The following is a 55,670-nucleotide window of genomic DNA, read 5'->3' as shown; positions in this document are numbered from 1 at the left end:
TTCGGGCAGGCGGATCGCGAGAACCTGCTCGAGAATGCCGATCCGGGAGGCATGGCGCTGAGCGGTTGCCGTCAAGGCGATTTCCATGGGGGTGACGATTGCCATTTCTTCGGGACTCATGGAGCTTTTGGGAGGGTTTTCAAAGCTCGTCCAAGGAGTGTTTGCCATGACCTTCCGCTATTCCAAAATCGTCATGTGTCTTTGTCTGGCGGCGTTCGCCTTTCTCGTCGCGTTCGGCAATATAACCGACTATGGTTCCAATTACGCCTTCGTCCAGCATGTGCTGAGCATGGACACGACCTTCCCGGGCAATGCGCTGATGTACCGGTCGATCACCAATCCGGCGCTTTGGACGGCCGGTTATTGGCTGATCATAGCCGGCGAGGCGCTGACCTGCATCCTGTTCCTGATCGCTGCCTGGAGACTGTGGCAGGCACGCATGGCATCCGGGGCGGTCTTCAATCAGGCCAAGCGCTTCGTCGTGGTGGCCGCGACCGTGGGCTTCCTGGTCTGGTATTTCGGCTTCATGGTGATCGGCGGGGAGTGGTTTGCCATGTGGCAATCGCAAACCTGGAACGGGCAGGAAGCGGCTTTCAAATTCTATATGACGATTCTGGCCGTTCTGATTTTCGTCAACCAGCCCGACGGCGACATTGCCTGAGCGCTTCTCGATGATTCTCTCGCGACGATCCACGAGAGCGGATCGTTGCGATTTTGCCTGTCTGAACAAGGACAAGGCGTCGATTCTTGATGATTCTCCGAACAGCCCTTGACGTTACGTCGCCCGTTTCGCACAAATTGTCGCAGGCCGCGCGGCAATTCGCCACCGGCCGCCATCGCAGCCCGGGGAGGGGTTCTGCCGGGCGACAATCAGGGAAGATCGGCATATGACCATGCTTTACGTCGTCATTGCCTGCGGCTTGCTATCTGTCCTTTACGCCATCTGGGCGACACGGTCGGTACTCGCATCTGACCAGGGCAACGCACGCATGCAGGAAATTTCCGCTGCCATCCGGGAGGGGGCACAGGCATATCTTGCGCGTCAGTACAGAACCATCGCCATCGTTGGCATCGTGGTTTTCCTTCTCGCCTGGTGGCTGCTTTCGGCTATAGCAGCGATCGGTTTCCTGATCGGCGCCGTGCTTTCGGGCGCGGCCGGCTTCATCGGCATGCATGTCTCGGTGCGCGCCAACGTGCGCACCGCGCAGGCCGCGACCAACAGCCTTGCGGCAGGGCTCGATATCGCCTTCAAGTCCGGCGCCATCACCGGCCTTCTGGTGGCGGGTCTCGCGCTGCTGGGCGTCTCCGTCTACTACTGGGTGCTGACCGGCCCGATGGGCCTTGCGCCCGACAACCGGACGGTTGTCGATGCGCTGGTGGCGCTCGGCTTCGGCGCCTCGCTGATTTCCATCTTCGCGCGTCTCGGCGGCGGCATCTTCACCAAGGGGGCGGATGTCGGCGGCGACCTCGTGGGCAAGGTCGAGGCGGGCATTCCCGAGGATGATCCACGCAACCCGGCGACAATCGCCGACAATGTGGGCGACAATGTCGGCGACTGCGCCGGCATGGCAGCCGACCTTTTCGAGACCTATGCGGTGACCGTGGTCGCCACCATGGTGCTCGGGGCCATCTTCTTCGGCGGCAGCGAAGTTCTGGGCAGCGTCATGCTCTATCCGCTGGTGATCTGCGGCGCCTGCATCATCACCTCCATCGTCGGCACCTTCTTCGTCAAGCTCGGCGCCAATGGCTCGATCATGGGCGCGCTCTACAAAGGCCTTGTGGTAACCGGCATCCTGTCCATCCTGGGCCTTGCGGTGGCCACGTCGCTCACCATTGGCTGGGGCGAGATCGGCACCGTCGCGGGGCAGGCGGTAACGGGCGGCAGCCTGTTCGTCTGCGGGGTGATCGGCCTGATCGTGACAGGCCTGATCGTGGTGATCACCGAATACTACACAGGCACGGGCAAACGCCCGGTCATCTCCATTGCCCAGGCATCAGTGACCGGCCACGGCACCAATGTGATCCAGGGGCTGGCAGTGTCGCTCGAATCGACGGCGCTGCCAGCTATCGTCATCGTCGGCGGCATCATCACCACCTACCAGCTTGGCGGACTGTTCGGCACGGCGATCGCGGTGACCACCATGCTGGGCCTTGCCGGCATGATCGTGGCGCTCGATGCCTTCGGACCGGTGACCGACAATGCCGGCGGCATTGCCGAAATGGCGGGGCTTCCGAAGGAAGTGCGCCAGTCCACCGATGCGCTGGATGCGGTGGGCAACACCACCAAGGCGGTGACCAAGGGTTATGCCATCGGTTCGGCCGGCCTCGGCGCGCTGGTGCTGTTCGCAGCCTACTCCAACGACCTGCGCTACTTTGCGGCCAATGGCGACAAGTTCCCGTATTTCCAGGGCATGGGCGAGATCTCCTTCGATCTTTCCAATCCCTATGTCGTTGCCGGCCTGCTGTTCGGCGGCCTCATCCCATATCTGTTCGGTGGCATCGCCATGACGGCGGTGGGGCGCGCGGCCGGTTCCATCGTGGAGGAGGTGCGCCGTCAATTCCGGGAGAATCCGGGTATCATGGCCGGCACGCAAAGGCCGGACTATGCACGCGCGGTCGATCTGCTGACCAGGGCGGCGATCAAGGAGATGATCCTGCCGTCGCTGCTGCCGGTGCTGGCACCTCTGGTCGTCTATTTCGGCGTGCTTCTGATCTCGGGTTCCAAGGCGTCGGCCTTTGCGGCGCTCGGAGCCTCACTGCTTGGCGTCATCGTCAACGGGCTGTTCGTTGCTATCTCCATGACTTCAGGCGGCGGCGCGTGGGACAACGCCAAGAAATCCTTCGAGGACGGTTTCTCCGACAAGGATGGAGTGCGTCATCTGAAGGGTTCGGAAGCGCACAAGGCATCCGTAACCGGCGATACGGTCGGCGATCCTTATAAGGACACCGCCGGCCCGGCGGTGAATCCGGCGATCAAGATCACCAATATCATGGCGCTCCTGCTGTTGGCGGTGCTGGCACACGGTGGGGTGTAACCGGCAGGCATGCCGCTGATAAAAAAAACCCGCGGAGCGATCCGCGGGTTTTTCGTGTCCGGTATTCGGGCAGGTCAGCCGGTGGGGCCGCCGCCGCCGATGGGCAGGGTCGGCTTGGCGCCCGCGCCCGAAATGAGCTGGCCGATAAAATTCTGGTCCTTGCCGCCCGTTGGCGTCACGCGGCCGATGAAATCGAACACCTTGCCGTCCTTCAGGCCGTAATTGGCGATCTGCGTCACGCGGCCGTCTTCACCGAAATAGACCGCCAGGACACGCTGATCCACGATGTGCGGGTTCATGAAAGCGACCGGACGCCTGCGCTTCTGCGAGATGTAGTAGAACACCTCGTTGTCGAAAGTCGCGGTGGTGGAGGGGCTGCCAAGCGCCAGCAGAACCTGTTCGCGGCTGGAGCCGACAGGAACCTGGTCGATCTGCTGCTGGTCGATGACATAGCCCTGCGTCAGCGTTTCGCCGGGCGAAAGGCTGTCCATGGTGCTGGATGTGCTGCAGCCGGAGAGGGTCGCCGCGGCAAGCACCGAAACCGCCCCGACAAGGGCTGGCGAAGAGATGGTCTTGAATTTCAGCGAGTTCAACAACAACTCCTTCAAATCACTTCCGGCGTGCACTGCTTGCACGGAGCCGCAAAACCGGTAAACCAGCTTGCGCGCCGATGCAACAAGGCCACGTCGCGAAACGGTTCCCCACGGAGGCTGCCCTCATGTTCAAGCGCCTGTTCGGCCGCGAACGCAACAACCGATCGATTACCAACGCGCTCTATGCCGAAATCGTGGCGGCGGCGCGGCAGCCATTCTTTTATTCTGATTGGGACGCGCCGGATACCCCGCTTGGCCGCTTCGAGATGCTGGCGCTGCATATGTTCCTGTTCCAGCATCGGATGCGCGACGAGAGCGGTGTCTCGCGCGAGATCGCGCAGATTCTCATTGATGAATTCTTCGCCGAGGTCGAGCATTCGCTGCGCGATCTGGGAATCGGCGATATGGGCGTGCCCAAGCGCATGAAGAAGCTGGCGCGCATGTATTATGGGCGCACCGCATCCTACGCCGATGCGCTGGAGCGGGACGACAGGCCGGCGCTCGCCGCGGCGCTGAAACGCAATATCCGCCCCGACAGCGAGAGCTGGCCACAGGTGGATGCGCTGGCCGGCTATGTCATCGAAGCCGACAAGGCGCTGGCCGCGCAGGATTCGGAAGCCATCCAGGCCGGCACCATCCGTTTTCCCGTTGCAGGCGCGGCCTGAAACAATGGAGGCCATTATGAAGGATGTTGAGATTTCCAGCCCTGTTTCGTTCCCTGTCCACGTGGCGCGGTTGCCGCAAAAGGGCCTCCCGGTGGTGTTCGAGGCCGACGAGAAGCAGCGCGCCGCGCTGGCCGAGGCGCATGGCCTCGATGCCGTGGAGCGTTTCCGCATCGAATTGCTGGTGACGGCATGGAAGCGCAATGGCGTGAGGGTCGAGGGCAGGGTCGAGGCGGACATCGTCCAGACCTGCGTGGTGACGCTCGATCCGGTTCGCAACCACATCTCGGAGGAGGTTTCCGGGCTCTTCCTGCCGCAAGATTCCAAGCTTGCGCGCCTCGGTTTCGAAACCGGCGGCGAAATTCTGCTTGATGCGGAAGGACCGGACAGTCCGGAACTTTTCTCGGGCGATACGGTCGATGTCGGTGCATTTGCCGAGGAGTTCTTCGGCTTGGGAATCGATCCCTATCCGCGCAAGTCCGGAGTTTCGCTGCAAGCGGCCGCGGACGACGAAAGCGATGAGCCGGTGGAAGGCGAACTGCAGCGAAAGCTCCGTTCGCTGCTCGATAAATCCTGAAGAGTTTCCAAGCCATCGCTAAATCTCGGTTGTGCGACGGCTCAAAACCGCTATTTTCGCCAAGCCTCAGGCACCTCGCCTTTCGACCAATGAGAGTGAAGATCGAGTGATCCGAATTTCCATCGATGCCATGGGCGGCGACCATGGTCCCGGTATTGTCATTCCTGCCCTTGCGGCGGTCGCGGTGCGCCGCAGTGACGTGCGTTTCATTGTCTACGGCCGGGAAGATTCCGTACGGCCGGAACTGAACAAACATCCCAAGCTTGCGGAGATCACCGAGTTCCACCATTGCGACGTGGCCGTGAGCATGGACGACAAGCCCAGTCAGGCGCTGCGCCATGGTCGCCGGGTTTCCTCCATGTGGCGCGCCATCGAGGCGGTGAAGAATGGCGAGGCGGACGCCTGCATCTCGGCCGGCAACACCGGCGCGCTGATGGCGATGTCGAAATTCTGCCTGCGCACCATGGCCACCATCGACCGTCCGGCCATCGCAGCCATCTGGCCCACGATGCGCGGCGAAAGCGTGGTGCTGGATGTCGGCGCCACCATCGGAGCCGATGCCCATCAACTCGTGGACTTCGCGATTCTCGGCACCGGAATGGCGCGCGCGCTGTTCGGTATGGAGCGCCCGACCGTTGGCCTGCTCAATGTCGGCGTCGAGGAGATCAAGGGCCAGGAAGAGGTCAAGGATGCCGGCCGCCTGCTGCGTGAGGCCGGCAAGATGGCGATGGACTATCGCGGATTCGTCGAGGGCGACGACATCGGCAAGGGGACGGTCGACGTGGTGGTGACCGAGGGCTTCGCCGGCAATATCGCGCTCAAGACAGCCGAAGGCACCGCCCGGCAGATCGGCGAATATCTGCGCGCGGCGATGAGCCGGACGCTGATGGCGAAAATCGGCTACATCTTTGCCAAAGGCGCCTTCAAGCGCCTACGCGAAAAAATGGATGTGCGCCGTGCCAATGGCGGTGTTTTTCTCGGTCTCAACGGGATTGTGGTAAAAAGTCACGGTGGGACCGACTCGGAAGGATTCGCAGCGGCTATCGAACTCGGCTACGACATGGTGCGAAACCGGTTGCTGGACCGGATAGAGGCCGATCTCGATCTGTTCCATGCGCGGCACCTTCAGTCGTCCGCAAAGCCCAGCAACCACGCGGACGCCAGCAACGAATAGGACTTTCTATGATCAGATCGATTGTGCGTGGCATCGGCTCTTCGTTGCCGCGCCGCATCATGAAGAATGCCGATTTCGAAGGCGTGGTCGAGACCTCGGACGAGTGGATCGTCCAGCGCACCGGCATCCGGCAGCGCCATATCGCGGCGGATGAGGAGACGACCGCCACGTTGGGCGAGGCGGCCGCGCGGGCGGCGCTCGACGATGCCGGGCTGACACCCGCCGATATCGACCTGATCGTCCTGGCCACATCCACACCCAACAACACGTTCCCGGCCACCGCCGTGGAGATCCAGAACCGGCTCGGCATGCATCATGGCTTTGCCTTCGACATGCAGGCTGTCTGCTCGGGCTTCGTCTATGCCGTCACGACCGCCGACCTCTACATTCGCGGGGGGCTGGCAAAACGCGTTCTGGTGATCGGTTCGGAGACGTTCTCGCGCATCCTCGACTGGAATGACCGCTCGACCTGCGTGCTTTTCGGTGACGGTGCCGGGGCACTGGTGCTGGAAGCGGCGGAAGGCGAAGGCACGATCGCCGACCGCGGCGTTCTCGCAGCCAGCCTGCGCTCTGACGGCGCGCACAAGGACAAGCTCTATGTCGACGGCGGTCCCTCCACGACCGGCACGGTCGGCCATCTGCGCATGGAGGGCCGCGAGGTCTTCAAGCATGCGGTGGGCATGATTACTGACGTGATCGAGGCCACTTTCGGCGAGGCGGGAATCACCGCAGACGATCTCGACTGGTTCGTGCCGCATCAGGCGAACAAGCGCATTATCGACGCTTCCGCCAGAAAACTCGGCATCGCCGAGCACAAGGTGGTGATCACCGTCGATCAGCACGGCAACACCTCGGCGGCTTCCGTGCCCCTGGCGCTTTCGACGGCCGTTGCCGACGGGCGTATCAAGAAGGGCGATCTCGTACTGCTCGAGGCCATGGGTGGGGGCTTCACCTGGGGCGCGGTGCTGCTGCGCTGGTAGGCAAGGAAAGGCCGTGTCGCCGATGCCACGGCGGACGGCCTGCATCCAGCCCGCAGTGCCTTGCCACGGCTGGTTCGAACGGCGAAAACGATTCAAAATCAATCGGAAAGAGAAAAGTTCGGTCCTTGACCTAGGCGGGCCAATTTTCTAACGTCTCGAAGATCGTGACGAATTTCCATTTCCTCGAGGATGGTTGCTGCACCCATGGCGGCAAAGACAATTACCCGCGCCGATCTTGCTGAAGCCGTTTACCGCAAGGTCGGCCTTTCACGCACCGAATCCGCTCAGCTCGTCGAGGCCGTCCTCGACGAAATCTGTGACGCGATCGTGCGCGGCGAGACGGTCAAGCTTTCGTCCTTCGCCACGTTCCACGTTCGCGACAAGAACGAGCGCATCGGCCGCAACCCCAAGACGGGTGAGGAAGTGCCGATCCTGCCGCGCAGGGTCATGACCTTCAAGGCCTCGAACGTGCTCAAAAGCCGTATCCTGCGCTCTCACCAGAACAAGACCAAGGCCGGCAACGGCGGCAAATAGGGGCTGACCGGAAGGTGGCCCGTAACCCTTGACGGATATGCGCGGTTGATAAGCCAGGCTGCCTTTGGCGCGGGCCTTGAATATTGGCATACAAATCGCTGATATATAGTACGAATCGGTCTACGGACGCGTTCCCGGTTTGCCTGACCGGCTGAGAATGGCTGTTCGCCAGGTGCCGACGTCCGAAGCGACGCCGGGTTTCGGAAGATCGTGGCTGTATGGCCGAACAGATTCGGTCCCACAGAACGGGGCTGGCCGGTGAGGCCGTTTCGCAAATTTGTCGCACCGGCTTTCGAACGAGGGTTGCGCTCATGGAAAAGAGTCCCGACGCCTTCCGCACGATCAGCGAGGTCGCTGAAGAGCTCGATCTGCCTCAGCACGTCCTGCGTTTCTGGGAAACGCGCTTCAACCAGATCAAGCCGATGAAGCGCGGCGGCGGCCGCCGCTACTACCGACCGCAGGATGTCGAGCTGATCAAGGGCATCCGCCACATGCTCTACGATCAGGGCTACACGATCAAAGGCGTGCAGAAGCTGCTGCGCGAGAACGGCAACCAGTTTCTGGTGGCCATCGGCAATGGTGATCTTGCTGCCGTGGAAGCGATCGCGCAGCGCAAGCAGGTGGATGCCGCGCCCATGACTTCGGCTGCCCAGCCGCGTCTCGATGATGAAATGCTGGTCGGCGAGCCGAAGGCCAAGCCCAGCCGCCGCTTCTTCGGCCTCGGCAAATCCGATGAGGAGGGGCCTGTGCAATCCGACAGCGGCAAGCTTTCGCGTGACAATCGCGCGCTGCTTCAGGAAGCGCTGTTCGACCTTCTGGAGTGCAAGCGCCTGCTCGATCAGGTGCGTTGATCTGGACGGAAAACGGCTTTGCCAGCACCCGCTGCGCGGTGTGTCCCGTGTGCAGGCCGCCTCGATGAATGTGCGACCTGATCAGCGCCGCAGGATTCAGCGCTGGTCGTTCTTGCCGGCTTCCACATCGGCCTCGGGACGGTCGCTGCCTTGGACGACTTCGTCATGCCAGTGGCCCTCCGCATCCTGATAGGAAATGCCTTCGGTGCGGCCGGCGAGCTGCTGCTCGGATGCGGCCGCCTTCGCAGCATCAAAGGCGGCCTCTCGGGTGCGGAACGTCTCGGAAAAAACGTCTCCGACCTTGTAGGCCCAACCGCCATCGTGTTCGACGATCTGGTAGGTCACTTTGTTCATCGTCATGCTCCCGTACTGGCCGGTTCGCGTGACAGGGATGGGCAAGCTACTTCTGGAGCCGCGCCATCAGCGAGCTGGTGTCCCAGCGGTTGCCACCCATGCCTTGCACGTCCTTGTAGAACTGGTCGACCAGCGCGGTGACGGGCAATGCCGCCCCGTTCCGGTCGGCTTCTTCGAGGCAGATCTTCAGGTCCTTTCGCATCCAGTCCACGGCAAAGCCGAAATCATATTTGCCGTCATTCATCGTCTTGTGCCGGTTCTCCATCTGCCAGGAGCCGGCGGCGCCCTTGGAGATCACGTCCACGACCTTTTCGATGTCGAGCCCGGCGCGCTTGCCGAAATTGAGCCCCTCGGCCAGCCCTTGCACAAGCCCGGCAATGCAGATCTGGTTGATCATCTTGGTGAGCTGGCCAGAACCTGCCGGCCCCATCAGCCCGACCATGCGGGCATAGGCGTCGATCACCGGCCGGGCGCGGTCGAATGCATCCTGCTCGCCACCCACCATCACCGTCAGCACGCCGTTCTCGGCACCCGCCTGGCCGCCCGAGACGGGTGCGTCGAGGAAGGAAAATCCGCCCCCGCGCGCGGCTTGCGAGAGCTCCCGCGCGACCTCGGCGGAAGCCGTGGTGTTGTCGATGAAGATGGCACCCCTCTTCATCGACTGGAAGGCACCGTCCGGTCCCGTGGCGATGCTGCGCAAATCGTCGTCATTGCCCACGCAGGCGAAGACGAAGTCCTTGCCTTCAGCGGCTTTGCGAGGTGTCGCGGCCATGTCGCCGCCATGCTCGGCGACCCATTTGGCGGCCTTGGCGGCGGTGCGGTTGTAGACCGTCACCTCATGGCCGCCCTTGTTCTTAAGGTGCGCGGCCATCGGATAGCCCATTACGCCAAGTCCCAGAAATGCCACCGATGCCATTCTTTACCCTCTCATGCCCGACCGATTGTGTCGTGTGTTCAGGTCTATGGCATGGAGCGGATTCGTCAAGGGAGCGTGCGTGCGGAGGGCTTTGCCGCCGCCCGCTGATCGCGCTCCGGTGCCGCCGGTTTACCGCTTCAGATGCTGCGTGATGCGCCTTTCGATCCATTCGATTGCGTTGCGCAGCGCTTCGACGATCGACAGATAAATAAGCGCGGCCCACAGATAGGTCTGGAAGTCGAAGGTACGCGAGTAGGCGCGGCGCGTCTCGCCCATCAGGTCGTAGACGGTGATGATGGCCACGATCGCCGAGCCTTTGATCATCAGGATGATTTCGTTGCCGTAAGGCCGAAGCGCCACGATCAGAGCTTGCGGCAGGACGATCTTGCGCATGGTCTGGAGCTTCGACAGGCCGAGCGAGGCGGCTCCGTCCCACTGGCCTCTCGGCACGCTTTCGATCGCGCCACGCAGGATTTCAGCCTGATAGGCGGCGGTGTTGAGCGAAAAGGCGAGGACGGCGCAGTACCAGGCCTCACGGAAAAAGCTCCACAGGCCGATGGCTTCCAGTTGCGGCCGGAACGAGCCGAAGCCGTAATAGATCAGGAATGCCTGTGCCAGAAGCGGGGTGCCGCGGAAGAAATAGACATAGGCATAGGAAATGGCATTCAGCACCCGGTTCGATGACATGCGCGCATATGCGATCGGGATCGAAAGCGCTGCACCGATGACGACGGAAATGCCGACGAGCGAGAGCGTAACGCCGACACCGCTCATATAGAGCGGGGCGTATTTCGCCATCAGCTCGGGATCCCAGGCGCGCAGCAGGAAAAGCGCAAGCCCCAGTCCGAACAGGATCCAGATAGCCAGCAGCGCGTTTCCGACGACGCGTTCGCGCGTCCAGCGACGGACAGGCGGCGGCGGGCGGTCGATGATCTCGGAATGTTGCACGGCACCGCTCATCGCTGCATCTCCTTCTTGCCGACGGCGCGTTCGATTGCGTCGATCCCGAAGGAGGAGAGGATGGCCAGGACCAGATAGGCCAGACACGCCACGCCGAAGAACAGGAAGCTTTCCTTGGTCACGCGCGCGGCGATTGTGGCCTGGCGCAGGATGTCGGAGAGGCCGATGACCGAAACGAGTGCAGTGTCTTTCAGCAGGGCCAGCCAGAGATTGGAGAGGCCGGGCAGGGCAATGCGGATAAGCTGCGGCAGCACCACCAAGCGCATGGTCTGTCGCTTAGACAGGCCGATGGAATAGCCGCCCTCATATTGCCCGAGGGGAATGGCACGGAAGGCCGACAGGAACACTTCGCTGGCATAGGAGGAAAACACCACGCCCAGCGCCACCATGCCGGCGACGAAGCTGTTGATTTCCACGGTCGTGCCGGGGCTGACGATCCGCACGATCTGCTGGATGCCAAGCTGGGCACCGTAAAAGACGAGAAACAGCGTCAGAAGCTCGGGAAGACCGCGAAAAATCGTGGTGTAGATATTGCCGGCCATGCGCAGTGTGGGTTCCGATGACTGCTTGGCCAGGGCCACGAGAAAACCGACGAACAGCCCAAGGGGCAGGGTGGCGAGGGCCAGCGAAATGGTAACGAGCACGCCGCTCGCAATACTGCGGCTCCACCCCTCAGGCCCCCAGCTGAGAAGTGTCCAGATGCTGCTCTCCATAAGAATGCCTTCTCTTGTCGGAAGTTCGTTGCCGTGCCGGCAAGCGAACGGCGGGACCGTATCCCGCCGTTTGCCGGATCAGAATGTCATCGCGGCATCAGCTGCCGTACACGTCGAACTTGAAGTATTTGTCGTTGATTTCCTGGTACTTCCCGTTCGCACGGATGGCCGCGATGGCCGCGTTGAGCTTTTCGCGCAGCTCGTCGTCTCCCTTGCGCACGGCAATGCCGGCGCCAGGCCCGTGGATCGACTCAACCGGCGTGATGGTGCCGACCAGCTTGCAGCAGGCGCCTTCCGGCGTGTCCAGCCACTGCTGCAGCACGACGACGTCGTCGTTGACTGCATCAAGACGACCGTTGGCGAGGTCGAGCTGATATTCTTGGGCGCTCGGATAGGGTTTGACGGTGCTATCGGTATAAGTCTGTTCCGAATAGTTGAAATGGGTGGTCGAACCCTGCACGCCGATGGTTTTGCCGGCGAGATCTTCCTTGGTCACGCCCTTGATGTCGGTGTCCTTTGGCGCGGCGATTGCCGGTGGGGTGTTGTAGTATTTGTTGGAGAAATCGACCTGCTTCAGCCGCTCGGGCGTGATCGACATGGATGCCACGATGGCGTCGAACTTGCCGGCCTGCAGGGCAGGGATGATGCCGTCCCAATCCTGGGTGACGAATTCGCACTTCACCTTCATCTCGTCACAGAGAGCCTGTGCGATGTCTATGTCAAAGCCTTCCAACTTGCCGTCGGAAGTCAGATTGTTGAACGGCGGATAGGCCCCCTCCGTACCTATCTTCAATGTCTTTTCCTGAGCCTGGGACGATCCCACCGCCAAGGCTATTGCCGATGCCGCAAGGGCGATACGCAGTGCAAAGCGCATGATGTTCCTCTCTTTGTTGCCCGCCGCTGTTTGATTGCGGCGTTATGGGGCGCCTGATCAGGCTTCCCGCTGTCGCGGATACTCCCACTCTTTAAGGCAGAAAAGCAACTGCAAAACCATGCCGGCATACCGACCTTGGGGCGCCATATACATGTCTTGGCCTAAGCTTTCCAGCGGGCCTGCTGTTCTGCCGCCGTCTGACGTAACGTCAGGGTTTGCGCAGGTTTGTGGTCTTTTCGACGAAGTCGGCTATTGCCTCTATATCGTCGAGGTCGAAGACGGGGATCGTCTCCTCGTGAACCGGGTGATCGGCGGCGACGGCGACGATGTTGGGGTCTGACGCGGACAGCGGCTCGTTGCTTCTGGCTTCGCGCCGCCTTGCCTCGATCTTGAGGTGCCCCTCGCGCTTATAGCCTTCCACCAGGACGATGTCGCAGGGTGAGAGGCGTGTTAGGATTTCCGGCAGGCCTGGCTCGTCGCTGCCACGCAATTCGTGCATCAGCGCCCAGCGCTTGCCCGAAACGATCGCGACTTCGCCGGCTCCCGCCTGGCGGTGGCGAAAGCTGTCGGTCCCTTCCGTATCGATGTCGAAAGCATGGTGGGCGTGCTTGACCGTCGAGACGTGCCAGCCGCGCGCGGTGAGCGTGGCGACAAGCCGCTCGGTAAGGGTGGTCTTGCCTGAATTCTTCCAGCCGGTGATACCGAATACGCGTTGCGTCACGTCATCCATGCCTGCATCAGCGGCGGAAGCTGTCCCTCCGCCTGAGTTTCCGTAAGGGAGGGATCGGAAATTTTGCGCCGGCCGTCCAGCCCCGCAACGGATTTTCCCCATGGCCCAGGCATTTTCCGCAATGGCGATTGCCCCATGGGGCGTCAGAAAGAGGCTCCGAAAGCTTTTTGGTCCGGTCAGGCGAGATTCTGCCGTGGGAACATATGCATATAGGGTTCCGCTTCTGCGAGCACGCGGGCATAGGACGGCCGCTGCTTGAGACGCTTGAAATAGGCCGCGACATTTTTGTGAGTGTCGGTGAAGGGCAACACCTCATTGGCATAGAAGAGCGCGGGGGACGCGGCACAATCGGCCAGTGTGTAGGATTCGCCTGTCGCCCATATGCGCTCGGCCATGTCGGTTTCGATCACGTCATATGCGGTTCTGAGGGAGGCGCGGGCCTGCTCGACGCCGAACGTGTCGTGTCGTCCGGCCGGGCGCAAGCGGTCACCGACAATCCTCTGCATCGGTTCGTGGACATAGAGGTCGTAGAAGCGGTCGGCGAGACGGGTTTTCCAGGCTAGCTCCGGGTCGGACGGCACCAGTTCGACCGGACCTGGATAGTAGCGTGCAAGATATTCGATGATGATGGTCGATTCCGGCACCGTGCGGTCGCGCGCCTCATCACGCAACACCGGCATCTTGCCGACCGGCCAAAGCTTTCTGAACGCGTCGCCCGAAGCCGGATCGCCGAGATCAACGACGTTGCCGGCGAAGGGGATAGCGTTCTCGTAGAAGGCAATCAGCGTCTTGTGGCAGTAAGAGGCAAGGGGATGGAAATGCAGGGTCAGAGACATGGATTTCGCTTTCCGTTGCTGGAGCTTGCATAGCACAACGGTTGCGCCGAAACAGGGTCTTCTCGCACGTTCCTGCCATCAGCGGACAGACAGGGTTTGGCGCAGGTGGGTTTTACCCCCTTTCTGCGTCCCAGCCATACAACCAGTCCATGTCGGCTGCGAGCCTTTCCGGCGGTCGGGTCTTCAGCACCATATTGCGCGCCAGTGCGACCGGTCCCCATGCCTGCCAGGCGAAATGATTGAAGGCGCCACGCCGCGCAACGGCCGCAATGCGTGGCCGGCGCATGCGCTCCCAAGCGGCGAGCGCGGCCTGCAGGTTGCCGGCTGCGGCAGCCACGCTGGCTGCAAGCGTTTCGGCATCCTCGACGGCCATCGCCGCTCCCTGTGCGGCGAAGGGCGTCATGGCGTGGGCGGCGTCTCCGATCAGCGCAACGCCGTGCGTGGTCCATCGGGCTTCGGGCCGCACGGTATGGATCGGCCACGCGGTCCACGGTCCCGCGTCGCGGGCCAGCCGCGCCAGCAGCGCAGACGTGCGCCGCATGGCGCTTTCCAGCGGGGCGGTGTCGGTGGTTCCTGACCAGCTTTCTGCAATACGCTGCCCGGGCGTGAAGGCGACGAGGTTGAAGGCCGCGCCGCTGCGCACCGGATAGGAGATCAGATGGAAGCCGGAATGCAGGAACGCGGTGACCACGTCGCGGGCGCCGGCGGCCGCGAAGGCGCGTCCTATGTCGCTGTCGGCGGTTACGACTGTCCGCCAGGCCAGCTCGCCTGCAAAGCGGCTGTGAGGACCGGCCTGCAGCTTGCCGCGCAGGGCCGACCACACGCCGTCCGCTCCGATCAGAAGCAGGCCGCTTTCCTGTTCGGTACGCCCGGACCGCTCGACGGTTGCAGTGATGCCGTGATCGTCGGGCTGGAAGCCGGTGACGGTGGAAGCGGTCGTGAGGTGGATGGCGGGCACCGCCGCTGCGGTTTCCAGCAGCGCCTTCTGCAGGTCCGCGCGATGAACAACAAGATAGGGCGCGCGCCAGCGTTGCTCGGCGGCTGCACCCAGCGGGACGCGCCCCAGTTCGGCCAGCGTGCGAGCGTCGCGCAGCACCACGCCCTGCGGCGCAACGGCCATCGGGCGCAGGGCTTCGAGCACACCGAGGCTGTCGAGGATGCGGGTGGCGTTGGGGGAAAGCTGGAGGCCGGCGCCGACCTCTTCAAGCGTTTCGGAGCGCTCGAATATGTCCACCGAAAATCCCCGGCGGGCAAAGGCGAGCGCGGCGCACAAACCGGCGATGCCAGCGCCGGCAATGATTATTCGCCTGGAGCGTGAAACGTCCATGGCATCTGCCGTGGTGTATCGCGGATCAGGCGGCCTGGATCACGTAGAGGGCGCCTTCGGGACGCGTCTCGCTGGCCTTGAGCGCACCGTTGAAACGGTAGAGGGTCGAGCAATAGGGGCAGACCTTCTCGGAATCGGCGCCCATGTCGAGGAAGACATGCGGATGGTCGTAGGGCGGGGTTGCGCCCACGCACATGAACTCCTTCACGCCGATTTCGATGACTGCGTGACCCGCGTCATTCTGGAAATGAGGGATGGAACCGCCGGCCATGACACTCTCCTGTCGATTGCATGTCGCTTCTAGCAAGCGTTTGGAACATCGCCAATCGCTTTGCAAGCCATGTGAAATCAAACTGTCGCAAAACCGTGTCAGGAGGTAAGCTGAGCCGAATAAGCGGCAAAAGCGTCGCACAAGGATAGAGGGAAATGAACGAACTCAGGCCGGTACAGACCGAATTCACCAATTTGAACACCACCGATGGTGAGGTTTCTTCGGGCAATCCGGATCGTTTCGTAAACCGGGAATTCTCCTGGCTTCAGTTCAACAGGCGCGTTCTGGAAGAATCGCAGAACCAGCGGCACCCGCTGCTGGAGCGGGTGCGGTTCCTCTCTATTTCGGCCGCCAATCTCGACGAGTTCTTCATGGTGCGGGTGGCCGGACTTGCAGGGCAGGTGCGTCAGGGCATCGCCATTCGCAGTCCCGATGGACGCACGCCCGAGCAGCAACTCGAGCAGATCCTGGTGGAGGTCGAACGACTCCAGGAAGACCAGCAGAAAAGCCTCTCCGAGCTTGCGGCGCTGTTGCGGGCGGAAGGCATCGAGACCGTTGCAGGCGAAAAGCTGAACAAGGACGAGAAAGCCTGGCTCGAAGCTCATTTCATGGAGCAGATCTTCCCCGTGCTGACGCCGCTGTCGATAGACCCGGCGCATCCGTTCCCGTTTATCCCGAATCTCGGCTTCTCGATTGCCTTGCAGCTTCGCCATCTCAGGGATGGCGAGGAAATGACGGCGCTGCTGCGCCTGCCGGTGGCGCTCAAGCGCTACATCAGGCTGCCCGACCGCAAGACCTCGGTGCGCTTCATCCCGCTGGAGGAGATGGTCAATATTTTCATAGGGAAGCTCTTCCCCGGCTATGAGGTGAAAGGCTCTGGCACGTTCCGCATCATCCGCGACAGCGATATCGAGGTCGAGGAAGAAGCCGAAGATCTGGTGCGGTTGTTCGAGACGGCGCTGAAGCGGCGCCGGCGCGGCCAGGTGATCCGCATAGAATTCGACAGCCGGATGCCGGACGAATTGCGCGAATTTGTCGCCACCGAGCTGGGCGTTCCGCCTTCCCGCATCAGCGTGCTCACGGGGCCCCTGGCGCTCAACCAGATTTCCGAGATCGTTTCGCTGCCGCGCGACGACCTGAAATTCCCGCCGTTCAATCCGCGTTTTCCCGAACGTGTGCGCGACCATGGCGGAGACTGCTTCGCGGCCATCCGCGAAAAGGACTTCATCGTCCATCATCCGTATGAATCCTTCGACGTGGTGGTGCAGTTCCTGCGGCAGGCGGCGGCCGACCCGGAGGTGGTCGCGATCAAGCAGACGCTGTACCGCACCTCCAATGACAGCCCGATCGTGCGCGCGTTGATCGACGCGGCCGAGGCGGGCAAGTCGGTGACGGCGCTGGTGGAGCTCAAGGCCCGCTTCGACGAGGAGGCGAATATCCGCTGGGCGCGCGATCTGGAGCGGGCGGGCGTGCAGGTGGTGTTCGGCTTCATCGAGCTGAAGACGCATTCCAAGATGTCGCTCGTGGTGCGCCGTGAAGAGAACCGGCTGCGCAACTATGTGCATCTGGGCACGGGCAACTATCATCCGTTGACGGCGCGCATCTACACCGACCTGTCCTTCTTCACGACCGATCCGCAGATCGCCCGCGACGTGGCGCAGATATTCAACTTCATCACCGGATATGCCGAGCCCACCGAGGAAATGGTGCTGGCGATGTCGCCCTTCTCGCTCAGGAGTCGTATCCTCCAGCATATATCGGAAGAGATCGAATATGCTGCGGCAGGCAAGCCGGCGCAGATATGGATGAAGCTCAACGCGCTGGTCGATCCGATCATCATCGACGCGCTTTATGATGCCAGCCGCGCCGGCGTGGAGGTCGACCTTGTGGTTCGCGGCATCTGCTGCCTGCGCCCGCAAGTGCCGGGCCTTTCGGAAAACATCCGCGTGAAGTCGATTGTCGGGCGCTTCCTCGAGCACAGCCGCATCTACTGCTTCGGCAATGGCCATGGCCTGCCTTCGGACGATGCGCTGGTCTATATCGGCTCCGCCGATCTGATGCCGCGCAACCTCGATCGCCGGGTCGAGGTCATGGTGCCGATCACCAATCCGACCGTGCATGAGCAGGTTCTGGGCCAGATCATGCTTGGAAACGTTATGGACAACCAGCAAAGTTTCGAAGTATTGGCAGATGGAACCTCGCGGCGCATCGTGCCATATGAGGGCGAAGAACCGTTCAACGCTCAGGAATATTTCATGACAAATCCTAGCCTGTCCGGACGGGGCGACGCGCTGAAGTCGCATGCGCCCAGGCGCATCGCGCAGTTCAAGCGTCGCAAGAAATCGTCAGAGGGCTGATGATTGCGCGATCCCAGGGCCGGCTTCAGGACCGTCGGCCGATTTCCATCATAGACATCGGTTCGAACTCCATCCGTCTCGTGGTTTATGAGGGCATAGCGCGTTCGCCGACGGTGCTTTTCAACGAAAAGATGCTGGCGGGCCTTGGTCGCGGCATCGTTTCGACCGGCAGGCTGGACCCCGAAGCCGTTACCCGCGCCATTGAGGAGTTCGGCCGCTTCCGGGCACTTTCCGATCAGGCGGGGGCGGGCGATCTTTTCGTCATCGCCACCGCTGCGGCGCGCGAGGCAGAGAACGGTATCGACTTCATCCACCGTGCTGAAAAAATCCTGCGCACCGAAATCCGCGTGCTGAGCGGACGCGAAGAGGCGCATTATTCGGCGCTCGGTGTCATGTCCGGCTTCCATCCGGCCGACGGCATTGCCGGCGACCTTGGCGGCGGCAGCCTTGAGCTTGTCGACGTGAATGGCGAAGAGATCGGCGACGGCATTACATTGCCGCTTGGCGGCCTGCGTTTGCAGGACATGGCCAAAAATTCCGTCGCGGCTGCGGCCAAGATCGCACGGACGGAACTGAAGCGGGCCAAGCTGCTGAAAGACGGGCAGGGCAGGGCGTTCTATGCGGTTGGCGGCACGTGGCGAAACCTCGCCCGACTGCATATGAACATGACCAATTATCCGCTCAGCGTCATGCATCATTACGAAATGGGCATTGAAAGCTCGCTGCCCTTCCTGCGGCAGGTCGCCAAGGGCGAGATCGACAAGATCAAGGGCATCGAAGGAATCTCCAAAATGCGCCGCGCGTTGCTGCCCTACGGCGCCGCGGTTCTTCTGGAGATCATCGAGGCCATGAAGCCGTCGAAAATCCTCGTCTCGGCGCTCGGCGTTCGCGAGGGTTTCCTGTATTCGCTTCTTTCGCCCCGCGAGCAGAAACTCGATCCGCTGATTTCGGCGGCAGAGGAGCTCGCGGTGCTGCGGGCGCGCTCGGTTCGGCACGCGCACGAACTGGTCGACTGGACGGGCAAGAGCTTTGCCACTTTCGGCATCGACGAGACACGGGACGAGGCGCGCTGTCGCGAGGCCGCGTGCCTGCTGGCCGATATAGGCTGGCGCGCGCACCCGGAATATCGCGGCACGCAATCGCTCAACATCATCGCGCATGCCTCTTTCATAGGCGTCGACCATCCCGGACGCGCTTATCTGGCGCTGGCCAACCTGTATCGCCATGACGGGATATTCAACGATGGCGTATCGGGGGAGCTCAAGTCGCTTGCTACCCCGCGTTATCTTGAGCGGGCGCGATTGCTGGGTGCGATGTTCCGCGTGGTCTATCTGCTTTCGGCGGCGATGCCGGGCGTGATCCCCAAGTTGCGCTGGGAGCAGCGTGACGGTGACACGCTTGCGCTGGTCATCCCCATGGAATGCGGTGCCCTCTATGGTGAGCGCCCTGCCGGGAGACTGGCTCAGCTTGCCAAGCTTACCGGTCGCAAGCTCGTGCTGGAGGTGGATGGCGGCGTACCGGCTGTCGCCGCCAAGTGAAACGGAAAAAGGCCCGGATCGACCGGGCCTTTTTGTATGGCGATTGCTGCGAGGCTTCAGCCGCGTCGCGCGTCCAGCGCGAAAGCGCCCGGACCGTAGGCGCCGAGAACCAGGAAGCCGCCCGCGATGGCCAGATTTTTCTGGAAATTGATGAGCTGCATGGCATCAGCCCAGCCCATATGGGCGACCAGCGCCGAGGCGATGCTGAAAAGAGCAAGAATATAGGCTGCGATACGGGTCTGGAAGCCGATGAGGACGGCCAGGCCACCGATCAGTTCGATCAGACCCACGATCACCGCGACGGCGGTCGGAGCCGGGAGATTGAAGCTCGCGAAATAACCTGCGGTGCCGGCAATATTGGTGAGCTTGCCGAATCCGGAAAGAATGAAAATGATCGACAGCAGAATGCGGCCGACGAGTACAATGGCGCTGTTAGGCATGTTTCTTCTCCTGAAGCAATGTTCCGATGCCGCGAACTAGCGCGGAACCGATTTCAAGGCGAGATCGAAACTTCCAAACGCATTGTATACTGATTCACACCCAATCGACACTCCGGCGTGCACAGCTCGGAGTGTCGATCGATTCGGCGGGTTTATTCAGCCCGGATGGGTCATGTCTTCCGGCCGAACCAGGCGGTCGAAGTCGGCTTCGCTGACATAGCCGCCGCCCACGGCTTCCTCGCGCAGGGTGGTGCCGTTCTTGTGCGCGGTCTTGGCGATCTTGGCGGCGTTGTCATAGCCGATGGTCGGTGCGAGCGCGGTGACCAGCATCAGCGAGCGTTCGAGCGCTGCCTTGATGTTGTCTTCGCGAGCCTCGATGCCCACCACGCAATTGTCGGTGAAGGAGATGGCCGCATCGGACAGGAGCTGCACCGACTGCAGGAAGTTGTAGGCCATCAGGGGGTTGTAGACGTTGAGTTCGAAATGGCCCTGGCTGCCGGCGAAGGTGAGGGCGGCATTGTTGCCGAACACCTGTACGCAAACCTGCGTCAGCGCCTCGCACTGCGTCGGGTTGACCTTGCCCGGCATGATCGAGGAGCCAGGCTCATTCTCCGGAAGCGCCAGTTCGCCGAGGCCGGAGCGCGGGCCGGAGCCGAGGAAGCGAATGTCGTTGGCGATCTTGAACAAGGCGGCGGCGGCCGAATTGATGGCGCCGTGGCTGAACACCATGGAGTCATGCGCGGCCAGAGCCTCGAACTTGTTCGGAGCTGTGACAAAATCGATGCCGGTGATGGCGGCGATGCGTTCGGCAACCTTTTCCGCAAAGCCGATCGGGGCATTGAGGCCGGTGCCGACGGCGGTGCCGCCCTGGGCCAGTTCGCACAGGCCCGGAAGCGTCAGCTCGATGCGATTGATCGAATTGGCCACTTGAGCGGCATAGCCGGAGAATTCCTGGCCGAGCGTCAGCGGCGTTGCGTCCTGCGTGTGGGTGCGGCCGATCTTGACGATATGGTCGAAAGCCCCGGCCTTGGCGTCGAGCGCGGCATGCAGGTGCTTCAGCGCCGGCAGCAGGTCGTGGACGATGCGCTCGGCGCAGGCGATATGCATGGCCGTCGGGTAGGTGTCGTTCGACGACTGGCTCATATTGACGTGGTCGTTGGGATGGACCGGCTTCTTGGAACCCATAACACCGCCGAGCAGTTCGATCGCCCGGTTGGAGATCACCTCGTTGGTGTTCATGTTCGACTGCGTGCCCGAGCCGGTCTGCCAGACCACCAGCGGGAAATGGTCGTTGAGCTTGCCGTCGATCACCTCCTGCGCGGCCTGGATGATGGTTTCGCCGATCTTCGGATCGAGGCGGCCGAGCTCCATATTGGTCTCGGCGGCGGCACGCTTGACGATGCCCAGCGCCCGCACGATGGACGCAGGTTGCTTTTCCCAGCCGATCTTGAAGTTGCCCAGCGAGCGCTGTGCCTGCGCACCCCAATAGCGATCCGCCGCCACTTCGATGGGGCCGAAAGTATCCGTTTCGGTTCTGGTCTTCTGAGCGCTCACGAGCAGTCTCCCGGAAAAATGTATAATGCCGGCAATGGCCTACCGCTTTGCACAATGGGCTTCAAGTGCAGAATGGGGCCGCTGGCGACCCAAATCGGTTCAAACGGGACAGGTTTCGGGAATTGCTCACGCAGCAGTCGAGATTGTAGCCCGCCGCGGGCGCGGCGGGCTACATGGGTTGGTTCAGGATCTATTGCTCGAGAACATCGACGATCTGGCGGGTATCCGGATCGACGACCAGGGTCTGGCCGTTGTTGAGGGGCACATAGTCATAGCTGTCGCCCAGATCGGGGGCTTCAATGGCGTAAAGCTCCACCTCATCCGGAAGCACGGTGCCGACCGAAATCTCGACGCCCGGCGGCAGTTCGACCGGGTCCACCCTCTGCTGGATGACATATTCGCGGATAACGGTTTCCCGCTCCGGACCGAGCAGCACATCCTGCGCCCAAGCGCTTCCGATGCCTGCCGCAATCATGCCGACAGCAGCCGTGGTAACGAGGAATTTCATGCAACCTCCTTTGGCGTGGGCTTCAATCTTTTCGGGATCATGCTCCGGCATGGCCACACGCCGTCTCGCGTTGATCGGGGAGTCAACCTGCTTGCGGGCGAGAGGTTCCGCATTGGCGCGATCAACTGTCATGTCGGGTTGTCAGCAAGAGCTTTGTCCGTGCGGCTTTTGCCGCGACAAAAAGGGCGCCCGAAGGCGCCCTTTCCGTAAGTTCGAGCCGAGAGGCCGGATTAGAAATCCATGCCGCCCATGCCGCCCATGCCACCGGGCATGCCGGCCGGCATGCCGCCGGCGGAGTCCTTCTTCGGAGCTTCGGCGATCATGGCCTCGGTGGTGACCAGAAGGCCGGCAACCGAAGCTGCGTCCTGCAGAGCGGTGCGGACGACCTTGGTCGGGTCCACGATGCCGTTCTGGATCATGTCGCCGAACTCGCCGGTCTGGGCGTTGTAGCCGTAGGTCGAGGACTTGCTCTCGAGGATCTTGCCGACGACGATCGAAGCTTCGTCACCCGCGTTGGTCGCGATCTGGCGAGCCGGAGCCTGCAGAGCGCGGCGAACGATGTTCACGCCAGCTTCCTGGTCGGCATTCTCGCCCTTGGCCTTGAGGTTGGCCGACGCGCGGAGCAGGGCGGTGCCGCCGCCAGCAACGATGCCTTCCTCGACGGCAGCGCGGGTCGCGTTGAGGGCGTCGTCCACGCGGTCCTTCTTTTCCTTCACTTCGACTTCAGTCGCACCGCCGACGCGGATGACGGCAACGCCGCCAGCGAGCTTGGCGAGACGCTCCTGGAGCTTCTCCTTGTCGTAGTCCGAAGTGGTCTCTTCGATCTGCTGCTTGATCTGGGCAACGCGGCCCTGGATCTCGCCCTTCTTGCCGGCACCGTCGACGATGGTGGTGTTCTCCTTGGAGATCGACACCTTCTTGGCGCGGCCGAGCATGTTGAGCGTGACGCTCTCGAGCTTGATGCCGAGGTCTTCGGAGATGACCTGACCACCGGTGAGGATGGCGATGTCTTCCAGCATGGCCTTGCGACGATCACCGAAGCCCGGAGCCTTGACGGCGGCGATCTTCAGGCCGCCACGCAGCTTGTTGACGACCAACGTGGCCAGAGCCTCGCCTTCGACGTCTTCCGAGATGATGAGCAGCGGCTTGGAGGTCTGCACGACGGCCTCCAGAACCGGCAGCATGGCCTGCAGGTTGGAGAGCTTCTTCTCGTGGAGAAGGATGTAGGCGTCTTCCAGCTCGGCAACCATCTTGTCCGGGTTGGTGACGAAGTAGGGCGACAGGTAGCCGCGGTCGAACTGCATGCCTTCGACGACTTCGAGTTCGGTCTCGGCGGTCTTGGCTTCCTCGACGGTGATGACACCCTCGTTGCCGACCTTCTGCATGGCGTGGGCGATCATTTCGCCGATTTCCTTCTCGCCATTGGCAGAGATGGTGCCGACCTGAGCGACTTCTTCCGAAGTCTTGATCTTCTTGGTGGCCTTGGCGAGCTGGGCGACGACGTCGGCAACGGCGAGGTCGATGCCGCGCTTCAGGTCCATCGGGTTCATGCCGGCGGCAACGGCCTTGTGGCCTTCCTGAACGATGGACTGGGCCAGAACGGTCGCGGTGGTGGTGCCGTCACCGGCGATGTCGTTGGTCTTCGAAGCGACTTCGCGGACCATCTGCGCGCCCATGTTCTCGAACTTGTCTTCCAGCTCGATTTCCTTGGCGACGGAGACGCCGTCCTTGGTGATGCGCGGGGCGCCGAACGACTTGTCGATGACGACGTTGCGGCCCTTGGGGCCGAGCGTGACCTTCACCGCGTCGGCGAGGATGTTGACGCCGCGCAGCATGCGCTCGCGGGCATCACGGGAGAATTTTACTTCTTTAGCAGCCATGTTTAAGCTCCTGGATTGGGCGTTGCGCCCGAAAACTCAGATGATGTGGGAACGGTGGCCGATTAGCCGATGATGCCCATGATGTCGGATTCCTTCATGATCAGAAGGTCTTCGCCATTGAGCTTGACTTCGGTTCCCGACCACTTGCCGAACAGGACGCGGTCGCCTGCCTTGACATCCAGCGGGACCAGCTTGCCAGCTTCGTCACGGGCGCCAGAGCCGACGGCGATGACTTCGCCTTCCTGCGGCTTTTCCTTGGCGGTGTCGGGGATGATGATGCCGCCGGCGGTCTTTTCCTCGGACTCAACCCGACGAACGACCACGCGGTCATGAAGCGGGCGGAACTTCGACTTTGCCATTTTGGTTTATCCTTGATGCGGATGTTGAAACGATTCCTCCGTCCGGGTCACCGGACTGCGTTAGCACTCGCTTGGGATGAGTGCTAACGCCGGCTGAAATAAGCTGGACACTTTGCGGAGTCAAGAACTGCGGCGCTTCATACCGGCTGCAAAAATGGCTTGTCCGGATTTTTCAGTTACGCGATGGGGCGCCTGCCGTGAAATATGCGGCCACCGTTCGCAAACAGTTTAGCCGGGCCCTGCTTCACAGGCACAGGGAATTTCCGCGTGCGGAGCATAAAAGCGCGTTCCGTTAACCATGCGCGAAGATCGGCAACGCATTTAATGCCAACGGGGAGCAAAGTGACAGCCGTCGAGGCCCGTTATCTGCAGGCTTTGCCGCGGTTGTGGAAAATCGAATTTCACTCATCACAAAATTGCGAGGCCCGTCTCGGCTCGCTTGAATGGTAAGCACGCTTATAATATATGCCGCTCATGAATTTGGACGGTACGGACAGACTAGGTTTTCTCATCCACGATGCAGCCCGGTTGATGCGCAAGCGCTTCGAAGCGCTTGGCAGCCGGCACGGGTTGTCGTCGGCGCAATGGCGCCTGCTGGTGCGTGTGGTCAAGAGCGAAGGCGTTACCCAGGCAAGGCTGGCTGAATTGCTCGAAGTCGAGCCTATCAGCGTTTCGCGCTTGCTGGATCGCATGGAGGAAGGGGGCTGGATCGAGCGCAGGCAGGATCTGAACGACCGCCGCGTGCGGCTGATCTTTCCGACCGACAAGAGCCGGCAGGCCTTCGAGGCGATCAAGGGTGTGGCCGGCGAGGTTTTTGAACAGGCACTGACGGGATTGTCGACTGCAGAGCGGCAAACGCTGATCCGAGGCCTGATGACGTTAGTGGACAATCTTTCGGACGGCGAAGTGCCGTGCCAGCAACAGGCAATGAAAAAGGGTGCAGCATGAATGCCGTTTCCAAAGTCAAGGATGAGGTGACGGAGGTGGAAGCAGACAAGCTTTCGCCTCCGGTAAACGTTGCACCTCAAGCAGAGCCGGCACCGGCACCCCGGCGCAAGCGCAAGCTGGGCCGCACCTTCCTGATGATCGCGCTGCCGTTGGTGCTGGTTGTCGGCGGCGGCTATGTCTGGGTTACCGGCGGACGCTACCAGGAGACCGAGAACGCCAACTTGCGGCAGGCCAAGGTGTCGATCGCCTCCCAGGAAGCGGGACGGGTCACCAGCGTCAACATTGCCGAAAATCAGCTGGTCAAGCAGGGCGACGTCCTGTTCGTGGTCGATCCCGAGCCCTACCGCATAACGCTGGCACAGGCCGAAGCGTCGCTGGCGGCCGCCCGCCTCAATGTCGAGCAGCTTCGTGCCGCCTACAGCCAGGCGCTGGCGCAGGAACGGGTGACGTCCAACGACGTGACCTATTATCAGTCACAGTACGATCGCGCGGCGGCACTGGTGAAGCGCGGCATCAATTCCGAATCCACGCTGGACGAGGCCAGGCGTGATCTGACCAAGGCGCAGGATGAACATGCCGCCGCGGTTCAGGGTGTCGCCAGCGCGCTGGCTGCCCTCGGCGGCGATCCCGATATCGAGACCGACAAGCACCCGTCAGTTCTGGCGGCGCTCGCAGCTCGCGACAGTGCCGCCTATGCGCTGGAAAAGACGACGGTTCGCGCTCCCGCGGACGGCGTGGTCGCGCAAGCCTCTTCGTTCAAGGTCGGCCAGTTCGTCGGCGTCGGCACGCCGCTGTTCAGCCTCGTCGAATCCGACGACGTCTGGGTCGATGCAAATTTCAAGGAAACCCAGCTCACCAACATGAAGCCCGGCCAGGAGGCCGACATCACGCTGGACACCTATCCGAACCATCCGATCAAGGCCACTGTCGAGGCGATCGGTGCGGGCACGGGTGCCGAGTTCTCGCTGCTGCCGGCGCAGAACGCCACCGGCAACTGGGTGAAGGTTACGCAGCGCATTCCCGTTCGCCTCAAGATCGACGCCAGCAATCTCGACGTGGCCCTGCGCACGGGCATGAGCGCCACCGTTTCGGTCGATACCGGCGTCACCCGTGGCCTTCCGGGCCTGCTGTCGAGTGCGGTGGCATCGGACAACCCGAGCAAGTAATTCAAGCAGGCGTCCGTCGTCCACATGAGGGGCGCCCGACCACAGGTCCCATTCAATGACCCCGACGTCCCACACCGACGTCCCGCATCGCGGGCTCATAACGGTGTCGATCATGCTTGCGACAGTCATGCAGGTGCTCGACACCACCATCGCCAATGTCGCATTGCCTTCGATGGTGGGCGATCTGGGGGCATCGGCCGACACCATCAACTGGGTGCTGACTTCCTATATCGTCGCGGCGGCGATCATGACGCCGCTGACCGGCTGGCTGTCGGACAGATTCGGGCGCAAGCAACTCTTCCTCACTTCCGTGGTGGGCTTCACCATTACATCCATGGCCTGCGGTGTGTCATGGAGCCTGGAGAGCATGGTGCTCTTCCGCCTGCTCCAGGGCGTGTTTGGCGCGGCCATCGTGCCGCTCTCGCAAACCTTCCTGCTCGACATCAATCCGAGGGAACGCCACGGCCAGGCAATGGCGCTGTGGGGCGCCGGCATCATGGTCGGCCCTATCATCGGCCCGACGCTTGGCGGCTGGCTGACTGAGAGCTTCAACTGGCGCTGGGTGTTCTTCATCAACCTGCCGGTCGGCATCATCGCCTTCCTCGGCTCGGCGGCCTATCTGCCGGCTATCGCCAGACGCCTGCGCGGCTTCGATTTCTTCGGCTTCGCCATGCTGAGCCTCGGCGTCGGCGCGCTGCAGCTCATGCTCGATCGCGGCGCGGAGGTCGACTGGTTCTCGGCGGTGGAAATCTGGATCGAACTCGGTCTCTCGCTCATCGGCTTCTGGGTGTTCGTCATCCATATCGCCACGGCGGAAAATCCGTTCATCGACCCGAAGATATTCAAGGACCGGAATTTCGTGACCGGCCTGGTCTTCATCTTCGTCATCGGCGTTATCCTGCTGGCGAGCCTTGCGCTGTTGCCGCCGATGCTGTCGACGCTGTTCAATTATCCGACGATCACGACCGGCCTCGTCATGGCGCCGCGCGGCGTCGGCACGATGATCTCGATGCTGATGGTGGGGCGCCTGGTCCGCATCATCGACGCGCGCATCCTTGTCGTGACGGGATTGCTGCTGACGGCGCAGTCGCTCTACACCATGTCCGGCTTCTCGCCGCAGATGGACTCGCACCTCATCATCATGTCCGGCATCGTGCAGGGCCTGGGGCTCGGGCTGGTCTTCGTGCCGTTGTCCACGGTCGCGTTCGCCACGCTGGACGCCCGTTTCCGCACGGATGCGACGAGCCTTTTCAGCCTCGTGCGCAATATCGGCTCCTCGATCGGCATTTCGGTGGTGACGGTGCTGCTGACGCGCAACACGGCGATCAACCATTCCGAATTGATCGGCAACATCACGCCGTTCAATCCGAACCTTCTGGAAATGTCTCCGGGCGCGGCCACTGGCGATCCGACCGCGCTGGCGCAGGTCGATGGGTTGGTCACCCAGCAGTCGATGATGATTTCCTATGTCAACGACTTCAAGCTGATGATGATCGTGACGCTGTGCGCCATTCCGCTTGCCCTGCTGCTGCGCAAGCCAAGGATGGCCCCTGCCGGGGGTGCTCCTGCCGCTCATATGGATTGATGAACGGCAGGCCGCCGCGGCTGATGGCCGGGGAGGGGACCTGAAAGGTGGTGACATGGTGCGCCGCTTCGGCTAATTCCCATGGCCATTAGCTCGCCGCCTCGTCCATCCCCGCACAGCCACAGAAGGAAATGCCATGACGGGATCGCCCGAGATGATCGGATCGCTGGATGTCGTCACCGACCGCTACGCCGCCATTCTTTGCGACGTGTGGGGCGTGCTTCACAATGGCGTCGATGCTTTCCCGGAGTCTGCCGAAGCTCTGAGACGTGCGCGGCAAAAAGGGCTGGCCGTCGTCCTCATCACCAATTCGCCGCGCCCGCGCGACGGTGTCGAAGCGCAGCTTGCAGCGCTCGGCGTGCCGCAGGACGCCTGGGACCGCATCGTCACGTCCGGCGACGTGACGCGCGACCTGATTCGCCAGGCGCCGCGCAAACTGTTCCATCTCGGGCCGGAGCGCGACGAGGTCATCTATGACGGCATCGATTGCGAACTGGTCGAGGAGTTCGAGGCGGATGCCGTGGTCTGCACCGGCCTGTTCGACGACGAGACCGAGACGCCGGAGGAATATGCGGAACTGCTGATGCGGCTGCGCTCGCGCAACCTGCCCTTCATCTGCGCCAATCCCGACATCATGGTCGAGCGCGGCGACAGGCTGATCTGGTGTGCCGGCGCGCTGGCGCGCGACTACACCCAGCTTGGCGGGCGTACCCTGATCTCGGGCAAGCCGCATCGCCCGATCTATGTGGCCGCGCTGAATGCCGCTTCAGAGGTGCTTGGCCGGGAGGTTTCCACCGAAGAATCGCTTGGCATCGGCGACGGTATGCTGACCGACATCAAAGGCGCGGCAGACAACGGGCTGGATGTGCTTTACGTCTCCGGCGGCGTCCATGCCGCAGATTACGGCAATCCGCAGGCCCCCGATCTTGAGCTTCTCTCGGAGTTTCTCGAAAAGCACGGGCATCGGCCTGTAGCGGTGATCCCACGGCTTCGGTAAAAACGTCCATGAGCCAATATTTCCAGCGCGTCCCGGGTTCCGACAGGCTGCCGGCTTCATTGCGCGGCGGCGTCGTTGCCATCGGCAATTTCGACGGTGTCCATCGCGGCCATCAGGCGGTGCTGGGGCGCGCGCTCGAAGAGGCCCGCCAGCGGGGCGTTCCGGCTCTGGTACTGACCTTCGATCCGCATCCGCGGGCGGTGTTCCGGCCGGACGTGCCCCTGTTCCAGCTCACGCCAGCGCCCATGAAGGCGCGCCTTCTGGCCGAACTCGGCTTCGCGGCGGTCGTGGAGCAGCCCTTCAATCGCGAATTCGCTTCTCTGGATGCCGACCGCTTCGTCACCGATATTCTTGATGCCGATCTCGGCATCAGCCATGCGGTGACTGGCTTCGACTTCCATTTCGGCAAGAACCGGCAAGGTGGCCCGGCTTTCCTGATGGAAGCCGGCGAGCGCCACGGCTTTGGTGTGACGCTGGTGGACCCGTACCGCGACGAGGGGGCCGAAATCGTTTCGTCGAGCCGCATTCGCGGGCTGTTGTGCGAGGGCGAGGTGGCCGAGGCGGCCGGGCTGCTCGGCTATCGCTACACGGTCGAGGCAGAGGTGACGCGTGGCAAGCAGCTTGGCCGCACGCTGGGCTTTCCAACCGCAAACATGGCGCTGCCCGACAGTTGCGGGCTGAAACACGGCATCTATGCCGTCCGCTTCCGCCGCCAGGACGGCATGCTGCATGACGGCGTGGCGAGCTTCGGCCGCCGCCCCACCGTGGACGACAATGGCGCGCCGCTGCTCGAAACCTTCCTGTTCGATTTTTCGGGGGATCTTTACGGCCAGTCGTGCCGGGTTTCCCTGTTCGGCTATCTGCGCGGCGAGGTGAAATTCGACGGGCTGGATGCCCTCGTCGCGCAGATGCAGCGCGACGAGCAGGAGGCGCGCGCGCTGCTCGCCGGTGTCAGGCCGTTGTCGCCGCTAGACGGCGCTCTTGCTTTCTAGCGGCGGCGCGTTCCGCAGGGCCAGGCCGAAGGCGATGTTGGACCAGCCCTGGAAAATCAGGTCGATTGCCAGGAACAAACCCAGCACCCACAGGCTGTTGACAGGCCATCTGAAGGCGATGATCAGGCCCGCCAGGATCGTCACCACGCCAGCCGCGACAACCCAGCCCCAGCCCGGCGCCGTGCGATCGGAAAGGCCGACCCACAAGCGAAGGACGCCGGCCGCGATCAGGCTGACCGCAAGCAGGAAGGTCAGCACCACCGAAACCAACAGCGGGTTGTAGAAGGCCAGGAAGCCCGCCACGGCATAAAGCAGGCCGCTGAGGAACCACCAGAAGAAGCTGCCCCAGGTTTTCACCCCGAAGGAGTGGATGATCTCGACTATGCCGCCGATCAGCATCAGGATGCCGATGACATAGACGGAAGCGATGGTGGCTACGAAAAGATTGCCGAAAGCAATACCACCGAAGATCAGCAGCAATATTCCAAGCACTACGAACCAGCCCCATTTGGTCCGTGTTTCACTGATAGCTTTTTTGAAATCGTCGGGCATATCGGAATTCAAAGTCATAGTCGTCACCTCCATGGTGATGAATAAACAAATTCCAGCGAACCGCCTGTCGCGAAAGGTAGCGCGCGTTCTTCATTTCGTCCAGAGACCTAAATCGTTGGCCGGGTTGATAAAGATCGCCCGGAAGCTTCCGGTTTAAATCAAATTTTACCAAACGTGCCGCACTGCTCCGATCAACGGGCGGTTGTGTTCGAGAGTGTGCGCGTAATGACGATTTCCTATTGCCGGCTGGCGGCAGCTGTTGCTGCGACCATGATGCTGGGCTTCTCCACCGTGCGGGCTTCGGCCGAAAACTGGTTCAGTGGCGACTGGTATCTTACGGTCGGCGCAGCAGGCTTTATTGCCCCCAGGTTCGAGGGCTCGAAGAGTTCCGTTTTCACGGCATCTCCCCTGATTTCTCTGGGGCGGGCGGGGTCGTTCACGCGTTTTTCCTCCCGCAACGACAATATGTCCTTTGCCCTGTTCGAGGCCGGAACGCTGCGTGCCGGTCCGGTGGGCAAGATCGTCTTCGGCCGCGACGATGGCGACGCAGACGAACTGAAGGGACTGGATCCGGTGAAGTGGGGCGCTGAAGTCGGCGTTTTCGCGGAAGTTTATCCGACCGATTGGCTGCGCGTCCGCGGTGAGGTGCGCCATGGCATCCGCTCTCACAGCGGCGTCGTGGGCGACATCTATGTCGACGCCTTCCAGGACGTCACGCCCGACGTGCGGATTTCCGGTGGTCCGCGCCTGTCGTTCGGGTCAGCCAAATATCTGGACGCATATTACGGTGTTTCGGCAGATGAAGCTGCGCGCTCGGGCCTTGGCGCATACACTCCTGAGAGCGGCCTGACCTCGATCGGCGTCGGCGGCGCGGTGACCTGGAAGACGACCGAGAAGATAACGACCAGCGCGTTCAGCGAATACAGGAGACTCCTGGGGCCGGCGAAGGATTCGAGCCTTGTGCGGGAACGCGGCTCGCCGAACCAGTTCATGCTCGGTGTTTCGGGCACTTATCGCTTCGATTTCACCATGTGACGGCGTTGCGAAGCGCATTATGGGCTTTATTCTCCTGTCCGGCTCCATTAAAAGCGCGGCCATGAGATGTTTCGCGCCTGTCTTCGCGATTGCTATACGAATTACAGGCCCGGCCTTCCGGGTGGCCTGACGCCGCCTGAAAGTCCGGGATGTTTGCCTGTGCGCCGCCGGCGCTCCCCCGATATAATAGTTGCACGCCCGTTGCGGCTTCGCCGGGCAATCCGATGGCAAGACAATGACTGATACGTCCGAAAAACTCGATTACTCCAAGACCCTCTATCTGCCGCAGACGGAATTTCCGATGCGCGCCGGCCTGCCCGAGAAGGAGCCGGTGACGGTTGCCCGCTGGCAGAAGATGGACCTCTACAAGCGCCTGCGCGAAAGTGCGGCCGGGCGCGAGAAGTTCGTGCTGCATGACGGCCCGCCCTATGCCAACGGAAACATCCATATCGGCCACGCGCTGAACAAGGTGCTGAAGGACGTCATCACCCGCTCGTTCCAGATGCGCGGCTACGATTCCAACTATGTGCCGGGCTGGGATTGCCACGGCCTGCCGATCGAATGGAAGATCGAGGAAAAATACCGCGCCGCCGGCAAGAACAAGGATGAGGTTCCGGTCAACGAATTTCGTCAGGAATGCCGCGACTTTGCCGCGCACTGGATCGGTGTGCAGACGGAAGAGTTCCTGCGGCTCGGCGTCATCGGTGACTTCGAGAACCCGTATACGACGATGGCGTTCCATGCCGAGGCACGCATCGCGGGCGAACTGCTGAAATTCGCCAAGTCGGGCCAGCTCTATCGCGGCTCCAAGCCCGTGATGTGGTCGGTGGTGGAGCGTACGGCGCTCGCCGAGGCCGAGGTCGAATATCAGGACTACGAGTCAGATACGATCTGGGTGAAGTTCCCGGTCATGAAGCTCGAGGTTCCGGCCGATGCTGACGCCGCTGCGGCCTCGCGCGGCAAGGTCGATTTTCGCCCCGACCTGCTGAATGCCTGTGTCGTCATCTGGACGACGACGCCGTGGACGATCCCCGGCAACCGCGCCGTGAACTATTCGCCGCGCATCGGCTATGGCCTCTACGAGGTGACGGCAGCCGAGAACGACTACGGCCCGCAGCCCGGCGAAAAGCTGATCTTTGCCGATGCGCTGGCCGAGGAAGCCTCCGCCAAGGCCAAGGTCACGTTGAACCGTCTTTTCGATGTTTCCTCCGATGAGCTTGGCAGCCTGACGCTTTCCCATCCGCTGGAAGGTTTTGGTGGCGGTTATGAATTCCCTGTGCCGATGCTGGCGGGCGAGCATGTCACTGATGATGCCGGCACCGGCTTCGTGCACACCGCGCCCGGCCACGGCCGCGAGGACTTCGACGCCTGGATGGATGCCGCCGCCGCGCTCGAAAAACGCGGCATCGACACGCGCCTGCCGTTCACGGTGGACGATGCCGGCTATTTCACCAAGGATGCGCCGGGCTTCGGCCCGGATCGCGAGGGTGGGGCTGCGCGCGTCATCGACGATCACGGCAAGAAGGGCGATGCCAACAAGGCGGTCATCGAAGAGCTGATCAGGCGCAACATGCTGTTTGCGCGCGGCCGTCTGAAGCACAGCTATCCGCATAGCTGGCGCTCCAAGAAGCCGGTGATCTTCCGCAACACGCCGCAGTGGTTCGTCTACATGGACAAGGAACTCGGCGACGCGACTACGCTGCGCTCGCGCGCGTTGAAGGCTATCGACGACACTCGTTTCGTGCCGGCCGCCGGCCAGACGCGCCTGCGCTCCATGATCGAGGAGCGTCCGGACTGGGTGCTTTCGCGCCAGCGCGCCTGGGGCGTTCCGATCGCGATCTTCGCTGACGCGGATGGCACGGTGCTGGTCGATGATGAGGTCAATGCTCGTATTCTCGAAGCCTTCGAGAAGGAGGGCGCCGATGCCTGGTTCGCCGAAGGCGCGCGCGAGCGCTTCCTTGGCAGCCGTGCCGACGAGCCATGGACGCAGGTGATGGATATCCTCGACGTCTGGTTCGATTCCGGCTCCACCCACACCTTCACGCTGGAGGATCGCCCCGACCTGAAATGGCCGGCCGATGTTTATCTCGAAGGCTCCGACCAGCATCGCGGCTGGTTCCATTCCTCGCTCTTGGAAAGCTGCGGCACGCGCGGCCGCGCGCCCTACAATGCCGTCGTCACCCATGGTTTCACCATGGACGAGGATGGCCGCAAGATGTCGAAGTCTCTCGGCAACACGGTGGTACCGCAGGACGTCATCAAGCAGTCCGGCGCCGACATTCTGCGCCTGTGGGTGGTGACGACCGACTATTGGGAAGACCAGCGCCTCGGCAAGAACGTGCTGCAGACCAATATCGACGCCTATCGCAAGCTGAGAAATACCATCCGCTGGATGCTCGGCACGCTCGCCCATGACGAGGGCGAAGATGTGCCAGTGGCCGAGATGCCGGAGCTGGAGCGGCTGATGCTGCACCGTCTGGCCGAGCTCGACGAGACCGTGCGTGCCGGTTACGACGCGTTCGAGTTCAAGCGTATCACGCGCGCGCTCGTCGATTTCATGGTGGTGGAGCTGTCAGCCTTCTACTTCGACATCCGCAAGGACGCGCTCTATTGCGACGCGCCGTCGAGCAAGCGCCGCAAGGCGGCCATGCAGGTGGTGCGCCATCTGTTCGACCGTCTGGTGACATGGCTGGCGCCGATGCTGCCTTTCACCACCGAGGAAGCCTGGCTCGAGCGCTATCCGGCGTGCGAATCGGTGCATCTGGAGCAGTTCCGTGACGTGCCGGCCGACTGGCGGAACGAGGCGCTGGCCGAGAAGTGGCGCAAGATCCGCCAGGTGCGCGGCGTGGTCACGGGCGCGCTCGAGCTGGAGCGGGCCAGCAAGGCCATCGGCTCTTCGCTGGAGGCGGTTCCGGTCGTCTACATCGCCGATGAAACGCTGGCATCGGCGCTCGACGGCATCGACATGGCCGAGATCAGCATCACCAGCGATCTTACCGTGTCGCGCGAGGCCGCACCTGCCGGTGCCTTCACGCTGCGCGAGGTGCCGGGCGTAGCCGTCGTGGTGGAAAAGGCGGAAGGCAAGGGCCTGCGCAAATGCGCGCGCTCATGGCGCTACACCGCCGATGTCGGCTCCGACGCGGCCTTCCCGGATGTGTCGGCGCGCGATGCCGCTGCGCTGCACGAACTGGAAGCGCTGGGCAGGCTTTGAGCAAACCGAATCGGAAAGGGCAGCGGCGGCGGTCGTTGCCCTTCGGGGGCGCTTGCGTTAAAAGCCGGAATTCCGGCCGACAAATTGTCGCCGGATTCCCATCAGATGAGGATGCGGGGATAGCCGGACGCCAGTCCGGAATTCGGCGAAAGCGAGAGGCGGTTTGCGGTGAAATTTTCTGGCATGACTGAAAAGACGCGCGCGCGGGTTGCCCTGCTGGCGCTCGTGGCCTCCGGCCTTGCTGTGTCTGGCTGTGTGAGTTCGCCAACCTACGGAACGGACAAGACCTCGACCGAGCAGCTTGTCGGCGACGTCACCGGAATCCTGTCGGTCGCGCCGAAGAACCGCGAGAAGATCGACTATAAGCCGCGACCTGAGTTGGTGAGGCCCAAGCCGGGCGAAAAGCTCAATCTTCCAGCGCCGCAGGAGAATATCGTGACGGCCAGCAACAGCGCATGGCCCGAATCGCCGGAACAGCGCCGTTCCCGCATGCGCGCCGAAGCGACGGCCAATCGTGACAATCCGGGCTGGGAGCCGGAAATCCAGGGAGACCTGAATGCGCCGTCTTCGGCCAGATCCCTGCCGCTCGGTGTTTCGCAGCGCACGCAGGATTCGGGTCTTGGCAAGCCCGGCATGGAGCGGGACCAGCGCGAGGCGTTCAACAAGCGTCTTGCCGAGACACGGCAGGGCAATCCTACTGTTCGCAAATATCTCAGCGAACCGCCGCTGGATTATCGCCAGCCGTCCGCGAGTGCGCCGTCTGGCGATATCGGCGAAGATGAATACAAGAAGGAGCGCCGCCTGAAAGCTGCTGCAGGCAAGAAGGGCAGCTGGCGCGATATCCTTCCCTGGTAGGGTAAAAAGCAGGTACCGTGGCCTATGGTTCGCGGCGGGCCTGAAAAAAGTCCTTGAGCAGTGCCGCGGCATCGCATTCGGCTATGCCCGGATAGATATCGGGCGCATGATGGCAGGTGGGTGAGGTGAAGAACCTGACGCCATTGACCACTGCGCCGCCTTTTTCATCGGCCGCGCCATAATAAAGGCGGCGGATGCGGGAAAAGGAAATGGCGCCCGCGCACATGGTGCAAGGCTCCAGCGTTACATAGAGGTCGAGGCCGGTCAGTCGTTCGGACGACAGTTTTTTCGAAGCTTCGCGGATGACCAGCATTTCGGCATGAGCGGTCGGGTCGTTGAGTTCGCGGGTGCGATTGCCGGCACTGGCGACGACCGCGTGGCCATTGGCGAGGACTGCCCCGACCGGCACTTCGCCACGGTCCGCGGCCGCTTTTGCCTCGGCAAGCGCAAGCGCCATGAAATCCGGTCGTTTCAAGCTGTTATTCCCTCGCAACCGACAAGTGTTCCTGTTATCTACCGCCCCGGAAAGGCAAATGCCACATGGACGACGATCATAAAAAATCTCCGCGTAAAGGCGGCTTCAAGGCAGGCGGTGCACGCGGCGGTAGCGGCGCGCCGCGCAAGGGCGGCAAGCCGGGATTCGCGGGCAAGCCACGCGCCGAAGGGGCAAAGCCCTTCGGCAAGCGCGGTGAACGCGATGCCGGCGACAAGCCGCGCTTCCAGCGGCGCGATGAAGCCACGGGCTCCGAGCGGCCAAGGCGCGATTTCTCTCGCGACGACCGCCCGCGCGAAGACGGCGAAGGCGGCTTTCGCAAGCCGTCGCGTTTCGAGGGCAAGCCTTACGAAAAGCGGACTGGCCCGCGTCCCGGCCGTGCCGAACGGGAAGGCGCGCAGGGCAGGGAATTTTCCCGCGAGAACCGCAATGAAGACGCCCGCCGGGAGCGTCCGCAGTTCGAGCGCTCGCATCCGAAGCGCGAGGGTGGCTTCGAAGGACGCCGGCGTCCGGAAGGCGGCAAGCCGCAGGCAGCCCGGCACGGCAGTGGTCCGCGCAAGCCTTTCGAGCGCGCCAATGCGGTGGAAGAGGCTCCGGGAGAGCGCATCGCCAAACGCCTGGCGCGTGTCGGCATCGCCTCGCGGCGGGATGCGGAGGAACTGATCGCCGCCGGCCGCGTGCGCGTCAACGGACAGGTTCTGACTTCGCCGGCCTTCAATGTCATGCCGCAGGATCGCATCGAACTCGACGATCAGGTCATTCCGCCGGTCGAGCGTACGCGGCTGTTCCTGTTCCACAAGCCGGCCGGCGTGGTCACCACCAATCGCGACCCGGAAGGCCGCAAGACCGTTTTCGACATACTGCCGGCCGACCTGCCGCGCCTGATGACGGTCGGCCGCCTCGACATCAACACTGAGGGGCTTTTGCTGCTCACCAATGACGGCGGCTTGTCGCGCGTGCTGGAACTGCCGGCCACGGGCTGGCTGCGCCGCTACCGGGCGCGCGTTCACGGCAAGGTCGATGAAAAGCAGCTTGCGGGACTGAAGGAAGGTATTGCCGTCGATGGCGTCTTCTACGGTTCCGTCGAGGCTTCGCTCGATCGGGAGCAGGGCACCAATGCATGGCTTACCCTCGGTCTGCGCGAAGGCAAGAACCGGGAGGTGAGGAACATCCTCGGTGCGCTCGGCCTGACCGTGACGCGGCTGATCCGCATTTCCTATGGCCCGTTCCAGCTTGGCGAGTTGCCGGAAGGTCATGTGCAGGAACTGAGCGGCCGCACGCTGCGCGACCAGCTCGGAGAGCGCCTGATCGAGGAAGCCGGCGCGAATTTCGACGCCGACATCATCAAGCCGTTTTCCAACAAGCCGGTACGCAGGGAGACTGCCAGGCCCGAGGGCGAAGCACCAGCCAGGGCGCCGCGCGGGCCACGGCCGCTGGAGATCGGCGAGGGCGGACTGATCAAGCGCAATCGCAAGCGCGAGCAGGAGCGCCATCGCGAAGACATGCGCGACCGGTTGCAGACGAAGCCGGATCGCAGCTTTGGGCAGGAGCGGGGTGAGCGCCCGGATCGCGGCGGCAAGTTCAAGCGCGCAGAGAAGCCGGGCGAACATGGCGGCCGCTCCTTCGAGGCGCCGGGGCAGCGAAAGGCCAATGTCTGGATGGCACCCGGCGCGCGTCCGATCGGCAAGGGCAATGCCGGAGCAGACAAGGCGGAAGCGCCGGCGCGCAAATCTGCCAAACCGCATCATGGCAAGCCGTTCTTCGATAAGCCCGGCGGCGGCAAGTCGGGCTTCGGCAAGCCGCGTCGTGAAGGTGACGGGGGCAAGGGGCCACGCGGCGGCGGTGATCGTCCGTCCGGTTCACGCGGGGGCAAGGGCAATGCGGATCGTCGGCGGTGAGTTTCGCGGCCGGCCGCTGGCCACGCCACGCAGCAACTCCATCCGCCCGACCACGGATCGCACCCGCGAGGCGCTGTTCAATGTGCTGGCGCATCGCTTCGGTGACCGCCTGGAAGGCGCGCGGGTGCTCGACCTGTTCGCCGGCACCGGTGCACTGGGGCTGGAAGCCGTGTCGCGCGGCGCAGCCTTTTGCATGTTCGTGGAAGAGTCGACGGAAGGACGCGGCCTGATCCGCGCCAATGTCGAGGCCTTCGGCCTCACCGGTCGCACCAAGATTTTCCGGCGCGACGCCACCCGCCTCGGCCCGGCAGGAACGGTCCAGCCCTTCGGGCTCGTCTTCGCCGACCCGCCCTATGGCAAGGGGTTTGGCGAAGCCGCGCTGCGCTCGGCTCTGGATGGCGGCTGGCTGGCGGAAAATGCGCTGTGCGTGGTGGAAGAGACGGCCTCCGTGTCGTTCGATCCGGGCGCGGACTTTGTCATCATCGATGAACGCGGCTATGGCGACACGATCATACGGCTGATCGAACCGAGGTGATCTTTTCCAGAAGCGCCGTCTTATTCGTGGCTTGAGGCGCTGAACTCTACCAGAACCTGAAATCCGCTACCGGCGGTGGAAAGCGTTCCACGCGTGCGGGCGAGACTGCGACGATTTTCCCCGTCAAGCGCGCGTTTTTTCCGCGTCGTAGTCCAGTTTCGGCCTTTTTCATTTGCAATTAAACGCCCGAGCTTTTCCGAAATGCCATCCGGATACCTATATCCGTATTGCTAGTGGGGACCGGAATCCCGAAATAACGAGAAGCCAAGGAGCCATCGATGACATTCGAAACCGGTTGGGCAAACCGGCGCGCCGGCAACATGCTTGCTGTCGTGCTGGCGATGGTGCTCGCCATTGCCGCACTTCCAGCTTTTGCCGAAGCCAGGAACCCATCGCCTGTTGCCGACTTCACGCTCGACAACGGCATGGAGGTTGTTGTCATCCCCGACCATCGCGCGCCGATCGTGACGCATATGGTCTGGTACAAGATAGGCAGCGCCGACGAGCCGGCAGGCAAGTCGGGTATTGCCCATTTCTTCGAACACCTGATGTTCAAGGGCACGACCAATCACAAGGCCGGCGAATTCAGCGCCAAGGTGGCGGAGATCGGCGGCAGCGAGAACGCGTTCACGTCTTATGACTACACGGCCTACTACCAGACCGTGGCGCCCGATGCGCTTGAAACCATGATGGATTTCGAGGCCGACCGCATGCACAATCTCATCCTCACCGATGATGTCATCGTGCCGGAGCGCAATGTCATCCTCGAAGAGCGCCGCATGCGCATCGAAGGCAGCCCCGAGGCGCTGCTGAGCGAGGAAGTGCAGGCCACGCTCTATCAGAACCATCCCTACCGCATTCCGGTCATCGGGTGGATGCACGAGATGGAGCAGTTGAACCGCGAGGAAGCGACCGACTTTTACAAGCGCTACTATGCGCCCAACAATGCCGTGCTGGTCGTGGCCGGCGACGTGACGCCTGAAAAGATGCGCGAACTTGCCGAGAAGACCTATGGCAAGGTTCCGCGCGGCCCGGCGCTGCCGGCGCGCGAGCGCCCGACCGAACCGCGCCAGAAGACCTCGCGCACTGTCACGATGACCGACGAGCGGGTGACGGTGCCGAGCTTCTCCAGGCAGTGGGTCGTGCCCTCCTACCACCGTTCGCAGAACGGCGAAGCGGAAGCGCTGGACCTGTTGTCGGAAATCCTCGGCGGCGGAATGCGCAGCCGGCTGTACCAGCAGCTCATCGTCAAGACGGGCCTGGCTTCCGATACCGGCGCCTTCTATGATGGCACCTCGCTCGATGACACCACCTTCACGGTCTACGGCTCGCCGCGCGGCGAAGACAGTCTCGACAAGGTGCAGGCCGCTGTCGATACCGAGATCGCCCGCATCGTCAAGGACGGCGTCAACGCAGACGAACTGGATAAGGCCAAGAACCGCTATGTACGCGGCATGGTCTTTGCACGCGACAGGCAGTCGAGCATGGCCAATATGTTCGGCGCTGCGCTGACCACCGGCAGCACGGTCCAGGACGTGCAGGCGTGGCCCGAAAGAATTCGGGCAGTCACCGCCGAGCAGGTGCAGGCCGTTGCCGCCAAGTATCTGCGACCGGAGATTTCCGTGACGGGCTATCTGCTGCCGAAGGCGAAGGGTACGCCGGAACTGGCCGCGCAGGCTCCTGCGGCCAAGCCGGCAGCGCAGGATGCCGAGTCCGAGGGGGATGTTTCAGCCGATGCTCCGGCCACGAGCGTCCCGGCCAACTGATCGGAAAGTCCATGACCTTGAATTTTGCTACACGCGCCAGGCAAACGGCGGTTGCTGCCGCCGCGATGCTCTCGTTCATCCTCATCACGTTCCAGGGCCTCGATCCCGCTTATGCGGATATGAAGATCCAGGAAGTGAAGTCGTCGAGCGGCGTCACCGCCTGGCTGGTCGAGGACTATTCGGTCCCGATCGTCGCCATGAATTTTGCCTTTGCGGGCGGTACCACGCAGGATCCGGCCGGCAAGGAAGGCCTCACCAATCTCATGACCGGGTTGCTCGACGAAGGAGCGGGCAAGCTCGACAGCGAGGCCTTCCAGGCCAGGCTGGACGATGCGGGCGCCGAAATGCGCTTCAGCGCGGGACGTGACACGCTCTACGGATCGATGCGGCTGCTGGCCGACCGGAAGGACGAAGGGCTGGACCTGATGCGCATGGCGATCAACGAGCCACGCTTCGACAAGGCGCCGCTGGATCGCGTGCGCGGTCAGATCGTGTCCGGCATCCTCGCCAGCGCGCGCGATCCCAAGCAGGCGGCTGAGCTCAAATGGTCCGAGGCCCTGTATGGCAACCATCCCTATGCGCGTCGTAGCGAGGGGACCGAGCAGACGCTGGATACGATCACCGCGGACGATCTGCGCGCCCTGCATAAGGCATTGTTCGCCCGCGAGAAGCTGACTGTGGCTGTGGTCGGCGCGATCGATGCCGAAACGCTGAAGGCCGATCTCGACAAGCTGTTCGGCGATCTGCCGGAAAAGCCGAGCCTGACGCCGGTTGCCGACATTCAGCCGAAGCTCGGCCAGCACGTGCATGTCGACTATCCTCTGCCGCAGACCAGCATACAGCTTGTCTATCCCGGCGTTGCCCGCAATAATCCGGAATTCTTCAGCACGGTGCTGATGAATCAGATTCTGGGCGGCGGTACGTTCAGTTCGCGCCTTTTCGACGAGGTTCGGGAAAAGCGTGGACTGGCTTACGGCATCTCGTCGTCGCTGGTGAATTACGACCACGCCTCGGCGCTCAGCATCGATACCTCGACGCGGGCCGACAAGGCGGGCGAAACGCTGGAGATCATTCGCGACGTGGTGAAGAAGATGGCGGACGAAGGACCCACCGCGACAGAACTGGCGGATGCCAAGAAATATCTGATCGGCTCCTACGCCATCAACAATCTGGATTCGTCGGGAGCGGTGGCCGCTACGCTGGTGCAATTGCAGCTCGAGGACCTCGGCATCGACTACATGCAGCGTCGTGGCGATCTCATCAATGCGGTGACGCTGGAAGATACCAAGGCCGCCGCTCGCAAGCTGCTTGCGGCCGATCCCTCTGTGCTGATCATCGGGCCGGGGCCGACCGCAATCAGCGATGCGGGGCACAAGGGATGAGTGCGAGCTTCGCTGTCGCATTTGGTGGCGGCGGAGCACGCGGCCTCGCACATATCCATGTCATCGAGGCTCTGGACGAGCTTGGCATTCGCCCCGTGGTGATCGCCGGCTCATCCATCGGCGCGATCATGGGGGCGGCCATGGCGGCGGGCATGTCGGGCCGCGAGATCCATGACTATGCACACGGCATCCTGGCCAGGCATTCCGAAGTTGCCAGCAGGATGTGGCGGGCGCGTCCCGGCACTCTGTCTGAAATGGTGGAAGCCGGGATCAAGGTCAGCCAGTTCAACATCGAGCGCATCCTGCGCGCCTTTCTGCCGGAGCAGATTCCGGAATCGTTCGAGAAGCTGGCGATCCCGCTGGCCGTGACGGCAACCGACTATTTCGGCCATGAACTGGCGGTGTTTCGCGAGGGCGAGCTGCTTTCGGCGCTGGCAGCTTCTGCCGCTATTCCCGCCGTCTTCGCGCCGGTGCGCCGTGACGGCAGGCTGTTGATCGATGGCGGCATCTACAATCCGGTTCCCTTTGACCTGCTCGAAAACACGGCCGATTTCGTGATTGCCGTGGATGTGGTCGGCGTGCCGACCGAAAACGGCAATGGCAAGCTGGGAGCCGTCGACGTCATGTTCGGCGCGACCCAGATCATGATGCAGTCGATCATCGCCGGGAAGCTGGAGCACAGCCAGCCCGACATTCTCCTGCGTCCGCCGGTGTCGCGCTTCCGTTCCCTCGATTTCCTGAAAGTCGACGCGGTGCTGGCCGAAACGGCCCCGATAAAGGATGAACTCAAGCACGCCGTGGAAGCGCTTCTGCGCGGAAACCAGAGACGCTCGAACGCATGATCTTTGCAGCCGATACTTCTACGGCCCCGGCTGTGGCGCGGTAGCTGCCTTGCCCGTGGAGAAGGGCGATTGCGCGGAGGGCGGCAATTGCGGCACGTCCTCAATTCCGGGCGCGACCGGCTGGCTGGCCAGCGAGCGTACGACGCGGAAGCACACCATCATGGAGATCACGCCGAAGACGATGGCGCCGAGACCCCAGCCGGCGATGACGCCCTTTGCGCCGTAGAAATGCGCGCCGGCCCAGACGAACGGAATAATGCCGAGCGTCGAACGACCCCAGTTGAATACGGTCGAATAGGTCGCATAGCCGAGATTGTTGAAGGCCGCGCTGGAAACGAAGATCGCGCCGTTGAACAGGAAGCTGCCGGCCGCGAAGAAGCAGAAGAATACGATCAGCTCGCGCGCCAGTCCCTGAGCGCCGAAAATGTCGGCGATCGGATGCGCGAAGATCGCCAGCAGCGCCCACACCGCCAGCACATAGGCCACAGTGAAGACAAGGCTGTCGCGCATGGTCGTGACCAGACGGTCATATTTGTGCGCGCCGAAATTCTGGCCGAGGATGGGGCCGACCGCGCCCGATAGCGAAAAGATCACGCCGAACGCCACCGGCACGATGCGGCCGATGATGGCCCAGCCGGCGACCGCCTGGTCTCCGAAGACGGCGATTTCCGCTGTCACATAGGCATTGCCGACCGGCGTGGCGAGCTGGGTCAGCACCGCCGGCAGGCCGATGGCGAAGAACGGACGGAACGCCTGCCGCAGTCTTTCCCAGTCCGGCAAGCGCATCAGCCCGTGTATGCGGTGCGCGCCATATATGCCGATGGCGAGCATCACGAAGCGCGACAGGACGGTGGAGATTGCCGCGCCTTCCAGTCCGAGCCCGAAGCCGAAGATGAGGATCGGATCGAAGATTGCCGCCGCCACGCCGCTGCCGAGCGTTACATACATGGCGCGCCGCGCATCGCCCGTGCCCCGCAGGATGCCGCTTGCGCACATGCCGAGTGCCATGACCGGTGTGGAGAAAAGCACGATCTGGAGGAAGAGCGTCGAAAGTTCCAGCGTTTTGCCGGTCGCACCCAAAAGCGCATTCAACTCGCGCAGGAATGGCCATGCGGCAATGCTCATGGCCGTGCTGGTGAGGCCCATGAACACCATCGCCGCGCCGCCCATCTGCGCGGCTTCGTCCCGGTTGCCTTTGCCGAGCGCGCGCGACACCAGTGCGCCGCAGGCAATCGTCAGGCCGATCCCGATGGAGAGCGTGAAGAAAAGCAGGGTGGAGGCAAAGCCGATCGCTGCCGCCAGTTCCTCCACGCCGAGCAGTGAAATGTAGAACAGGTTCAATCCATCGACGATGAAGACCGAAACGAGGCCGATAGAGCCCGTGGCCGTCATGACGATCACATGCCGCATGGTCGAGCCGGTGATGAATTTCGCCGTGTGTTGCTGGACCTGCGCGGGTGCTTTCCCGCTTGTCGTCGATCCACTCAATGCGCAAAAACCTGCTCGAGCGAGCGGAAGCCTTTGAATTCCAGCGCGTTGCCGGATGGGTCGCGGATGAACAGCGTGGCCTGTTCACCGGGCTCGCCGGCAAAGCGAACCATCGGGTGCTCCAGCCAGTCTACGTCGTCGCGTGCTTGCAGGCGGTCGGCAAGCGCCTGCCAGTCCTCCATCGGCAACACGACGCCGAAATGGGGGATGGGAACGAGTTTGCCGCCGACCTGGCCGTCATTGGCCGCAGTGGGCACGCCCGGCCGCAAATGCGCCGACATCTGGTGGCCAAAGAGGTCGAAATCGACCCAGGTTTCCGAAGAGCGACCGATCGCGCAGCCAAGGACGTCCTGGTAGAAGGCGCGCGTTTCTTCAAGGTTGCGGACGGGAAAGGCGAGGTGAAACGGTGTCATGATTTCGGCGCTCCTCTTGTCGTAGCGGCAGTGTTGCCTCTGCCAGCCGGGGTCCGGATTACGTTCCCAGTTTCGATGCTATCCTTGAGTCTCCCTCTTAACCCATTGCACAAGCGGGGGCGGAACAATAGATGGTTCAGATGGCGGCCGCGCCAAAGGGCGCGAACCACGCAAACGGTTTTAGGAATATGCGCATGAACGATGACGCCACAAGAGATGCCGCAAGGCTCACTGATCGCGTGACCGCGCTGGTTGAGGCCGCGAAGAAGGCTGGTGCCGATGCGGCCGATGCGGTCGCCATGCGTGGTCGCTCCACCAGTGTTTCGCTTCGTCTCGGCAAGGTCGAGGGCACGGAATCCTCTGAGAGCGAAGACATGTCGCTGCGGGTTTTCGTTGGCCAGCGCATCGCCAGCGTTTCGGCGACCGCCACGTCCGACCCGGCCCAGCTTGCCGAGCGCGCCGTGGCGATGGCGAAGGTATCTCCGGAAGACCCCTATCAGGGACTGGCGGACGCCGCATCGCTGGCGAAGTCGATCCGCAATCTCGACCTTTTCGATAGCACGGTCGTGTCCGCCGACCGATTGAAGGAAGATGCGCTGGCGGCGGAAGAGGCGGCACTTGCGGTGGCCGGCGTCACCAATTCCGGCGGCAGCGGCGCAAGCGCGGGCATGGGTGGGCTGGTGCTTGCCACCTCGCATGGCTTCGTCGGGCAATATGCGGCGACGCGCTTCGGGCGCTCCACCAGCGTGATCGCGGGTGAGGGCACCGCGATGGAGCGCGACTATGATTTCTCCTCGCGCCTGCATTTCGCCGATCTCGACGCCGCCGAAACGATCGGCCGCAACGCCGGCGAACGTGCCGTGCGGCGACTCAATCCGCGCAAGGCCAGGACGGGGCCGATCGATGTGATCTTCGATCCGCGTGTGGCGCGCGGTATTGCGGGCCATCTCGCCGGCGCCATCAACGGCGCTTCGGTGGCGCGCAAGACCAGCTTCCTGCGTGATATGATGGGCAAGCAGGTGGCCTCGACCGCCATCGCCGTTATCGATGAACCGCTGCGCATGCGCGGGCCATCGTCGCGTCCCTTCGACGGCGAGGGCGTGGAAGGCGAAAAACTCGCCATGGTCGACAAGGGCGTGCTGAACCACTGGTTCCTGTCGGTTTCGGCCGCGAAGGAACTTGGCCTGCACACCAATGGTCGTGGTGTGCGTGGCGGCTCATCCGTCTCGCCGGGTTCCACGAACCTGTCGATTGAGCCCGGCGAACGTTCGCCGGAAGATCTTATTCGCTCGCTGAAAACGGGCTTTTATGTCACCGAGGTCTTCGGACAGGGCGTCAACATGGTGACCGGCGAATACAGTCGCGGGGCTTCGGGCTTCTGGATCGAGAACGGCGAACTGGCTTATCCGGTGTCGGAGGTCACGATCGCCTCCAACCTGAAGGATATGTTCCTGCGCATGGTTCCGGCCAGCGATCTCGACCGCAATTTCGGCACGGCTGCACCCACCTTGCTCATCGAAGGAATGACGCTTGCCGGAAGCTGAGAAAGCCGGCATGGCGCCCAACACGGAAGATCTGGCGCTGCTGCTCGATGTGGGCCGCGAGGCTGGTGCGATTGCCATGCGCTATTTCGGGCAGAACCCGGAAGTGTGGATGAAGTCGGGACAATCGCCCGTCAGCGAGGCCGATTTCGCGGTCGACGCCTTCCTGCGCGAGACGCTGACGGCAGCGCGCCCACATTATGGCTGGCTATCGGAGGAAACGGCGGACAGCGAGGCCCGGCTTTCGGCGGGACGCACCTTCGTCGTCGATCCCATTGACGGCACGCGCGGCTTTCTCGAAGGTTCGACCTCGTGGTGCGTCAGCCTTGCCGTCGTGGAAAACGGCCGTCCGATTGCCGGTGTGATCGACTGCCCGGCGCTGGGTGATGTCTTCTCAGCGCTGCCGGGCAAGGGCGCCCGCAAGAACGGCAGCGCTATCCGTGTTCGCAAACCCGGCGCGCTGCTCGAAGTCGGCGGCCCGAAGCCGTATTTCGACGAATTGCCGGAAGGCTGGCGTGAGCGTGCGCATCGTGTCCAGCATATCCCCTCTTTGGCCTACCGGCTGGCACTGATTGCAGAGGGGCGGATCGACGCAACTTTCGTCAAGCCCAACGCGCATGACTGGGACATTGCCGCAGCCGATCTCATCCTGCGCGAGGCCGGCGGACATATTCTCGACGCCAGCAGCGCGGTGCCCTTTTACGGCGGCGCGATCACGTCGCATGGCGCGCTGGTGGCGGGAAGCGGCGAATTGCTTCATGCCATCGCAGGCGTGATTGCCGGGACGGAAAGCTGAAAAACCGAAATGGTTTCAAATCTGGTGAATTTGCTCTAGACCATGATGCCGAAAAGTGTGAAGCGGTTTTCGGATGACATCATGGTCTATCTAATTGATTTTGCCGCATGTGTGCGACGCCAAGTGATTCCACCTGGCTGCAACATGCTCCAGGAAGTGGCAAATTTGTCATTCACGATTCAGGAACACCCATGACCGAGGAAGACGGAAAAAAGCAGCTTTTGCATCTGGTTTTCGGCGGAGAGCTGAAGTCGCTCGGTTCGACCGAATTCCGCGATCTCGATGCGCTCGACATCGTCGGCATCTATCCGGATTACAAGTCGGCGGAAACGGCATGGCGCGCAAAGGCGCAAGCGAGCGTGGACAACGCGCATATGCGCTATTTCGTGGTTCATCTTCATCGGTTGCTCGATCCGGAAAGCGGCAAGGGTCCCGGTCAGAATTGATGGAAGAAAAGACACTGGCACAGCCGGCGGCGCGCGTGACGACCGCAAAGCCACGCAATGCGAGCGCAATGAAGGGCTTCTGGCGCAAGATTCGCAAACCTCTGGCGCAGTCCCGCTTCGCCAAGGGCATGATTGCGTCCTTCCTCGCGAACGCGTTGCGCTTTGTGCGCTTCACCAATCCACTGTCCAAGAGTTCCTCGGACCTCAAGATCGCCTATGAGGAACTGTCGCCCGCGATCATCGCGCTCTGGCATGGCCAGCACCTGCTGGCGCCATGCTTTCTGCCGCGCGGCCAGAAGATGCTGGCAATGGTCTCCCGCAGCGCCGATGCCGAACTCAACGCGCTGGCTCTGGAAAAATTCGGCTTCGAAGCCGTGCGCGGCTCCGGTGGCCGCAGTGACAGGCAGCATATGGAAAAGGGCGGTGCGCGCGCGCTTATCATGCTCAAGCGCGCACTCGATGCCGGCACCAACGTTGCCATGATCGCCGACATTCCCCATGGCACGCCGCGTGAAGCCGGTCTGGGCATCGTCACGCTGGCGCGGCTTTCCGGTCGCCCCGTGGTGCCGCTGGCGGTCGCCACCAGCCGCCGCAAGGTGCTGGAGCGCACCTGGGACAAGACCACCATCAACCTGCCTTTCGGCCGCTCGGCGGCGATCATCGGCGAGCCGATAACGGTCCCGGCCGATGCAGACGAGGAACTGATGGAGCGCAAGCGGCAGGAACTGACGGCATCGCTTAACAGGGCAACCGAGGATGCCTATCGCATTGCGGAGGGTGGTCGCGCATGAGCGAACGCTGGGCGCGCGCGGTTCTTTCGACCTACAGTCTTGCCGGGTCGCTGGCCTATCCGGTGATCGGCACCTATGTCGCGTGGCGCTCCAGCAAGGGCAAGGAAGACCCCGTGCGGCGTCGCGAGCGCTATGGCCGGGCCGGGCGGCCGCGTCCGGAAGGGCCGCTGATCTGGCTGCATGCCGCAAGCGTGGGCGAGACGCTGGCCGTTGCGCCGCTGATAGAGACCATTCTCGGCTATGGCATCAATGTCGTTCTGACCACCGGCACGGTGACTTCGGCCGCTCTTGCCAATGAGCGTTTCGGCGAGCGCGTGATCCATCAATATGTCCCGCTCGACCTCAAGCCGGCCATCAGCCGCTTCCTGGACTACTGGAAGCCGGACCTCGCCATCATTGCCGAATCCGAGATCTGGCCGATGACGATCCTGGAACTCGGCAAGCGCCGTGTGCCCCAGGTGCTGGTCAATGGCCGCCTTTCGGACCGGTCCTTCGCTTCGTGGAAGAAGCGTTCCTATCTGGCCGAAGCGCTGTTCGAGAACCTGGCGCATGTGGTGGCCCAGTCCGATCTCGACGGCAAGCGCTTTGCTGCGCTCGGCGCCCGGCCGGTGACGGTCTCTGGAAATCTGAAGGTCGATACGCCGCCGCCGCCCGCCAACGAGCGCGAGTTGCAGGCGCTGAAGCGGCAGATCGGCAATCGCCCGACATGGGCGGCAATCTCCACGCATGACGGCGAGGAGAGCGTGGCGGCGGAGGTGCATATGCGCCTGCGTGCGCGCCATCCGGGGCTGCTCACCATCATCGTGCCGCGTCACCCCGACCGGGCCGATGCGCTGGTGGAAGAATTTTCGGCCCTCGGCCTCAAGGTCAGTCGCCGCAGTGCGCGGGAGGCGATCGCGGCCGACACCGACATATTGCTTGGCGACACGATCGGCGAGATGGGGCTTTACCTGCGCCTGACGGAGATCGCCTTCGTCGGCCGCTCGCTGACGGGCGAGGGCGGGCAGAACCCGCTGGAGCCGGCGATGCTCGATACGGCGGTGCTTTCGGGCAAGAACGTACAGAATTTCCGCGACAGCTATCAAAGGCTGATACAGCGCGGCGGCGCCAAGCTGGTGCGCGACCGTGACATGCTTGCGGGTGCGGTGAACTATCTGCTGCTGAACGACAACGTGCGGCACAAGATGATGCTGGCTGGAAACGCGACCGTCGGCGAAATGCGCGGCGCGCTGGCGCGAACGCTCAAGGCGCTGGATCCGTTCATCCAGCCCCTGATCGTCAAGTCGCGCCTGAAAGGGACGCGTTAGGCGTGGCGAGCGAAGCGCCCCCCTTCTGGTGGGAGCGTCCGGACTGGCGCGCCTATGCGCTGTTGCCTGTCTCGGCGCTCTATGGCTTCGTTGCCAACCGTCGCATGGTGCGTGCGCGGCGCGAGCGCTTCGACCTGCCGGTGCTATGCGTGGGCAATTTCACGGTCGGCGGTTCGGGCAAGACGCCGGTTGCCATCGCCCTGGCCAGACAGGCACGCAGCATGGGGCTTTCGCCCGGCTTCCTGTCGCGGGGCCATGGCGGCAGCTTCGGCCAGCCGCACATCGTTGATGCCCATCATGACAGCGCAAAGCATGTCGGCGACGAGCCGCTGCTTCTGGCCGAGCATGCGCCGGTGGCGGTCACTCCCAACCGGGCGGCCGGTGCAAAGCTGCTTCTGGAGCAGGGTTGCGATTTCCTCATCATGGATGACGGCTTCCAGAGCGCGCATATCCATATCGACTATGCGCTGCTGGTGGTGGATGCTCGCTATGGTCTGGGCAATGGCCATGTCATTCCCGGTGGGCCGATGCGCGCGCCGCTGGTTGGTCAGCTTCGCTATGCGGATGGCATCCTGAAAATGGGCGAGGGCGCGGCTGCCGACGACATTGTGCGCAAGGCTTCGCGGGCCGGCAAGGCGGTGTTCGAGGCGGCAGTGCGACCGCGCGATGCGGAAAGTTTTGCCGGGCGGCGTTTTTTTGCCTTTGCCGGTATCGGGCATCCGGAGAAGTTTTTCGATACGCTGCGGCGCACCGGCGCGGCAGTGGAAAAGACCCGTACCTTCGGCGACCATCACGTCTATGCCGAAGACGAGTTGAACGATCTGGCTGCTGCCGCGCGCGCCGAGAACCTTGAACTGATCACCACGGCCAAGGATGCCGCACGCCTGCGCCACAATGCGCCGGCGAACCTTCTTGTCGGCCTCGATGTGCTGGAAGTCGATGCGGTATTCGAACTGGCGCATGCACCCGCCCGCATCGTGGATGAGACGATCGAAGCATGGCGGCGGCGCCGCTCGGCTTAAAGCTTGCGGGTTTTCGGAGCGAGAGGACTTTTCGTTGAATCGTTCCTCGCTCTAGATTTTTACCGAAGCATGATCTTCCGAAAAATCTGCCGCATTTCGCTGACGCGATCCTTCGGCTCGGGATCAGGCGTCAGCCTTTACGCACCCGCAGTTCGGGATGTGCTTCCAGTTCCCGCTGCAGCGCGACCTCGGCGTTCACATAGGGTTCCTGCCTCGCGACGCTCCAGTATTTGAGTTCATCGAGCGGAATCGATTCGCCCGTCACCGCGCAGCGCACGAAGGAGCCGGGACTGGTGACCTGGAAATCGCCATCGAGATAGCGGATACGGGCTTCCCGTGCGCCGGGGCCTTCGAAACGGTTCATCATCTTACATTCAGCCTGTTATTCAGCAGTGTTCCGCCACAAATCCCCGGCAAGGTCAAGCTGGTTGGACGGCGCAACGGTCGCCGGCGCTCAGCGTCGACCGAACAGCCTTTCGATGTCGGCGAGCTTGAGTTCGATATAGGTCGGGCGGCCGTGGTTGCAGGTGCCCGAGCCGGGCGTGGCTTCCATCTGCCGCAGCAGCGCATTCATTTCTTCAGGCAGGAGCCGCCGGCCCGAGCGAACCGAGCCGTGACAGGCCATGGTCGCGGCGATCTTGTCGAGCCGGGCCTTCAGCGTTTCGGTGGTGTCGTTGTCGGCAATTTCATCGGCAAGGTCGCGCACGAGTTGCGCCACATCGGTTTCGCCGAGCATGGCCGGCGTCTCGCGCACGGCTATCGCGCCGGGCCCGAAGCGCTCGATGCCAAGGCCGAACTGCCGCAACGTCTCGGCGTGCGAGGCAAGGCGGGTGGCATCGTCTTCGGGCAGATCGACAATTTCGGGCAGAAGCAATATCTGCGCGGGCAGGGCGCGCGAATGAATGGCGTTCTTGAGCGCTTCGTAGACAAGCCGTTCATGCGCGGCGTGCTGGTCCACGATGATGAGCGAATCCCCCGTCTGCGCAACGATGTAGTTCTCATGCACCTGAGCGCGTGCGGCTCCAAGCTGCATTTGCAGCAGTTCGTCGGCTATGTCCGCCTGCCCGGCGCGCGCATCAACGCTGGCAATTGACGGGCCGGTGTCGAAGCTTGCCTGTGCGGTCTCCGCGAAAGCCGGACCGGCCGGTTCCAGCGGGCGATATGGCGAGTAGGCAACATCGAAGCCTGCGGTGCTCGCCGCCCTGAAACCGGGATTGAAGCTGCGATGCCCGTTGGCCGGGCCGGGATGGCCATAGGCCGCCGCACCGGGGCGGAAGGCGCTCATCATGGCCGACGCGCCGGATGTGGCCGAACGTAGCCCGGCTTTGGCAAGCGCCTCGCGGATGGCGCCGACGATCAAGCCCCGCACCAGCCCCGGATCGCGGAAGCGCACATCGGCCTTTGCCGGATGCACATTGACGTCCACCGTTGCCGGGTCGAGCGTGAGGAACAGCACTGTGATGGCGTGGCGGTCGCGCGGCAGCACGTCGGCATAGGCGCCGCGGATGGCCGAGGCGATCAGCTTGTCGCGCACCGGCCGGCCGTTGACATAGGCATATTGCTGCAGCGCATTGGCGCGCGAATAGGAGGGGATCGAGACGTGACCGGCAAGCTGCACGCTCTCGCGCATGGCATCGAGAGCGATGGAGTTTTCCGGGAACTCCTTGCCCATCACCTGGGCGATGCGGCCGAGACGGCCTTCCGCCGTGTCGTCGCTCGCCGGTAGCTCCATCGTGGTGCGGTCCGGGCCTGAAAGGGTGAAGCGCACCTTGGGGAAGGCGATGGCGATGCGCTTGACGACATCGCTGATCGCTGTCGCCTCCGCGCGCTGGCCTTTCATGAATTTCAGGCGGGCAGGGGTAGCGAAGAACAGGTCGCGCACCTCCACCGACGTGCCGCGATTGGCCGCCGCCGGCCGCACGGGCGAGACATTGCCGCCCTCGATGGAGATTTCGGCGGCTGCGTCGGCCCGCGCGGTGCGCGAACGGATCGTAAGCCGCGAGACCGAGCCGATGGAAGGCAGCGCTTCGCCCCGAAACCCCAGCGAGCGGATGTCGTGGATGTCGTTGCCCAGCTTGGACGTGCAATGGCGTGAGACGGCCAATTCCAGTTCATCCACGGGAATACCGGAGCCATCGTCGCTGACGCGGATGAGATTGAGGCCGCCGCCGGCGGTGGCGACTTCCACGCGGTTCGCGCCTGCGTCGAGCGCATTCTCGACCAGTTCCTTGACCACGCTTGCCGGGCGCTCAATGACCTCGCCGGCAGCGATCTGGTTGATCATCGTTTCGGAAAGATGGCGTATTCTCATGCCGGCATATTACCCGGATTCTGCGTTGGCGGGAAAGCGTTTCGCGAGCATCTCCCGCCGCTGAATCTTCAGTCGAATAGCGCGGCGATGCAAACGTGATCGTGCTCCCGGTCCAATCGAGACCCGACATGGTATAGAGTTTCGCGGGCAATCCCGGAGAGGAAAGGTGACATCGGATTTTCGCTTGATCGACGGCACTGCCACGCATGTCGATGCGGCTGCCGCAATCTGGGCCGAGGCGACGGCCAGGCGCGACGGCGAGGCCGACGTGGCGGCGCTCGAGCTTGCCCGTCCGATCATCCAGCGCATACTTGACAGTTCGCCGCGCGCATTCCTGCCGGTCGCATTGGCGCGCGACGATGCGGCTGTGGCATTCGCGGCCGTCGCTCCCGTCGAAGAGACGGGGGAGCGCGACGCGGAAGTCCATTATCTCGGTGTTGCGCCGCTCTGGTGGGGGCGTGGCGTCGGCAGCTTTCTCCTGAAGGGTGTCATGGGGGAACTGAAGGTGCGGGGCTTCGCGCAGGCAAGGCTTTCCGTCTATGCCGACAATCCCGGAGCACTACGGCTCTATGAGCGCATGGGCTGGCAGGTGCATGGCGTGGGCAAGATCCATCCGCGCTCCGGCAGGATCGAGCGGGAATATCGGCTGGTGCTGTAAGTTTCAGGCCATGGCCCGTTCCAGTACCGCGAAGATGCGTGGGTCGAGCGACTGCGCCACGTTGAATCGCAGAAAACCCTTGGCCGATTGTGACAGGCTGAAGGCGTTTCCGGGCGCCAGCACGACGTTTTCGGCGAGCGCGCGACGGGCAATCGTCGCGGCATCCAGCCCGTCCGGCAGGCTGCACCACAGGAACATGCCGGCACGCGGCTCGATCCATGGTTTCAGGCCAAGCCGGTTGAGGCGGGGCCCTGTCTCGCCCATTGCGCGGGCCAGGCGCGCGCGCAACGCTTCGACATGCTTGCGGTAGCTGCCGTCCTTCAACAGGGCATGCACGAGTTCGGCCGAAAAATGCCCGCCGCCGAAGGAGGTGGCGAGCTTCAGGTCGATCAGCCCCTCGATCCAGTCGGGTCGCGCGGCGATGAAGCCGCAGCGCACGGCCGCCGACAGCGTCTTGGAAAAGCTGCCGATGTGGATGACGCGCTCGAGCCCGTCGAAGGCGGCGAGGCGAGGGGCGGGCTCGGGCTCGAGATCGGCGAAGATGTCGTCCTCGATAATCGTCAGGTCATGCTGCTCGGCCAGCTTCAGCACGCGGTGCGCCATGACCGGCGACAGCGTCGCGCCGGTCGGGTTGTGCAGGCCGGAATTGGTGATGTAGAGGCGCGGCCGATGCTCGGCCAACACCTGCGCGAAGATTTCGAGATCCGGTCCGTTCGGTGTGTAAGGCACGCTCACCACCCTGGCGCGATGCGCCCGCAACATGGCGTGAAAGTTGAAGTAGCAGGGGTCGTCGAGCAACACCGTGTCGCCGGGGTCGAGCAGGAAGCGGCAGAGCAGGTCGATCGCCTGAGACCCCGATTCCGTGAGCATGATTTGGCGCGGCTCGGCCTCGATGCCGTGCTCGGCCATGCGCCGCGACAGAAGCTGACGCATGGGACTGAGCCCCAGTGGCGGGCCGTAGTCGGTAAGGTCGACCTGTTCCGAACGCGCCAGCGTCCGCAGGGCGCGCCGGATCGCCTCATCGGGCATCCATTCCTTTGGCAGCCAGCCGCATCCGGGCTTGAGCACGGTATCGCGGGCTTCCAGAGATTGCCGCGAGACCCACAGCGGATCGACCTCGCGGTCGAGGCGCGGTCCGATCTCGGCCAGCGAAAGCGGTGGCATATGGCCAGCAACATAGAAGCCGGCGCCGCGCCGCGAGCGGATCTGGCCTTCGGCGGCAAGCCGGTCATAGGCTTCCACCACGGTCGATTTGGAAACCTGCATCGTAACGGCAAAGGCTCGGATGGAGGGGAGCCTTGCACCGGGCGCCAGCGCACGGGCCGCGATGCGCGCGCGTATCGCCTGCATGACCTGCTCGACCAGCGTGCCGGGCTCGTCTTCGATGCGTTGCTGCAGTGTCATCTGTACCGGTCCCTTTGACAATACAGTTTGATTAAACTGTACCGGACTGTCTCTGGTCGCGCCAGCCGGGAAGATCGATACCCCGCTCAAACAGGAGCGTGGCATGGACAAGTCTGCAAGCGGTTGGGTCAACGGGTTTGTGGGCGTGCTGATCTTCAGCGGTTCGCTGCCGGCCACGCGCGTGGCCGTGGCGGATTTCGACCCGGTTTTCCTCACCGTCGCGCGTGCCACCATTGCCGCGTTGCTGGCGCTCGGCCTGCTGGTGGTTTTTCGTGAGAAGCGGCCCGCGCGCGACGATCTCGTGTCGCTCGTGGTCGTGGCGCTGGGCGTGGTCGTCGGCTTTCCGCTGCTGACCGCGCTGGCGTTGCAATATGTCACCTCGGCCCATTCCATCGTCTTCATCGGCCTGTTGCCGCTGGCGACGGCGATCTTCGGCGTGTTGCGCGGCGGCGAGCGGCCGAAGCCGGCTTTCTGGCTGTTTTCGGGGCTGGGCAGCCTCCTCGTTGCCGGTTTTGCGCTGACACAGGGCTTTGCCGCTTCCCCGGTAGGCGACTTGCTGATGCTTGGAGCGATCGTCGTCTGCGGTCTGGGCTATGCGGAGGGGGCAAAGCTGTCGCGCAGGCTTGGCGGCTGGCAGGTCATTTCATGGGCGCTCGTCATTTCGCTGCCGGTGATGGGCGTTCTGATGGTCCTGACCATGCCCGTCTCGTTCGCAGGTATCGGCCGCGATGCGTGGATCGGGCTCACCTATGTCTCGCTGTTCAGCATGCTGATCGGCTTCGTCTTCTGGTATCGCGGGCTGGCGCTCGGCGGCATCGCCGTAGTGGGGCAGCTTCAGCTTCTGCAGCCGCTTTTTGGTCTGCTGCTGGCCGCGACCCTGTTGCACGAAACAGTCGGCTGGTCGATGCTTGCCGTCACCGCCGCCGTGGTGCTGTGCGTGGCCGGAGCCAAGCGTTTCGCATCGTAGGCGGCCTTCCGCTTGAAATTTCCGACATTGTGCAGCATTGCAGCCGCATCGGAAAATCCTTTTGCCTGCGGACGATCTGCGCTAAGGTGATATTTCAAGCTTCAAATAACTCGGAAGGCGTCATGAACATCGAGAAGAAGGTCGGCTCGGCAGCCAGTTTTGTTTGGGAAGATCCGTTTCTGCTTGAAGGGCAGCTTTCGGAGGACGAGCGGATGATCCGCGATGCGGCGGCCGCCTTTGCCGCCG

Annotated in this window: 54 protein-coding genes and 1 pseudogene (1 of these 55 running past the window's edge); 32 read left to right on the top strand and 23 right to left on the bottom strand. The window is 62.8% G+C overall.

Annotated elements, in window-relative coordinates; translation table 11 throughout:
* Positions 1-105, bottom strand: the start of a protein-coding gene (locus tag C7441_RS20390; RefSeq protein WP_146201533.1) for a hypothetical protein. The gene continues 144 nt to the left of window position 1, outside the view; the window shows 105 of its 249 coding nt (coding positions 1-105); it begins with the start codon at positions 103-105; the stop codon falls past the left edge of the window.
* 61 nt (positions 106-166) lie between these two features.
* Here C7441_RS20390 and C7441_RS20385 point away from each other — a divergent pair, with 61 nt between their 5' ends.
* Both C7441_RS20385 and C7441_RS20380 read left to right on the top strand, forming a co-directional pair.
* Entirely contained in the window at positions 167-661 is a 495-nt protein-coding gene (locus tag C7441_RS20385) for a DUF2165 family protein (protein WP_109614458.1), read from the top strand.
* Between the two features lie 226 nt (positions 662-887).
* Positions 888-3,035, top strand: a complete 2,148-nt coding sequence (locus C7441_RS20380; protein ID WP_109614435.1) for a sodium-translocating pyrophosphatase — start codon at positions 888-890, stop codon at positions 3,033-3,035.
* A 74-nt stretch (positions 3,036-3,109) separates the two neighbouring features.
* On the opposite strand, the gene C7441_RS20375 is transcribed toward C7441_RS20380, so the two are convergent.
* Positions 3,110-3,628 carry an outer membrane protein assembly factor BamE gene (locus C7441_RS20375; RefSeq protein ID WP_170125205.1) on the bottom strand — a complete coding sequence of 173 codons (519 nt, stop codon included), beginning with the start codon at positions 3,626-3,628 and terminating at the stop codon, positions 3,110-3,112.
* A gap of 125 nt (positions 3,629-3,753) precedes the next feature.
* Here C7441_RS20375 and C7441_RS20370 point away from each other — a divergent pair, with 125 nt between their 5' ends.
* The 6 genes from C7441_RS20370 to C7441_RS20345 all read left to right on the top strand — a co-directional run bounded on the left by C7441_RS20370 (position 3,754) and on the right by C7441_RS20345 (position 8,406).
* A complete protein-coding gene (locus tag C7441_RS20370; protein WP_109614433.1) occupies positions 3,754-4,293 on the top strand; it encodes a ubiquinol-cytochrome C chaperone family protein in 540 nt (179 codons plus the stop codon).
* 16 nt (positions 4,294-4,309) lie between these two features.
* Complete coding sequence (locus C7441_RS20365; RefSeq protein WP_109614457.1) at positions 4,310-4,867, top strand: YceD family protein; 558 nt, start codon at positions 4,310-4,312, stop codon at positions 4,865-4,867.
* Positions 4,868-4,973: 106 nt separating this feature from the next.
* Complete coding sequence (gene plsX / locus C7441_RS20360) at positions 4,974-6,041, top strand: phosphate acyltransferase PlsX (RefSeq protein WP_019173581.1); 1,068 nt, start codon at positions 4,974-4,976, stop codon at positions 6,039-6,041.
* 8 nt (positions 6,042-6,049) lie between these two features.
* A complete protein-coding gene (locus C7441_RS20355; RefSeq protein ID WP_109614432.1) occupies positions 6,050-7,021 on the top strand; it encodes a beta-ketoacyl-ACP synthase III in 972 nt (323 codons plus the stop codon).
* A 204-nt stretch (positions 7,022-7,225) separates the two neighbouring features.
* Positions 7,226-7,555 carry an integration host factor subunit alpha gene (locus tag C7441_RS20350; protein ID WP_019173583.1) on the top strand — a complete coding sequence of 110 codons (330 nt, stop codon included), beginning with the start codon at positions 7,226-7,228 and terminating at the stop codon, positions 7,553-7,555.
* Between the two features lie 311 nt (positions 7,556-7,866).
* The gene (locus C7441_RS20345) at positions 7,867-8,406 is read left to right on the top strand and encodes a MerR family transcriptional regulator (RefSeq protein ID WP_109614431.1); all 540 of its coding nucleotides are present in this window, start codon (positions 7,867-7,869) and stop codon (positions 8,404-8,406) included.
* 96 nt (positions 8,407-8,502) lie between these two features.
* On the opposite strand, the gene C7441_RS20340 is transcribed toward C7441_RS20345, so the two are convergent.
* The 9 genes from C7441_RS20340 to C7441_RS20300 all read right to left on the bottom strand — a co-directional run bounded on the left by C7441_RS20340 (position 8,503) and on the right by C7441_RS20300 (position 15,387).
* Positions 8,503-8,760, bottom strand: coding sequence for a DUF2188 domain-containing protein (locus C7441_RS20340; protein ID WP_109614456.1), 258 nt, complete (start codon positions 8,758-8,760; stop codon positions 8,503-8,505).
* A gap of 46 nt (positions 8,761-8,806) precedes the next feature.
* On the bottom strand, positions 8,807-9,676 hold the full coding sequence (locus C7441_RS20335) for an NAD(P)-dependent oxidoreductase (RefSeq protein ID WP_019173586.1): 870 nt from the start codon (positions 9,674-9,676) through the stop codon (positions 8,807-8,809).
* Positions 9,677-9,805: 129 nt separating this feature from the next.
* Positions 9,806-10,636 (bottom strand): ABC transporter permease, encoded by an 831-nt coding sequence (locus C7441_RS20330; RefSeq protein WP_109614430.1) that lies wholly within the window; start codon positions 10,634-10,636, stop codon positions 9,806-9,808.
* Entirely contained in the window at positions 10,633-11,349 is a 717-nt protein-coding gene (locus C7441_RS20325) for an ABC transporter permease (protein WP_109614429.1), read from the bottom strand. Before C7441_RS20325 ends, C7441_RS20330 begins: the two co-directional genes overlap by 4 nt.
* 97 nt (positions 11,350-11,446) lie before the next feature.
* Positions 11,447-12,223, bottom strand: coding sequence for an ABC transporter substrate-binding protein (locus C7441_RS20320; RefSeq protein ID WP_109614428.1), 777 nt, complete (start codon positions 12,221-12,223; stop codon positions 11,447-11,449).
* A 208-nt stretch (positions 12,224-12,431) separates the two neighbouring features.
* Positions 12,432-12,953 (bottom strand): molybdopterin-guanine dinucleotide biosynthesis protein B, encoded by a 522-nt coding sequence (mobB, locus tag C7441_RS20315; RefSeq protein ID WP_109614427.1) that lies wholly within the window; start codon positions 12,951-12,953, stop codon positions 12,432-12,434.
* 176 nt (positions 12,954-13,129) lie between these two features.
* Complete coding sequence (locus C7441_RS20310) at positions 13,130-13,789, bottom strand: glutathione S-transferase family protein (RefSeq protein ID WP_109614426.1); 660 nt, start codon at positions 13,787-13,789, stop codon at positions 13,130-13,132.
* A 112-nt stretch (positions 13,790-13,901) separates the two neighbouring features.
* Positions 13,902-15,116, bottom strand: a complete 1,215-nt coding sequence (locus C7441_RS20305; protein WP_109614425.1) for an FAD-dependent monooxygenase — start codon at positions 15,114-15,116, stop codon at positions 13,902-13,904.
* Positions 15,117-15,141: 25 nt separating this feature from the next.
* Positions 15,142-15,387 carry a zinc-finger domain-containing protein gene (locus C7441_RS20300; RefSeq protein WP_019173592.1) on the bottom strand — a complete coding sequence of 82 codons (246 nt, stop codon included), beginning with the start codon at positions 15,385-15,387 and terminating at the stop codon, positions 15,142-15,144.
* Between the two features lie 155 nt (positions 15,388-15,542).
* Between C7441_RS20300 and C7441_RS20295 the strand changes: the two genes are divergently transcribed.
* Together C7441_RS20295 and ppx are read left to right on the top strand one after the other, a co-directional pair.
* Positions 15,543-17,744, top strand: a complete 2,202-nt coding sequence (locus tag C7441_RS20295) for an RNA degradosome polyphosphate kinase (RefSeq protein ID WP_109614424.1) — start codon at positions 15,543-15,545, stop codon at positions 17,742-17,744.
* Positions 17,744-19,282 (top strand): exopolyphosphatase, encoded by a 1,539-nt coding sequence (gene ppx, locus C7441_RS20290; RefSeq protein ID WP_109614423.1) that lies wholly within the window; start codon positions 17,744-17,746, stop codon positions 19,280-19,282. The genes C7441_RS20295 and ppx overlap by 1 nt, the downstream gene beginning before the upstream one ends.
* A gap of 56 nt (positions 19,283-19,338) precedes the next feature.
* On the opposite strand, the gene C7441_RS20285 is transcribed toward ppx, so the two are convergent.
* The 5 genes from C7441_RS20285 to groES form a co-directional block, all read right to left on the bottom strand.
* The gene (locus tag C7441_RS20285; RefSeq protein WP_019173595.1) at positions 19,339-19,722 is read right to left on the bottom strand and encodes a DoxX family protein; all 384 of its coding nucleotides are present in this window, start codon (positions 19,720-19,722) and stop codon (positions 19,339-19,341) included.
* 156 nt (positions 19,723-19,878) lie between these two features.
* On the bottom strand, positions 19,879-21,276 hold the full coding sequence (fumC, locus tag C7441_RS20280; RefSeq protein WP_109614422.1) for a class II fumarate hydratase: 1,398 nt from the start codon (positions 21,274-21,276) through the stop codon (positions 19,879-19,881).
* 190 nt (positions 21,277-21,466) lie between these two features.
* On the bottom strand, positions 21,467-21,784 hold the full coding sequence (locus C7441_RS20275; RefSeq protein ID WP_019173597.1) for a DUF1236 domain-containing protein: 318 nt from the start codon (positions 21,782-21,784) through the stop codon (positions 21,467-21,469).
* A 230-nt stretch (positions 21,785-22,014) separates the two neighbouring features.
* Positions 22,015-23,664 (bottom strand): chaperonin GroEL, encoded by a 1,650-nt coding sequence (groL, locus tag C7441_RS20270; RefSeq protein WP_109614421.1) that lies wholly within the window; start codon positions 23,662-23,664, stop codon positions 22,015-22,017.
* Between the two features lie 62 nt (positions 23,665-23,726).
* A complete protein-coding gene (groES, locus tag C7441_RS20265) occupies positions 23,727-24,023 on the bottom strand; it encodes a co-chaperone GroES (protein ID WP_019173599.1) in 297 nt (98 codons plus the stop codon).
* A gap of 474 nt (positions 24,024-24,497) precedes the next feature.
* Here groES and C7441_RS20260 point away from each other — a divergent pair, with 474 nt between their 5' ends.
* From C7441_RS20260 to C7441_RS20240, 5 genes are all read left to right on the top strand, one after another.
* On the top strand, positions 24,498-24,971 hold the full coding sequence (locus C7441_RS20260; RefSeq protein ID WP_170125208.1) for a MarR family winged helix-turn-helix transcriptional regulator: 474 nt from the start codon (positions 24,498-24,500) through the stop codon (positions 24,969-24,971).
* Positions 24,968-26,137, top strand: a complete 1,170-nt coding sequence (locus C7441_RS20255; RefSeq protein WP_109614419.1) for an HlyD family secretion protein — start codon at positions 24,968-24,970, stop codon at positions 26,135-26,137. The genes C7441_RS20260 and C7441_RS20255 overlap by 4 nt, the downstream gene beginning before the upstream one ends.
* Positions 26,138-26,192: 55 nt before the next feature.
* Positions 26,193-27,722, top strand: coding sequence for a DHA2 family efflux MFS transporter permease subunit (locus tag C7441_RS20250; protein ID WP_109614418.1), 1,530 nt, complete (start codon positions 26,193-26,195; stop codon positions 27,720-27,722).
* A 136-nt stretch (positions 27,723-27,858) separates the two neighbouring features.
* Positions 27,859-28,719, top strand: coding sequence for a TIGR01459 family HAD-type hydrolase (locus tag C7441_RS20245; RefSeq protein ID WP_019173603.1), 861 nt, complete (start codon positions 27,859-27,861; stop codon positions 28,717-28,719).
* 8 nt (positions 28,720-28,727) lie between these two features.
* Entirely contained in the window at positions 28,728-29,711 is a 984-nt protein-coding gene (locus C7441_RS20240; protein WP_109614417.1) for a bifunctional riboflavin kinase/FAD synthetase, read from the top strand.
* Here the strand turns inward: C7441_RS20240 and C7441_RS20235 are convergent.
* Positions 29,688-30,290, bottom strand: a complete 603-nt coding sequence (locus C7441_RS20235; protein WP_425280400.1) for an HdeD family acid-resistance protein — start codon at positions 30,288-30,290, stop codon at positions 29,688-29,690. The two genes, C7441_RS20240 and C7441_RS20235, sit on opposite strands and share 24 nt — an antisense overlap.
* Before the next feature lie 198 nt (positions 30,291-30,488).
* On the opposite strand from C7441_RS20235, the gene C7441_RS20230 reads away from it, so the two are divergent.
* The 3 genes from C7441_RS20230 (at position 30,489) to C7441_RS20220 (ending at position 35,364) form a co-directional block, all read left to right on the top strand.
* Positions 30,489-31,298, top strand: coding sequence for a MipA/OmpV family protein (locus C7441_RS20230; protein ID WP_109614416.1), 810 nt, complete (start codon positions 30,489-30,491; stop codon positions 31,296-31,298).
* 235 nt (positions 31,299-31,533) lie between these two features.
* On the top strand, positions 31,534-34,509 hold the full coding sequence (gene ileS, locus C7441_RS20225; RefSeq protein WP_109614415.1) for an isoleucine--tRNA ligase: 2,976 nt from the start codon (positions 31,534-31,536) through the stop codon (positions 34,507-34,509).
* Between the two features lie 183 nt (positions 34,510-34,692).
* Positions 34,693-35,364 carry a hypothetical protein gene (locus C7441_RS20220; RefSeq protein ID WP_109614414.1) on the top strand — a complete coding sequence of 224 codons (672 nt, stop codon included), beginning with the start codon at positions 34,693-34,695 and terminating at the stop codon, positions 35,362-35,364.
* A gap of 22 nt (positions 35,365-35,386) precedes the next feature.
* Here the strand turns inward: C7441_RS20220 and C7441_RS20215 are convergent, their stop codons facing one another.
* The gene (locus tag C7441_RS20215) at positions 35,387-35,839 is read right to left on the bottom strand and encodes a nucleoside deaminase (protein WP_109614413.1); all 453 of its coding nucleotides are present in this window, start codon (positions 35,837-35,839) and stop codon (positions 35,387-35,389) included.
* A 65-nt stretch (positions 35,840-35,904) separates the two neighbouring features.
* Between C7441_RS20215 and C7441_RS20210 the strand changes: the two genes are divergently transcribed.
* The 5 genes from C7441_RS20210 (at position 35,905) to C7441_RS20190 (ending at position 42,280) form a co-directional block, all read left to right on the top strand.
* Entirely contained in the window at positions 35,905-37,755 is a 1,851-nt protein-coding gene (locus C7441_RS20210) for a pseudouridine synthase (RefSeq protein ID WP_109614412.1), read from the top strand.
* The gene (rsmD, locus tag C7441_RS20205; RefSeq protein ID WP_109614411.1) at positions 37,736-38,290 is read left to right on the top strand and encodes a 16S rRNA (guanine(966)-N(2))-methyltransferase RsmD; all 555 of its coding nucleotides are present in this window, start codon (positions 37,736-37,738) and stop codon (positions 38,288-38,290) included. The genes C7441_RS20210 and rsmD overlap by 20 nt, the downstream gene beginning before the upstream one ends.
* A 278-nt stretch (positions 38,291-38,568) precedes the next feature.
* A complete protein-coding gene (locus tag C7441_RS20200) occupies positions 38,569-40,056 on the top strand; it encodes a M16 family metallopeptidase (RefSeq protein ID WP_109614410.1) in 1,488 nt (495 codons plus the stop codon).
* An 11-nt stretch (positions 40,057-40,067) separates the two neighbouring features.
* Positions 40,068-41,438 (top strand): M16 family metallopeptidase, encoded by a 1,371-nt coding sequence (locus C7441_RS20195; RefSeq protein ID WP_109614409.1) that lies wholly within the window; start codon positions 40,068-40,070, stop codon positions 41,436-41,438.
* Positions 41,435-42,280, top strand: a complete 846-nt coding sequence (locus C7441_RS20190; protein WP_109614408.1) for a patatin-like phospholipase family protein — start codon at positions 41,435-41,437, stop codon at positions 42,278-42,280. The genes C7441_RS20195 and C7441_RS20190 overlap by 4 nt, the downstream gene beginning before the upstream one ends.
* Before the next feature lie 18 nt (positions 42,281-42,298).
* Here C7441_RS20190 and C7441_RS20185 read toward each other — a convergent pair whose 3' ends face one another.
* On the bottom strand, positions 42,299-43,690 hold the full coding sequence (locus C7441_RS20185; RefSeq protein ID WP_109614407.1) for an MATE family efflux transporter: 1,392 nt from the start codon (positions 43,688-43,690) through the stop codon (positions 42,299-42,301).
* 74 nt (positions 43,691-43,764) lie between these two features.
* Complete coding sequence (locus tag C7441_RS20180) at positions 43,765-44,181, bottom strand: VOC family protein (protein WP_109614406.1); 417 nt, start codon at positions 44,179-44,181, stop codon at positions 43,765-43,767.
* 194 nt (positions 44,182-44,375) lie between these two features.
* Between C7441_RS20180 and C7441_RS20175 the strand changes: the two genes are divergently transcribed.
* The 6 genes from C7441_RS20175 (at position 44,376) to lpxK (ending at position 50,084) form a co-directional block, all read left to right on the top strand.
* Complete coding sequence (locus C7441_RS20175) at positions 44,376-45,725, top strand: TldD/PmbA family protein (RefSeq protein WP_109614455.1); 1,350 nt, start codon at positions 44,376-44,378, stop codon at positions 45,723-45,725.
* On the top strand, positions 45,712-46,518 hold the full coding sequence (locus C7441_RS20170; protein ID WP_109614405.1) for a 3'(2'),5'-bisphosphate nucleotidase CysQ: 807 nt from the start codon (positions 45,712-45,714) through the stop codon (positions 46,516-46,518). Before C7441_RS20175 ends, C7441_RS20170 begins: the two co-directional genes overlap by 14 nt.
* Before the next feature lie 191 nt (positions 46,519-46,709).
* A complete protein-coding gene (locus tag C7441_RS20160; protein WP_019173619.1) occupies positions 46,710-46,964 on the top strand; it encodes a DUF4170 domain-containing protein in 255 nt (84 codons plus the stop codon).
* Positions 46,964-47,755, top strand: coding sequence for a lysophospholipid acyltransferase family protein (locus C7441_RS20155; RefSeq protein ID WP_019173620.1), 792 nt, complete (start codon positions 46,964-46,966; stop codon positions 47,753-47,755). Before C7441_RS20160 ends, C7441_RS20155 begins: the two co-directional genes overlap by 1 nt.
* On the top strand, positions 47,752-49,062 hold the full coding sequence (gene waaA / locus C7441_RS20150) for a lipid IV(A) 3-deoxy-D-manno-octulosonic acid transferase (protein WP_109614404.1): 1,311 nt from the start codon (positions 47,752-47,754) through the stop codon (positions 49,060-49,062). The genes C7441_RS20155 and waaA overlap by 4 nt, the downstream gene beginning before the upstream one ends.
* Positions 49,063-49,064: 2 nt before the next feature.
* The gene (lpxK, locus tag C7441_RS20145) at positions 49,065-50,084 is read left to right on the top strand and encodes a tetraacyldisaccharide 4'-kinase (RefSeq protein ID WP_109614403.1); all 1,020 of its coding nucleotides are present in this window, start codon (positions 49,065-49,067) and stop codon (positions 50,082-50,084) included.
* A gap of 130 nt (positions 50,085-50,214) precedes the next feature.
* Here lpxK and C7441_RS20140 read toward each other — a convergent pair whose 3' ends face one another.
* Together C7441_RS20140 and mutL are read right to left on the bottom strand one after the other, a co-directional pair.
* Positions 50,215-50,451: a DUF2093 domain-containing protein gene (locus C7441_RS20140; RefSeq protein ID WP_019173623.1), complete on the bottom strand. Its 237-nt coding sequence runs from the start codon at positions 50,449-50,451 to the stop codon at positions 50,215-50,217.
* A gap of 87 nt (positions 50,452-50,538) precedes the next feature.
* Positions 50,539-52,395 carry a DNA mismatch repair endonuclease MutL gene (gene mutL / locus C7441_RS20135; protein ID WP_109614402.1) on the bottom strand — a complete coding sequence of 619 codons (1,857 nt, stop codon included), beginning with the start codon at positions 52,393-52,395 and terminating at the stop codon, positions 50,539-50,541.
* Positions 52,396-52,579: 184 nt separating this feature from the next.
* On the opposite strand from mutL, the gene C7441_RS20130 reads away from it, so the two are divergent.
* Positions 52,580-53,053, top strand: a complete 474-nt coding sequence (locus C7441_RS20130) for a GNAT family N-acetyltransferase (protein ID WP_170125204.1) — start codon at positions 52,580-52,582, stop codon at positions 53,051-53,053.
* A gap of 3 nt (positions 53,054-53,056) precedes the next feature.
* On the opposite strand, the gene C7441_RS20125 is transcribed toward C7441_RS20130, so the two are convergent.
* A complete protein-coding gene (locus C7441_RS20125; RefSeq protein WP_109614400.1) occupies positions 53,057-54,457 on the bottom strand; it encodes an aminotransferase-like domain-containing protein in 1,401 nt (466 codons plus the stop codon).
* 103 nt (positions 54,458-54,560) lie between these two features.
* Between C7441_RS20125 and C7441_RS20120 the strand changes: the two genes are divergently transcribed.
* Positions 54,561-55,424 carry a DMT family transporter gene (locus tag C7441_RS20120; protein WP_109614399.1) on the top strand — a complete coding sequence of 288 codons (864 nt, stop codon included), beginning with the start codon at positions 54,561-54,563 and terminating at the stop codon, positions 55,422-55,424.
* 122 nt (positions 55,425-55,546) lie between these two features.
* Positions 55,547-55,670 (top strand): annotated as a pseudogene (locus tag C7441_RS20115) (acyl-CoA dehydrogenase); the annotation flags it as partial.

This window comes from Pseudaminobacter salicylatoxidans (assembly GCF_003148475.1).
Classification (GTDB): domain Bacteria; phylum Pseudomonadota; class Alphaproteobacteria; order Rhizobiales; family Rhizobiaceae; genus Pseudaminobacter; species Pseudaminobacter salicylatoxidans.
Note: the sequence above shows the minus strand (reverse complement) of the source record. Positions and strands in the feature narration are given on the sequence as shown.

Coding starts and splice junctions, on each gene's coding strand:
- mobB (WP_109614427.1), bottom strand. CDS start 12,953: ATGGATGACGTGACGCAACGCGTATTCGGTATCACCGGCTGGAAGAAT.
- C7441_RS20380 (WP_109614435.1), top strand. CDS start 888: ATGACCATGCTTTACGTCGTCATTGCCTGCGGCTTGCTATCTGTCCTT.
- waaA (WP_109614404.1), top strand. CDS start 47,752: ATGAGCGAACGCTGGGCGCGCGCGGTTCTTTCGACCTACAGTCTTGCC.
- C7441_RS20340 (WP_109614456.1), bottom strand. CDS start 8,760: ATGAACAAAGTGACCTACCAGATCGTCGAACACGATGGCGGTTGGGCC.
- C7441_RS20230 (WP_109614416.1), top strand. CDS start 30,489: ATGACGATTTCCTATTGCCGGCTGGCGGCAGCTGTTGCTGCGACCATG.
- C7441_RS20185 (WP_109614407.1), bottom strand. CDS start 43,690: ATGCGGCATGTGATCGTCATGACGGCCACGGGCTCTATCGGCCTCGTT.
- C7441_RS20245 (WP_019173603.1), top strand. CDS start 27,859: ATGACGGGATCGCCCGAGATGATCGGATCGCTGGATGTCGTCACCGAC.
- C7441_RS20180 (WP_109614406.1), bottom strand. CDS start 44,181: ATGACACCGTTTCACCTCGCCTTTCCCGTCCGCAACCTTGAAGAAACG.
- C7441_RS20305 (WP_109614425.1), bottom strand. CDS start 15,116: ATGGACGTTTCACGCTCCAGGCGAATAATCATTGCCGGCGCTGGCATC.
- C7441_RS20335 (WP_019173586.1), bottom strand. CDS start 9,676: ATGGCATCGGTGGCATTTCTGGGACTTGGCGTAATGGGCTATCCGATG.
- C7441_RS20385 (WP_109614458.1), top strand. CDS start 167: ATGACCTTCCGCTATTCCAAAATCGTCATGTGTCTTTGTCTGGCGGCG.
- C7441_RS20255 (WP_109614419.1), top strand. CDS start 24,968: ATGAATGCCGTTTCCAAAGTCAAGGATGAGGTGACGGAGGTGGAAGCA.
- C7441_RS20350 (WP_019173583.1), top strand. CDS start 7,226: ATGGCGGCAAAGACAATTACCCGCGCCGATCTTGCTGAAGCCGTTTAC.
- C7441_RS20220 (WP_109614414.1), top strand. CDS start 34,693: ATGACTGAAAAGACGCGCGCGCGGGTTGCCCTGCTGGCGCTCGTGGCC.
- C7441_RS20300 (WP_019173592.1), bottom strand. CDS start 15,387: ATGGCCGGCGGTTCCATCCCTCATTTCCAGAATGACGCGGGTCACGCA.
- C7441_RS20330 (WP_109614430.1), bottom strand. CDS start 10,636: ATGAGCGGTGCCGTGCAACATTCCGAGATCATCGACCGCCCGCCGCCG.
- C7441_RS20370 (WP_109614433.1), top strand. CDS start 3,754: ATGTTCAAGCGCCTGTTCGGCCGCGAACGCAACAACCGATCGATTACC.
- C7441_RS20195 (WP_109614409.1), top strand. CDS start 40,068: ATGACCTTGAATTTTGCTACACGCGCCAGGCAAACGGCGGTTGCTGCC.
- C7441_RS20210 (WP_109614412.1), top strand. CDS start 35,905: ATGGACGACGATCATAAAAAATCTCCGCGTAAAGGCGGCTTCAAGGCA.
- C7441_RS20120 (WP_109614399.1), top strand. CDS start 54,561: ATGGACAAGTCTGCAAGCGGTTGGGTCAACGGGTTTGTGGGCGTGCTG.
- C7441_RS20345 (WP_109614431.1), top strand. CDS start 7,867: ATGGAAAAGAGTCCCGACGCCTTCCGCACGATCAGCGAGGTCGCTGAA.
- C7441_RS20200 (WP_109614410.1), top strand. CDS start 38,569: ATGACATTCGAAACCGGTTGGGCAAACCGGCGCGCCGGCAACATGCTT.
- ileS (WP_109614415.1), top strand. CDS start 31,534: ATGACTGATACGTCCGAAAAACTCGATTACTCCAAGACCCTCTATCTG.
- groES (WP_019173599.1), bottom strand. CDS start 24,023: ATGGCAAAGTCGAAGTTCCGCCCGCTTCATGACCGCGTGGTCGTTCGT.
- mutL (WP_109614402.1), bottom strand. CDS start 52,395: ATGAGAATACGCCATCTTTCCGAAACGATGATCAACCAGATCGCTGCC.
- C7441_RS20365 (WP_109614457.1), top strand. CDS start 4,310: ATGAAGGATGTTGAGATTTCCAGCCCTGTTTCGTTCCCTGTCCACGTG.
- C7441_RS20260 (WP_170125208.1), top strand. CDS start 24,498: ATGAATTTGGACGGTACGGACAGACTAGGTTTTCTCATCCACGATGCA.
- C7441_RS20240 (WP_109614417.1), top strand. CDS start 28,728: ATGAGCCAATATTTCCAGCGCGTCCCGGGTTCCGACAGGCTGCCGGCT.
- C7441_RS20355 (WP_109614432.1), top strand. CDS start 6,050: ATGATCAGATCGATTGTGCGTGGCATCGGCTCTTCGTTGCCGCGCCGC.
- C7441_RS20285 (WP_019173595.1), bottom strand. CDS start 19,722: ATGCCTAACAGCGCCATTGTACTCGTCGGCCGCATTCTGCTGTCGATC.
- C7441_RS20275 (WP_019173597.1), bottom strand. CDS start 21,784: ATGAAATTCCTCGTTACCACGGCTGCTGTCGGCATGATTGCGGCAGGC.
- groL (WP_109614421.1), bottom strand. CDS start 23,664: ATGGCTGCTAAAGAAGTAAAATTCTCCCGTGATGCCCGCGAGCGCATG.
- C7441_RS20190 (WP_109614408.1), top strand. CDS start 41,435: ATGAGTGCGAGCTTCGCTGTCGCATTTGGTGGCGGCGGAGCACGCGGC.
- C7441_RS20160 (WP_019173619.1), top strand. CDS start 46,710: ATGACCGAGGAAGACGGAAAAAAGCAGCTTTTGCATCTGGTTTTCGGC.
- C7441_RS20155 (WP_019173620.1), top strand. CDS start 46,964: ATGGAAGAAAAGACACTGGCACAGCCGGCGGCGCGCGTGACGACCGCA.
- rsmD (WP_109614411.1), top strand. CDS start 37,736: ATGCGGATCGTCGGCGGTGAGTTTCGCGGCCGGCCGCTGGCCACGCCA.
- ppx (WP_109614423.1), top strand. CDS start 17,744: ATGATTGCGCGATCCCAGGGCCGGCTTCAGGACCGTCGGCCGATTTCC.
- C7441_RS20325 (WP_109614429.1), bottom strand. CDS start 11,349: ATGGAGAGCAGCATCTGGACACTTCTCAGCTGGGGGCCTGAGGGGTGG.
- C7441_RS20295 (WP_109614424.1), top strand. CDS start 15,543: ATGAACGAACTCAGGCCGGTACAGACCGAATTCACCAATTTGAACACC.
- C7441_RS20320 (WP_109614428.1), bottom strand. CDS start 12,223: ATGCGCTTTGCACTGCGTATCGCCCTTGCGGCATCGGCAATAGCCTTG.
- C7441_RS20250 (WP_109614418.1), top strand. CDS start 26,193: ATGACCCCGACGTCCCACACCGACGTCCCGCATCGCGGGCTCATAACG.
- C7441_RS20175 (WP_109614455.1), top strand. CDS start 44,376: ATGAACGATGACGCCACAAGAGATGCCGCAAGGCTCACTGATCGCGTG.
- C7441_RS20310 (WP_109614426.1), bottom strand. CDS start 13,789: ATGTCTCTGACCCTGCATTTCCATCCCCTTGCCTCTTACTGCCACAAG.
- C7441_RS20125 (WP_109614400.1), bottom strand. CDS start 54,457: ATGACACTGCAGCAACGCATCGAAGACGAGCCCGGCACGCTGGTCGAG.
- C7441_RS20140 (WP_019173623.1), bottom strand. CDS start 50,451: ATGATGAACCGTTTCGAAGGCCCCGGCGCACGGGAAGCCCGTATCCGC.